This window comes from Microbulbifer salipaludis (assembly GCF_017303155.1).
Taxonomy (GTDB): Bacteria; Pseudomonadota; Gammaproteobacteria; order Pseudomonadales; family Cellvibrionaceae; genus Microbulbifer; species Microbulbifer salipaludis.
This window is the reverse complement of record NZ_JAEKJR010000003.1, coordinates 115,343-173,013: the sequence shown is the minus strand read 5'-3', so window position 1 is coordinate 173,013 and position 57,671 is coordinate 115,343. Positions and strand designations below refer to the sequence as shown.

Below are 57,671 nucleotides of genomic sequence, written 5' to 3'. Positions count from 1 at the left end.
GGCCGCTAATGTAATTGCGGCAGAATCTCTTGTCAAACGCGGATCGGAAAAAAGCGCCGCGGTGCTCACGTGGCAGGCAGGTTTCAGTACCAGATACCAGCGGGGAACGATGTTGACCGGGGTCAGGCGCTCCCCCACGCCTTCGGCAAAAGCCGAGCGGCCACGCACAAACACGGGTACGTCGGCGCCCAGCTGCCTGCCGAGTTCGGCCAGGGTGTCGATATCCAGCTCGCAGCCCCACAGGTGGTTGAGCCCTAGCAGGGTGGTGGCCGCGTTGCTGCTGCCGCCACCAATACCGCCGCCGGAGGGCAGGGCTTTCTCCACAGAGATGGAAGCGCCGAGATGCATTCGGTCGCAATGTTGCCGCAGCAATTGTGCCGCGCGGTAGATCAGGTTTTGCTCGGGGGCGACGTCGACGTTGGGGCAATGGAGGTGGATCAGGCCGTCGCGGGTGGCCTGAAAATCTAGGGTGTCGCCGAAATCCAGTAGTTGGAACACCGTCTGCAGTTCGTGGTAGCCGTCGTTGCGGCGACCGAGGATGCGCAACATCAGGTTCAGCTTGGCGGGAGCGGTGAGAGTCAGGCTCGGAGAAGACGCGTTCATGAATTGAAAAGTGCCGTTGAATTCTGGCGGCCAGTGTACCAGCCGCCAGCTCATTCGTGCGTTCTGCGTTGCCCGCAGTGTGTTACTTGGGAGTCCACTCTTTGATCACCACGGTGACACTCACCGGCCCCGCGGCATTGGTCGTTGCGGCCTTGATTTTGCTGGGAAGCTGATAGGGGCCGACGGCCTGGTAGCCACTGAAGTTCAGTTGCCAGCCGGATTGCCGCAGGCTTTGCAGCCGGCCGCGGGCGTCTTGCTGTTGCCCGGCGGCAGCCCCCGGTGCGGCGAGGCCGCGCACCCAGTAAAACATTTCGGATACCGGAAGCGGCCAACCCATGACTTCTTCGGTTAGCTGCGCAGGGTTGGAAGCAAACACCGCAGGATCACTGCCCTTCTGCAGGCTGACGCCGCTGGGGGAGCCGCTGATGGTGGTGGCGCCAGCGCCCAGTGGGCCGCTCAGGTGGATGCGGTAATTGGTGTTGGCCTGTTGCCACACCAGGTTTGCACTGCCGTTTTCTTTCGGCGAGCGCACGCCCAGCTTGCCCTTCGCTTCCCAGCGCTGCAGTGCTGCGGCGGACTGGGATTGCGGGGGTTGCTGCACCGGCGGTTGTTGCGGCTGCGGTTTCTGTGCGCTACATGCCGCCAGGGTAAACAGTAGTGTCGCCCCCAGAGCTTTCAGGGCGCGACGAATATCTGTGAAGGGTGGTGTAATTTTGCGGGTAAACGAGAGAGAGAACACTTCAGCTTTCCGTAACATGCTGTTCCAGTCTTTGTTGATCCTGCAGCCGCTGCATGGCTTCCGGGATGAGTTTACTTTCCGGGTTGGCCTGCAATCCCTGCTCCCACACCTGCATGGCCTGCTGGCGTTCACCGGCAGCCCACAGGGCTTCGCCCAGGTGCGCGGCGATCTCGTGGTCCTGCAGCAGCTCGTACGCCCGCTGCAGGTGCTTTATTGCCTCGGTGTGGTTGCCCAGACGGTGATGGGCCCAGCCCATGCTGTCGATGATCGCGGGGTCATCCGGACTCAGCGCCAGCGCCTTGGTGATTAGCACCATTGCCTCTTCGAGGCGGTCGTCATAGGAAAGCAGTTTGTAACCCAACGTGTTCAGCAGGTTCGCATTATCCGGGTCGCGGGACAACAATTTGCGCAAACCCAGTTCAAAGTTCTCCACATCGCCCAGCTGCTCGCTGGTCATCGCATGGGCGTAGATCAGTCGATTGCTGTCATCGTTGGTTTTCAGTGCCTCGGTCAGTAGTGCGTGCGCTTCTTCCAGGTGTCCATATTTAGTGAGCAGCTCGGTCTGCAACAGGTAGAACTGTTCCTGCTGCCCCGGGTGGCGCTGGCGCAGTTCGTTGAACCATTCCTGTGCTTCATCGGTGTTGCCGCTGGCAGCCAGCAGGTTGGTGCCGCGGGTAATGGCCTGTACGTAGTCACCACCGGGGCGCACCATGCGGTAATGGGTAACAGCAGATACTTCATCGTTGGTTTGTTCCGCAATGCCGGCGAGATAAAAGTGGGCGGCGGATTCATGCTCCTCGAGCGCCAGCAGTTTTTCCAGCAGTGGCTTGGCGTTGTCAAACTGATTGGTTTCATACTGAATCAGCGCCAGTGACAGAATCAGGTTCGCATCATTCGGGCGCTGCTTCACCAGCTCCACGAACTGTTGCTGGGCGAGTTCCAGATCTTCTTGGATCAGCAGCCGCGCATATTGCAGTCGCAGGCGACTTTCCCTGGGGTAGAGCGCCACCAGGTTCTCCAGCAGCCGCCGTGCCTCTTTATTGCGGCCCATGTCGATCAAGATGTGGGACTCCAGCAGGGGCGCGTCGAGTAGTGTCGGGTCTCGCTCCTGTACCTGACGTGTGAGATTAAGTGCCTCCTGTGCGCGCTTGTTGGCCCGCAGCATCATTGCCAGGGCGAGTGATACTTCATTGTTGTCCGGGTGCTTCTGCGACAAACGCTGGAATTCCGGCAGTACCTTTGCGGCCAGCTCGTCGTTATCCACTGCGGTGGCGGCGACCGACTGCAGGGGGGCGTCGCCGCCCAGGTCCAGAGCCAGCTCTGCGTGGCGGAGCGCATCGTCCAGCTCCCCGGCCAGGGTGAGCTCGGCGGTGGCCGCCAGCTGGGCGCTGGCGTTTTCTGGTTCCAGCTCAACCCACAGGAGTGCGGAGCGCAGTGCGGCGCGGCGGGCATTCAGAAAGCGTGCGATGCGCGTGGCACGTGCGGCAACCCCCGCATCCTTGGTGCGTTCGGCCTGAAAATAGTAGTGCGCCAGCGCCAGGTCGTACTGCTCCCGGTTGCCTGCCACCTCGGCTACCAGCAGGGTGTAAAAGGTCTCTATCGGGAAGGCCTTGGTCTTGCTTGCGGTGGCGCTTTCCCGGTCCGGGTCTCCCGCGACGGTGTCGGCGGGTGGTGCTGAGACGATTGCCTGGTTGTCGGTGGCATCGCCCGGGGCCTCGCTGGATGCGGCGCCGATGGTGGTGGGCTGGTGTGCGGGGTCGGCCGCCTGGTGCGGTTGCTGGGTGCAGGCGCACAGAATGGCAGTGGCGATGGCGGCTGCCAGCAGTTTTCCCCGGTGGCCGCTGCCGGGTTTCCGGGCCGGAATATCTCCCATATTGCCTTTGGCGTGGGCGGTGAGTCGGGTGGTCTGCTCGGTCCGGGTGACAAGTGCCGAGGTAGAGAAAAGCTGCATAGAAACGTGTCCGTACGTTCGCGCCAGGCACCACCCAGGGGCCTGGGGGCGTGCTGAGTTGGGGCACTGCTGTCACTGCATCCGGCAGCGGCGGCGGGCCATTCCGTGTGGTAAGGCGTCTGTTGGCGTATTTTTCCGGGTTATCGCCGTATAATTCTAGTTCTGAATTCCATGTCCGGTGGTGCTGGGTCGACTTCCTCGGCAAAGTCAGCACCTATTTAAACCGTCAAACCGCAACCGGTCTGGGTGGCGGTGGGCGCGTGGCCTACGGCTAAGATTGCGTGATACCGCTTGCACGCTGTGCGGCTGCCCCGGACAATGTGCGGCCTTTTTACCGAGAGAAACACCATTTTCGGGGCAGGTGCGCCTGGGTGCCCGAACGAGACGACGAGAACCTATGCCGATTTTAGCCCTGGGGATCAATCACGACAGCGCGCCTGTGGCCGTGCGCGAGCGGGTGGCGTTTGCCCCCGAGATGATGCCCAGCGCCCTGGCGGAGGCCCGCGCAGCGCTGGATTGTCCCGAGCTGGCGATTCTCTCCACATGTAACCGCACTGAGATCTACGGTGAGGCGACCCCGGAGTCGGTGCTGGCGTGGATCGCCCAGTACCACGATGTTCCCATGGAGCAGCTGACCAGCTGTCACTACCAGTTCACCGATGAAACCGCGGTGCGCCATATGATGCGCGTGGCCTGCGGGCTGGACTCCCTGGTACTTGGTGAACCGCAGATCCTCGGCCAGATGAAGTCCGCCTATGCAGTGGCACGGGAGTGCGGCAGTGTCGGTTCAACCCTGCACAATGTATTCCAGCAAGTGTTCTCGGTAGCGAAAAAAGTGCGCACCGAAACCGCCATCGGTGAGAACCCGGTGTCCGTGGCCTTCGCTGCCGTTTCCCTGGCGTCACGTATTTTTACCGATCTCAGCGAGCAGACCGCGCTGCTGATCGGTGCCGGCGAAACCGTTGAACTGGTGGCGCGGCATTTGCTCGACAAGGGTGTGACCAAGCTGATTGTCGCTAACCGCACCCTGCATCGCGCGCAGTCACTCGCGGAGGAGTTTGGCGCAGAAGCAATCCTGCTGGCGGATATCCCCGAACACCTGCCGCGGGCGGATATCGTGATCAGCTCCACCGCCAGCCAGTTGCCCATCCTTGGCAAAGGTGCGGTGGAAACCGCCCTCAAAAAGCGCCGTCACAGCCCCATGTTTATGGTGGACATCGCGGTGCCGCGGGATATCGAGCCGCAGGTGGGCAAGCTGGACGATGTTTACCTGTATACCGTGGACGACCTGCGCGGCGTGATTGACGAGGGCAAGCGCCTGCGCGAGCAGGCGGCGGAAGCGGCCGACCTGATTGTTGATGCGGCGGCGCAGGACTTCATGCGCGAGCACCGCAGCCTGCGCGCGGTGGATTCTATCCGCAGCTATCGCCAGCAGGCGCAGGGTATTAGCAAGTGCGAACTGGAGAAGGCGCTGATTCAGCTGCGTACCGGCGGTGACCCGGAGCAGTTGCTCGAGCAACTGGCTCGCTCACTGACTAACAAACTGATTCACGCACCCACCGTCGCATTGCGTCAGGCGACTGCCGATGGCGACATGGAACGGCTGCGCATTGCGCGGGAAATCATTGGCCTGGCCCCGGACGATGGCGGCCAGCAAACGGATGTATCGGCCGCTGCGCCGGAAAAAAAGAAACTGAAATAATGAAAGCTTCTGTACAGCAGAAACTCGAAAACCTGGTAGAGCGTCACGAAGAAGTGTCCGCTCTGCTGGGTGATGCGGAAATCATCAGTGATCAGGATAAGTTCCGCGATCTCTCCCGGGAGTATTCCGAACTGGAGGAGGTAGTTCAGTGCTACAGCCGCTATAAAACCCTGCAGGACGACATGGCGGCCGCCCGCGAAATGCTCAACGAAAGCGATGAGGAGATGCGCGAGATGGCGCAGGAGGAGCTGCGTGAGGCAGAAGCGCAGCTGGAGCCGCTGGAAAAAGAACTGCAGACCCTGCTGTTACCTCGCGACCCCAACGATCGCAAAAATGTCTATTTGGAAATCCGTGCCGGCACCGGCGGCGATGAGGCCGCTATTTTTTCCGGCGATCTGTTCCGTATGTATTCGCGCTATGCAGAAAAGCAGGGCTGGCGCGTCGAGGTGATCAGCGAAAACGCCGGTGAACACGGTGGCTACAAGGAAATCATCACCCGGGTTTCCGGTGAAGACGTGTACGCAAAACTGAAGTTCGAGTCCGGTGCCCACCGCGTGCAGCGAGTACCGGAAACCGAATCCCAGGGGCGTATTCACACTTCCGCGTGCACCGTCGCCGTGATGCCCGAGCCGGACGAGCGTGATGCAATCGAAATCAACAAGGCCGACCTGCGTGTGGACACCTACCGCGCCTCCGGCGCCGGTGGCCAGCACGTGAACAAAACCGACTCTGCGGTGCGCCTTACCCACATTCCCACCGGTATTGTGGTGGAGTGTCAGGACGAGCGCTCCCAGCACAAGAACCGCGCCAAGGCGATGGCGTTGCTGCAAGCCAAGCTGAACAGCGCGCAGGAATCGGCGGCCGCCCAGGAAATCTCCGATGCCCGCAGAAACCTGGTGGGCAGTGGCGATCGATCCGAGCGTATCCGCACCTACAACTTTCCCCAGGGGCGTGTCACCGATCACCGTATCGGCCTCACCCTATACAAACTGGATGAGGTCGTGCAGGGCGCGCTGGACGAGGTTATCGGCCCATTGCGCAACGAGTATCAGGCAGATCAGCTGGCCGCGCTGGGGCAGCACTGATCCCCATGGCCACGGTGAAGGAAAACCTGCTGCGGGCTGCGGAACTGAGCGAGAGCGATAGCCCGCGGCTGGATCTGGAAGTGCTGCTCTGCCACCTGCTGGGCAAGTCCCGCGCCTGGCTGTATACCTGGCCCGAGCATCCGCTGAGCGATGCCCAGCAGGCGCAGTTCAATGCCCTGATCGAGCGCCGCATCGCCGGTGAACCGGTGGCCCACCTCACGGGTACCCGGGAATTCTGGTCCCTGCCATTAAACGTCAATCGATCCACCCTGATTCCGCGCCCGGATACCGAGGTGCTGGTGGAAGTTGTGCTGGAACTCTGCCCGCAGAGCGCGGCGAATGTACTCGACCTCGGCTCCGGTACCGGCGCCATTGCCCTGGCACTGGCGAGCGAACGACCGCACTGGCAGATCATCGCCGTGGACACCATGCCGGCGGCGGTGGCACTGGCGGAGGAAAACCGCACCCAGCTTGGGTTTCGCAACGTAGAGGTCCTGCGCAGTGACTGGTTTTCGGCCCTGTCGGCGCGCACTTTCGATGTGATTGTGAGTAACCCTCCGTATATCGAATCCCGGGATCCGCACCTGCGGGAGGGGGATGTGCGCTTTGAGCCGCTGACTGCGCTGGTGGCGGAAGAGCAGGGCTTGGCGGACATCCGCAAAATCGCCGAGGATGCGCGCGCGCACCTCGCAGAACATGGTCTGCTTGCAGTGGAGCACGGCTGGGAGCAGGGCAAAGCGGTGCGGGCATTGTTTGCCGCACTCGGCTACCGCGAAGTTGAAACCCGCCCTGACTATGCGGGGCGGGAGCGTATTACGCTGGGTCGGCGTTAAAGGCAATTCCCCAAGCCGACGCGCAAACCGCAGGGAGGCATCCATGCACGATCACACCCACCACCGCGCACACCACCAGGCCCACCACCATAGCGGCAATGGTCATTTGAAACCCCTGATCTGGGGGCTCGTCATCACCCTGCTGTTTGCCATCGTTGAAGCCATTGGCGGCTGGCTATCCGGCTCGCTGGCCTTGCTGGGTGATGCGGGGCACATGATTACCGACTCCTTCTCCCTCGCCCTGGGCGCAGTGGCCGCATGGCTCGCGCAAAAACCCGCAAGCCGGGAAATGTCGTTCGGCTGGGGGCGGGCCGAAGTGCTGGCGGCCATGATCAATGCGATGCTGATGCTGTTGATTGTGGTGGGGATTTCCATCGCTGCCTTCGATCGCCTGCGGAACCCGCAGCCGGTACAGGGCGGCATGGTGATGGTGATCGCCGCGCTGGGCCTGTTGGTGAATATCGCCGTGGCCTGGGTGCTGCACCGCGGCGAACAGACCCTGAATATCCGCGGCGCGCTGCTGCACGTGATGGGCGACTTGCTCGGCTCGGTAGCCGCCCTGATAGCGGGTGCGGTGGTTTATTTCACCGGCTGGACACCGATCGATCCGCTGCTGTCGGTGTTGATCTGTATCCTGATTCTGTTTTCCAGTATCAGGCTGCTGCGGGATGCGGTGGACGTGTTAATGGAGCGGGTGCCGCGGGAGCTGAGCCTGCCGGTGGTGGGGGAAGCCATGGCGATGGAAGCGGGTGTGCGTTCGGTGCACGATCTGCATATCTGGCGTCTGGACAGCCGTATGATTTCCCTGTCGGCGCACATTGTTGTGGACGAGCTGTCCGACTGGCCGCAGGTGCTGGCGCGGCTGCGCAGAACACTGGCTCAGCGTTTTGACATCCACCATGTCACCCTGCAACCGGAACCGCGGCACCTGGATCCTACCCCCATCATCGACCGGGTCAGCCCGTCCGATCAATAAGCTTCAATCTTCTTCGCTGGCCTCGTCGCGCTCCTCCGCGGGGGGCGCGTCAATGGCTTGCGGGGTTTCAACCGCTTCTTCCTCGGTGGTTTCCTGCGGCTGGGTGCCGCCGGCATTGGTGTTGTCTTCCGTCGGCGCTGGCTCCGCTTCCGCGGTGACCTCTTCCGGTGCCGAAATCTGTTCTTCCGGTGCCTGGATGCCAATGTGGTAGGCCGCAAACCCTGGCTGCACCACCTGATTCATCGCCATGCCGAGAATGCGCCCGTTGTATAGGGAGCGGATCTCCTTGCGCACGTTGGTGATGGGGTTGGTGACCGTGCCCAAGAGGTCGCCCTTACTCACCGTTGAGCCCAGTTCCACCTTGCTGAAAATAATGCCGCCAGTGGTGGCGCGCTGCCAGGTGGAGTTGTAGTACACCGGTTCCGGGTCCCCCCACAGGCGGAACTTGCTCACCATGCCCAGCTGATTGAGCAGGGTGCGGATACCCTTGACGCTGTGGCTGACCGAGCGCTCGTCTAGCACCATGGGGGCACCGGCTTCCAGGGTTACCGTGGGAATGCCTGCTTCGACGGCCGCGCGCCGCAGGGTGCCCTTGGCGCCGTCACTGTGCAGTACCACGGTAGAGCCGAAGCCTTTGGTCAGCTTTACCACTTTCGGGTTTTTCAGGTCGCCGCGCAGCTGCGGCAGGTTGGTGCGGTAGAAGGAGCCGGTGTGCAGGTCCACGATCGCGTTGCAGTGCACCACCACTTCGTCAAAAAACGAACGCGCAATACGTGAGGCGGAGGAGCCATTTTTATCCCCGGGGAAATGCCGGTTCAGGTCGCGGCGGTCGGTGAGGTAGCGGGAGCTGCGGTGAAATCCCTGCATGTTCACAATGGGTACGCCAATGACCGCTCCCTTCAGGGTCTGCGGATTCAGGTTGTACATCACCCGGCGCACGGTCTCGATGCCATTCAGTTCGTCGCCGTGGATGGCCGCGGTGAGGCACAGGGTGGGCCCGGTTTCCGCGCCGTTCACCACCAGTACCGGGGTTGCGCTGTACACCCCTTCAAAGTGCTGGCTCGGGGACCACGCCAGGCGGGTGGAGGTGCCTGCGGGAACCTCTGCACCCAGTAGCTGCAGCGGGTGGCCTGCCGGCTTCTCGGTTTGCGGCGCCTCTGGTTGCGGTTTTGGTTGCGGTTTCGGCTGGGAGCGTGGCACAGGGGACGCCGCCGACGGTTCGGTGGCGTCTGACTCGGGTGGCGCCACCAGATCCCGTTCCGTCACCGGCTTGTCCAGCTCGATGCTTTTCGCCTTCGGCATCGGTTTTTCCGGTTGCTCACCGGCTTCCCGTTGCGTGCTTTCCTGCGGCGTTGCGCTTTCCTGCGATTGTTCTGTCACACCTGAGGGCTCTGTCGGGTACTGAATTACTACCGCTTCGCTACTTTCATCCATCACACTGGTCGCGGCGGCCGCAGCGACGGAACCGGACAGGACGAACAGCAGGGAAAAGCTCAGAGAGCGATGACGCATGAAAAGCTCCGTTTACGGGGGTTGCGATAATCAAAGCCAGCGGGTGGCAGGTCACCAGGCAGGATATTGATGAGCCTGGTGCCTGTTGCTGAGAGCGCGAGTATAGCCAATCGGTTCCGGGGAAATTGCGCGGCACTTGGCGATTGGTTAAATCCGCACGTGTTTGGCCGGGTGCGCAGTGCCGGCCAGGGCCTTGCGGCTGGTGTTGCGCAGCCGCAGGATCAGCAGCACCGCCGCGGTGCCGAGACCGACACAGATACCCACCCAGTAGCCGTAGACACCCCAGTATTGCTCCCCCATCCAGTAGGCAGCACTCAGGCCAACCAGCCAGTAGGAAAACAACTGGATGTACATGGGAACCCGGGTGTCCTTGTAACCGCGCAGTGCCCCCCACGCCATGGCCTGGGCCACATCCACCAGTTGAAAGGCGGCGGCCAGCAACAACAGGTTGGCGGCCACGGCGATGATTTCCGGGTTGCCGGTATACGCGAGTACCAGCAGATTACGCAGGCTGATCAGGATCACGCCGGTACACAGGGCGTAGATGAGCCCGCTGCCAACGCCGACAGTGCTGACAAAGCGCGCACGCCTGGGGCGCCCCTGGCCGAGCACCTGGGCGGTGCGGATGCTGACCGCCTGCGCCAGTGCCAGCGCCACCAGATAAAAAACAGAACCGATACTCATGGCGATCTGGTGGGCGGCGACAATGGTGGCCCCGTACGAGGCGAGCAGCAGGGTAAGACTGGCGAAGAATGTGACTTCACTGGCTGCACCGATACAGATCGGCATGCCCACCGCCAGCAGGTGCCTGAGGGTCGGCCAGTGGGGGCGGGGCGGTATCAGCGTCAGCTTGAGGGCGCGGTAAGCGGGGTCCTGCCCCGCGTGCCAGTAAAGTGCCAGGGCAATACACCAGCACACCAGGCTGGTGGCCCAGCCGCAGCCGGCGCCGCCCATAGCGGGAATGGGGCCCCAGCCAAACACCAGCAGAATATCCAGCGGAATGTTCAGTGCTGCCGCCGCGAGATAGATTCGCATTACCGGCCGCACCTGCGCCATGCCTTCACAATACCCGCGCAGGGCGCTGCCAAAGGCAAAGGGCAGGATGCCGGTGGCCAGTGCCAGCAGGTAGTGCACCATCACCTTGCGCACCGGTTCTTCGGTCTGAATCCACTGGCTCCACAGTGGGGCCGCCAGCAGCGCCGCCGCTACCAGCAGGCCGCCAATCAGCGCGATCCAGATGGACTGACTCATCTGTTGGGCGCAGCCCTGCTCATCCCGGGCGCCGCGCAAATGGGCAACCACTGGAGAGACCGCCGCCAGCATGCCAATCAGCGTAACCGCGCACACCGCCCAGATGCTGGAGCCCAGCGCGAGCCCGGCCAGGTCCACCTCCCCGGAGCGCCCGGCCACGATGGTATCCGTAACCCCCATACTCACCACCGCCAGATTGCTCACCACGAGCGGTCCACCCAGTTTGGTGAGGTGGCGCAGCTCCGTGGCTGTGGCGCGTTTGTAGATTCTGAGCATGGATCGGATTCGGGCTGGCTAAACTGATCGAACGTTATCTTCACAAAGACCGGTGCGGCGTGTAAGAAAGCGCGCACTCCGGCGACCACTGTTCAGTGAACAGTATGTTACTGAAACAGTATTGGTGAAAACGGGAGCGGATTATGGATGGGGCACACAGTGGGATCAACGGGATTTACAGCGCTTTTCTGCGGGGCTTGCGGCCGCTGGATGGGCTGGGTCCTCTGGCGCTGCGGCTGTTTCTCGGGCCCATTTTCATCCTCGCCGGCTGGAACAAGCTCACCGGCATTGAGAATGTGGCGGCCTGGTTTGGCAACCCGGACTGGGGCTTGGGGCTGCCTGCGCCCCTGTTGTTGGCCTGGCTGGCGGCGCTGACGGAATTTTTGGGTGGCATCGCCCTGGTTCTGGGGCTGGGGGTGCGTCTCGCCGCAATCCCGCTGATGTTCACCATGCTGGTAGCGGCGGTAGCCGCGCACTGGCAGTACGGCTGGCACGCACTGCCGGAGCAAACGCTCACTATGCCCTGGGAATGGCGCACGGACCTGATTGAACAGGCGGCGGTGCGCAAGGAAAAGGCGGTGGAATTACTCAAGGCCCACGGGAACTACGGCTGGCTGACCGAAGCGGGTAATTTCACCGTGCTGAAAAACGGTATCGAGTTTGCGGCCACTTACTTCGTCATGCTGCTGGCGCTGCTGTTTACCGGTGGCGGGCGCTTTGTGAGCCTCGATTACTGGATTGCCCGCCAGCGGGGTCTTCTGCAGGATTAGGGCCGGGCAGGCGGCTGGGCCCGCTATTGACTCGCGTTCTCCTTATAAATGATATACTCGCCGATTATTTAACCCGTTGCCGTGTCCAGTTGGTCACCGGCATGTCCGGAGACGCACTGTTGCAGGCGCGCCCGGAGTAATTGAGCGAGCAATCTTTTGATAGGCAAGTTTTTCCGTCGTTCCACTGACAAGTCTGAAAACGCATCCAAAGAGCCGAAGCCCGCGGCTGCAAAGCCCGATGACAGAGCTGAAAAGCGCTCGGCCGAAGAAGGCAAGTCGGCCGGCAGCGGCCGCCCGCGCAACCGTCGCCGCGGCGGCGCAGAAGACGGGCGTGACAAGGGTGGTAAACGGAAGGAACCCCGTGCCAAGGCCCCGCAAAAGCCCTGGAGCCTGGACGAGTTCCAGGTGCCGGAGCAGGAAGGCAAGGTGCGTTTCCACGACCTGGACCTGCCGCTGCCGCTGATGCATGCCATTGCCGACCTGGGGTTCGAGTACGCTTCCCCCATCCAGGGCCAGTCGCTGCCACATACCCTCAATGGCCACGATCTGGTGGGTAAGGCGCAGACCGGTACCGGTAAAACCGCGGCCTTCCTGATCACCGTGATCGACGATCTGCTCAAGCACCCGTTTGAGGGAGAGCGCTACGCCGGCGAGGCGCGCGCACTGATCATCGCGCCGACCCGCGAGCTGGTGATGCAGATTGCCGACGATGCCAAGGGGCTGTGCAAGTACACCGACCTGGAAATCCACACGCTTGTAGGCGGTATGGATTACCAGAAGCAGCAAAAAGCGTTGAATGAGCGCTTTGTGGATATCCTCGTGGCCACCCCTGGCCGCCTGCTGGATTTCGTCAGCAAACGGGATTGCTTCCTCGATCAGACCGAGATCCTGGTGATCGACGAGGCGGACCGCATGCTGGATATGGGCTTTATCCCCGATGTACGCCGCATTGTCCGCCAGACCCCGCGCAAGACCCACCGCCAGACCATGTTCTTCTCCGCTACCTTCACTCCGGAAGTGGACGATCTGGTGGAGCAGTGGACAACCGATCCTGTCACGGTGGAAATCGAGCCGGAGCACGTGGCCACCGATACGGTGACCCAGCATGTGTACCTGGTGTCGGGCGACGAGAAATATCCGCTGTTGTTCAACATTGTGCAGCAGGACGATGTCGAAAGCCTGATTGTGTTCGCCAACCGTCGCGACCAGTGTCGGCGCCTGCACGAAAACCTGGTGGCCCACGGTATCAATGCCGGGTTGTTGTCCGGTGAGGTGGCGCAGAACAAACGTGTGCGCACCCTGGAAGATTTCAAAACTGGCAAGTCCAAAGTGCTGGTGGCCACCGATGTGGCAGGGCGGGGTATCCATATCGATGGCATCAGCCACGTGGTGAATTACACCTTGCCGGAAGAGCCGGAAGACTACGTACACCGTATCGGCCGTACCGGCCGCGCGGGCAAGAGCGGCACCTCCATCAGCTTTGCCTGTGAAGACGACGCCATGCGTCTGGAGCCCATCGAGAAACTACTGGGCAATAAACTGACGTGCGAGGTTCCGCCGGAGGAACTGCTGGTGAAGCCGCCGCAGGTCCATGTGAAACGCAGCAGCGGTGGCGATCGCAATGACCGCGGTGGCAATCGCGGTGGACGCCGCAGCGGTGGCGGCGGCCGGCCCCGTCGCTAAGGCTTTGGGGCCTGTTTTTTCCACTTTTGTGATTTGTCTTATCGTCTAGTTATATGCTTTGTTAGCAATAAAAAACGCGGGTAGCTGAGCTGGAGAGCTACCCGCGTTTTTTTATGCCTGTCACTTTTTGTCGTTTGGGCCTTCGATGCCCTTGGGCCACTGTTTTGTTTCCACAGCCGGTGGTTGATCGAGCGGAATATTCCGTCCGTTGGGGCCTTTGCCGGGGTCGCCTTCGGTCCAGATGCGCTCTACCCACAGTACGGTTCCGCCGGCCACCGCCGCGGGCATCACAAAGATATTCAGGATCGGCACCATCTTCGCCAGCATCACACTGCCGCCAAAGCCGAGGGTGGTGAACTTCTTGCGCAGGAGTACGCTTTTCAGTTCCGTGAACGAGCGCTGGTGGTTGTCCAGCGGGTAGTCCACGTACTGGATTGCCATACACCAGGCCCCCCAGAGTGCGCCGAGAATGGCGGGAATAAAGACCGTCCAGCTGGTGAGCAGGGCAATCACAAAGATCACGATACCCCAGCCGATAAAGTACATCAGCTTACGCAGTTCCCGGCCCAGGGTGCGGAACACCATGCTGTGCAGTGCTTCCGGGGGCGGGGGGTGGCCGGTGAGGAGTTCTTCGACCTTTTCTGCGAGCAGGCCGTTAAACGGTGCGGCAATGATGTTGGTGATGATGCCGAACAGGTAACCGTAGACAAAGAAGAACAACAGCACCACGACGATGGCGATCAGCCACGCCAGCCACTGAAACACGCTTGCCGCCCAGTCTGCGCCCGTGGCCAGAATCGCTCGCCACCAGGACATGTCGGAGGTGTCGACCGGGGTGTCGGACAGCAGGCTGCCGATATAGCGGCCAAGGTCGTCGAACTGGCTGACCATCAGGACGCCCAGTGCGATAAACAGCACCAGGTTGATCAGCAGCGGCATAATGATAAACGGGCGCAGCTCCTTCCGGGTGAGCAGCTGTGCTCCCCGGACTAATGCGTGTGCGCCGTGTGCCGGGTTGGAAGTCATGATTTACTGTGCTCCTGCGGCCTTCAGAATGTCGGCATACTCGGCACTCTGTTCGTGTTCACTGATCCGCGCCAGCAGTGTCTGGCCTTCAGGGCTATGGCTGTTCAGGTTCAGCCCCTGTTCATTGAACAGGCGCACGAAGGTTTCAAAATTCTCCGCTTTCATACCGCGGTAGGCGCGTTCCAGCAGGTAGAAATCCCGATTGAATCCTTCCGGTGCTTCACCCACTAGAAACCCGGCGATACGATCATCGTCGAATACTTCACCGAGGACTTTTTGCTTGTCTTTTTTCAGGCTCACTTGTTAATTCCTTTCGTGCTCTGATCTTAATTTAGTGCCTATCTTCAGGTCAGCCCGCTGCTGGGGTGCCTTGTGGCGGTGGTGCGGCCGGGGCTTGTTTGTGCGAAACACGAGCTAGGCGCCCCCCCGTTAACCCATCCCTGGGGGCTCTTCCGCGAGGTCCCTCTCGCGGAAGGTTTCGCAAACAAGCCCCGGCCCCACCACCTTCGCATCGAGGTATAGCGCTTCCGAGAAACTGATGTGTATTGCTACGAAGCGCAATTGTTCAAATCTAAGGGCAAGTGCCGGGTGAGAATTTTCGAAAGCGTCGGCGACAGGGACGTCGCCGACGCAGCGTACAGGGATGTATTTAAAGCGGTTTCGAAAATTCTCACCCGGTGCTTGGCCGCCACCGGACCTGCAATAACGCGGGCCCGATAACATGGATCAACTTATAAGAGCGCGTCCAGTTTCTCTTTCAGAATCTTGTTGATCATCTGCGGATTCGCCTGTCCCTTGGAGGCCTTCATGATCTGGCCCACAAAGAAGCCCATCATTTTGGGTCGCTTGTCCGGATCCGCGTTGCGGTAATTTTCGACCTGGGAAGCAGAAGCCGCGATCACATCGTCCACCATCTTCTCAATGGCCCCGGTGTCGGAAACTTGCTTCAGCCCCTTGGCTTCAATCACCGCATCGGCATCACCATCACCATTCGCCATCGCCTCAAACACCTGCTTGGCAATCTTCGAGGAAATGGTGTTGTCCTTGATGCGCGCAATCAGGCCCGCCAGGTGTTCCGCAGAGACCGGCGAATTGTCGATGGACTTTTCCTCGCGGTTCAACAGCGCCGCCAGCTCACCCATCACCCAGTTAGCCGCCAGCTTCGGCTCGCCACTCTTGGCCGCTACCTGCTCGAAGTAATCCGCCGTAGCGCGCTCCTGAGTCAGCTGATCCGCATCGTAGGCAGAAAGACTGTATTCCTTCTCAAAGCGCGCACACTTCGCATCCGGCAACTCCGGCAATTCACCGCGCACCTGCTCGATGTAATCGTCGGTGAGCACCACCGGCAGCAGGTCCGGGCAGGGAAAGTAGCGGTAATCGTTGGCCACTTCCTTGCTGCGCATGGAGCGGGTTTCATTTTTGTCCGCGTCGTACAGGCGCGTTTCCTGCACCACCTTGCCGCCGTCTTCGATCAGGTCGATCTGGCGCTGGGCCTCTACCTTGATCGCCTTTTCGATAAAGCGGAAGGAGTTCAGGTTCTTGATCTCGGTGCGGGTGCCCAGTTCTTCTTCGCCTTTCAGGCGGACTGACACGTTGGCGTCACAGCGCAGCGAGCCCTGGGACATGTCGCCGTCGGAAATGCCCAGGTAAGTGACGATACTGTGGATTTTTTTCAGGTAGGCAACCGCCTCCGCGGCGCTGCGCATATCCGGTTCGGACACAATTTCGATCAGCGGGGTACCGGCGCGGTTGAGGTCGATGCCTGACATTCCATGAAAATCTTCGTGTAAAGACTTGCCTGCATCTTCCTCCAGGTGCGCATGGTGCAAGCGGATGGTCTTGCTGCTGCCGTCTTCCAGATGAATTTCGATCTGGCCTTCGCCAACGATCGGCTTTTCCAGCTGGGTGGTCTGGTAGCCCTTGGGCAGGTCCGGGTAGAAATAGTTTTTGCGCTCGAACACCGAGCGCTTGCCGATTTCCGCGTTCATGGCGAGGCCGAACATCACCGCGAAGCGGAAGGCTTCTTCGTTAGGAACCGGCAAGGTGCCCGGCATGGCCAGGTCAATCGCACAGGCCTGGGTGTTGGGGGCGGCACCAAAGGCGGTGCTGGCGCCGGAGAAAATTTTCGATTGGGTGGCCAGTTGCACATGCACTTCCAGCCCGATAACGACTTCCCATTCCACGTCGCTTCTCCTTATTCCTACTTATTGTGCCGCCGGGGCGGTTTGCTGGTGCCAATCACTGGCGAGCTGGAACTGGTGCGCCACATTGAGCATGCGCGCCTCGTCCAGGTAGTTGCCAATGATCTGCAGGCCAACGGGCAGGCCGTGGGCGAAACCGCAGGGGATAGACATGCCGGGCAGGCCGGCCAGATTGGTGGCGATGGTGTAAATGTCTTCCAGATACATGGCCACCGGGTCGGCATTTTTTTCACCCAGCTTGAACGCGGGGTTGGGGGCGGTGGGGCCCATGATCACATCGACCTTGTCGAAGGCGTCGACAAAGTCCTGTTTGATCAGGCGGCGCACCTGTTGCGCCTTGTTGTAGTAAGCGTCGTAGTAGCCGGCGGACAGGGCGTAGCTGCCTACTAAAATGCGGCGTTTTACTTCCTCGCCGAACCCTTCACCGCGGGAGCGCATATACAGGTCGCGCAGGTCCGCCGGGTTTTCGCAGCGGTAGCCGTAGCGCACCCCGTCAAAGCGGGACAGGTTGGCGGAGGCCTCTGCCGGGGCAATCACGTAATAGGCGGGTACCGCCAGCTTGCTGTGGGGCAGGCTGATTTCCACCAGTTCGGCGCCGAGCTGTTCATACGCCTTGAGGGCTGCCTGTACCTGCGCGCCCACCTCGCTGTCGAGGCCTTCGCCAAAGTACTCACTGGGTACGCCAATTTTGAGCCCCTTGATGGAGTCGCCCAGGCTGGCGGTGTAGTCCTGCGCTGGGCGATCCAGACAGGTGGAGTCTTTTTTGTCGGGGCCTGCCATCACAGACAGCATCAGTGCGGCGTCTTCGGCGGTGCGGGTAATGGGCCCGCCCTGGTCGAGGCTGGAGGCGAACGCAATCATGCCCCAGCGCGATACCCGCCCGTAGGTGGGCTTGAGGCCGGTGGTGCCGGTCATGGCCGCCGGTTGGCGGATGGAGCCGCCGGTGTCGGTGGCGGTGGTACCGGGTACCAGTAATGCGGCAACTGCAGCGGCGGAACCGCCGGAAGAGCCGCCGGGAATCCGCTCGATGTCCCAGGGGTTTTTCACCGCGCCATAAAAGCTGGATTCATTGGAGGAGCCCATGGCGAACTCGTCCATATTGGTTTTGCCCAGGCTCACCGCGCCCGCCTGCTGGAAGTTGTCTACCACGGTGGCGTCGTAGGGTGGCACGAAGTTGTCGAGCATCTTGGAGCCGCAGCTGGTGCGTACGCCACTGGTGCAGAAGATGTCCTTGTGGGCAATGGGCACGCCGCACAGGGCTGGGGCGTCGCCCTTGGCAAGGCGCGCATCCGCGGCGGTGGCCTGCTTGATGGCCTGGTCGCCGGTGACGCTGATGAAGCTGTTGAACTGGTTGTCCAGTTGTTGGATGCGTTCCAGCAGGTGGCTGGTGATCTCCACGCTGGAGAACTGTTTGTCGCGCAGGCCGCGCATGATCTCGGCGATGGTCAACTGATGCATGGGAAATCCGGTTTCTTGTCTATTCTGTATTCGCTTGCAGCGGGCGGGTCGCTGTTAGATTGCTGCTAGGTCGCGGTAAGGTCGCTGTTAGGTCAATGAATCGAATCGCTCGGTCAGTCGATGACCTTGGGTACCAGAAACAGGCCCGCTTCCGTTTGTGGCGCCAGGGCGAGGAATTCTTCGCGGCGGTTGGGCTCGGTGACTTCGTCTTTGCGCAGCACCTGCACCTCCTCGAGGGGGTGGGCCATAGGCTCGACGCCGTCGGTGTTGACGGCCTGCAGCTGGTCGACCAGTTGCAGTACGTCGCCCAAACGGCTGCTGACTTCGTCTATGGTTTCTTCGGAAATGGCGATGCGGGCCAGTTCGGCCAGCTTTTCAACGGTTTGCGCGTCCACGGCCATGGGGGTAGAGACTCCAGCTTCTCATTGGCTAAATTGCGGCCAGGCCCGGTTTGCCGGGGCTGGCGGGAACAGAAGGAGCGCAAATTTAGCATATCTGTGGGGGAATCTCTTTATTCTTATTTATTAAGGGGTTCCTGAGCCTTGCCCTAAACCCGCGCCGTTGTTAGAGTTTGCCGATTATGGTCAGGGCGCGGTTGCGCCCGGCTGATTCGCACAAGAGCGGACGAAAACGCCGCCCGGAACACAGAATTTATTGCGCGGACTCACTACCCTGTAGCGCTTCCCTGCCGGGGAGCTCCAGTCGGCGCTCGCGGCACCTGACCCGGATTGGGTGTTGTACATCAGAATTAAGGTAATCGAATTCCATGTTTAAACGTTTGCGGGGCATGTTCTCCAGTGATCTCTCCATCGACCTGGGTACTGCGAATACGCTGATCTACGTGCGCGATCGCGGCGTCGTTCTCGATGAACCCTCCGTTGTGGCCATCCGCCACTACAACGGCACCAAGATCGTGGAAGCGGTGGGTGTTGAGGCGAAGCGCATGCTGGGCCGTACCCCGGGGAATATCACGGCTATCCGCCCGCTGAAAGACGGGGTGATTGCAGACTTCCAGGTCACCGAGAAGATGCTGCAGCACTTTATCAAGAAGGTGCATGAAAACAGCTGGATGCGCCCGAGCCCTCGGGTTCTGGTGTGTGTCCCTTGCCAGTCCACCGAGGTGGAGCGCCGTGCGATTCGCGAATCCGCCCTCGGTGCCGGTGCCCGCGAAGTGTGGCTGATCGAAGAACCCATGGCTGCTGCTATCGGCGCCGGCCTCAAGGTAGAAGAAGCCAGTGGTTCCATGGTGGTGGATATTGGTGGCGGCACCACCGAGATTGCCATCATCTCCCTGAATGGCGTGGTCTATTCCGACTCCGTGCGTATCGGTGGCGACCGCTTCGATGAGGCCATCGTCAACTATGTGCGTCGCAACTACGGCAGTGTGATCGGCGACGCCACCGCCGAGCGCATCAAGGAAGAGATCGGCTGTGCCTACGCGGGCAGCGAAGTGCGCGAGATCGACGTGCGTGGCCGCAACCTGGCCGAAGGGGTGCCGCGCAGCTTTACCCTGAACAGCGACGAGATTCTGGAAGCACTGCAGGAGCCGCTTACCGGTATCGTGCAGGCGGTGAAGAGTGCGCTGGAACAGTCGCCGCCCGAACTGGCGTCCGACATCGCCGAACGTGGCCTGGTGCTGACCGGCGGTGGCGCGCTGCTGCGCGACCTCGACCGCCTGCTGATGGAAGAGTCTGGCCTGCCGGTGATCGTGGCCGACGACCCCCTGACCTGTGTTGCCCGCGGTGGCGGCCAGGCGCTGGATATGATGGACAAGAGCCGTCTGTACCTGGTCTCCAACTGATTTTTTTGCGATAAGGATGCGGCGCCAGGGACTGCAGGCGCCGCCGCTCTACAAGCGCAGGGAAATGCGCGAGCCAATAACAACAGCTGCTAACAGCAGCACTGCGTAACAGGTCGATGGGGGCCGCCCATTAAACCGCTATTTACCCGAGGTCCGTCACCGGAGTCCCGCATCATTGTGCTGGGCACGCTGGCGACCGCACTGATCCTGATCAACCTCTATACCGACTGGCTGGATCCAGTACGCGAGCGCCTGTCCAGTCTTTCCGCCCCCTTTTACTGGATTACCGGCACCCCCTCCCGTGTCGGTGGTTGGGCGGGCGAGCAGCTGCGCACCCGCGAAGAGCTGCTGGAAGAAAACAGCCGCCTCAAGCATCAGGTGATGCTGCTGGAGCAGCAGACCCAGTTGCTGGCTTCGGTGCGTGCGGAGAATACCCAGCTCAAAGAACTCATGAACTCGGCCGAGAGTGTGGATCAGCGCGTGCTGGTGGCACAGGTGATCGGCGTGTCTCCGGATCCGCTGGAGCATGTGCTGATCATCGACAAGGGGCGCAGCGATGGCCTGGAGCAGGGGTCGGCGATCATGGATGCCAGTGGCCTGCTGGGCCAGGTCATCGAAGCCGGGGATATTTCGAGCCGGGTGCTACTGATTACCGATGCCAATCACGCGCTCCCCGTACAGGTGCTGCGCAACAGCGTGCGCGCGGTGGCCGAGGGGACCGGTGATCTCTACCGCCTGAAGCTGCGCCACTTGGCCAACACCAGCGATATCCGCGAAGGGGACCTGCTACTCAGTTCCGGTCTCGGTGGTCGTTTCCCCGCCGGTTATCCGGTGGGGGAGGTCATTGGGGTCAAGCGTGACCCTGGCCGCGCCTTTGCCGAAGTGGATGTGCAGCCGCGGGGGCGCATGAACCGCAGCCGTTTTGTGCTGGCGGTGATTCACGATGAGCAAAATGGCGTCAGCGGCCTGGAACAGCAGCTTGGCGATGGTTTGGTGCCTCGGGACTGAATCCATGGAAGCCCACAACCGCTGGTTCATTCTGCTGACGATTTTTGTTGCCCTGCTGCTGGCGGTGATGCCGTTGCCCACCAGCTGGCTCTGGTTCCGCCCGGCGTTCTGTGCACTGCTGGTGATCTTCTGGACCACCCGGATGCCCCAGGAGCTGGGGGTCGGTTTTGCCTGGGTGGTGGGGCTGGTGGAAGACCTGGTTACCGGATCGACGCTGGGCGCGCACGCACTGGCGCTGGCGGTGTTGGCGTACTTCAGCCTGCTCACCTATCGCCGGACACGGGCATTCAACCCGGGGCAACAGCTGATGTGGGTTTTTGTGCTGGTCGGGATCAATCAGCTGCTGGGTAACTGGGTGCACAGTCTGGCGGGCAAGCCGGTGCCGGGCCTGACTTTTTTGTGGCCGGCCCTGACCACGGCGCTGCTGTGGCCACTGATCACGCCCTGGCTACACGGCGCGGCCTCCCGGCTACAGATACGCTGATCTCGCCGGGGCAAATCGTGCGCCTTTGCCCGATTCGAGCAAAATAATGTTAAGTGGCGCACGCGGCGCGGTTATTTTTCGAGCAATAACGCTATAATCGGGCTTTTCGCTGACCATACTTGCTTCACCAATAACCATAAGTCGTGCCTGTGCCAAATTCCGAAAAAGAACAGCGCCTGATCCTCGCCTCCGCATCCCCGCGGCGGGCGGAACTGCTGATGCAGATTGGTGTGCCATTCTCGTCTGCCGCGACCTCGGTCGAAGAGCGGCGTCATCCCGATGAATCCCCTGAAGCCTACGTATTACGCCTGGCCGAGGAAAAGTCCCGCGCGGGACTCAAGCTGCTGGATGACCCCAATACCTGGTCGCTGGGGGCAGATACCCTGGGTGTGGTGGATGACGAAATCCTGGAAAAACCCCGCGATTTCACCGATTTTGCCCGCATGATGCGCCTGATGTCCGGCCGCGAGCATTCGGTGTTGACCGCAATCTGCCTTACCGGCGCCGAGCAGTCGTTCAGCGAGGTGGTGGAGACCCGGGTGCGGTTCCGCGAGCTGGACCGGCGCCTGATCGAGGGGTACTGGAACACCGGGGAGCCGGCCGACAAGGCGGGCGGTTACGGTATCCAGGGCATGGGTGCGCTGCTGGTGGCCTCTATTCATGGCAGTTACAGCAATGTGGTGGGCTTGCCCCTGGAAACCCTCGGCGGGTTTCTGGAGCGCGCAGGTATTCCCTACTGGCAATTCGACAAGCGTGCGGTTGGTCATTCAAGTGGCGCAGGGACGATTTAGGAGTTACGCCCAGTGAGCGAAGAGCTACTTATCAACGTGGCGCCGATGGAAACCCGTGTGGCACTGGTTGAAAACGGTGTGCTGCAGGAAGTGTATCTGGAGCGCACCGCCAGCCGTGGCATCGTGGGCAATATCTACAAGGGCAAGGTGGTGCGGGTGCTGCCCGGCATGCAGGCCGCGTTTGTGGATATCGGCCTGGAGCGGGCGGGCTTTATCCATGCCTCGGATATTGCCCCGCTGGACGAGGACGGGATGGAGTCCCGCGAAGGCGATGTGGCCGATATCCGCGCTCTGGTGCGGGAGGGGCAGTCGCTGGTGGTGCAGGTGGTCAAGGACCCCATCTCCAGCAAGGGCGCCCGTCTCACCACGCACCTTTCGGTTTCCGCACGCTACCTGGTGTATATGCCGCAGACCCGGCATATCGGCATCTCCAACCGTATTGAAGATGAATCGGAACGCGAGCGCCTGCGGGAGCTGGTGGACCTGGCCTCGGCAAAGCTCGCCGAGGAGGGGCACAGCGGCGATGGCGGCTTTATCCTGCGCACCGTGGCCGAAGGCGTAAGCGAGGAAGAGCTGCTGCGCGATATTCCGTTCCTGTACAAGCTCTGGATCGAGCTGGAACAGCGTATCAAGCTCGAGAAAGCGCCGGCGATCATCTATGAAGACCTGCCCCTATTCATGCGCGCGCTGCGCGACCTGGCGCGCCCCCACACGGAAAAAATCCGTATCGACTCCCGCGAGGCCCACGCGCGTGCGGCCAAATTCACCGGCAAGTACGCACCGGAAATCGCCCCCAGGATCGAGCATTACCCCGGCGAACGCCCCCTGTTTGACCTCTATGGTGTCGAAGAGGAAATCCGCAAGGCGCTGCAGAACAAGGTCACCCTGAAATCGGGTGGGTACCTGATCGTCGAGCAGACCGAGGCCATGAGCACCATCGATGTGAATACCGGTGCCTTCGTGGGGCATCGCAATCTGGAAGAGACCATCTTCAAGACCAACCTGGAAGCGGCCACGGCTATTGCCCGGCAGCTGAGGTTGCGCAATCTCGGTGGCATCATCATCATCGACTTTATCGATATGCAGGATACCGAGCACCAGCGCCAGGTACTGCGCACCCTGGAAAAATCCCTGGAGCGGGACCACGCCAAGAGCAGTATCACCGGTGTGTCCGAGCTGGGCCTGGTGGAAATGACGCGCAAGCGTACCCGCGAATCCCTGGGGCAAATTCTCTGTGAGCCCTGCCCGGTGTGCGCCGGGCGCGGTACGTTGAAAACCGCAGAAACGGTGTGTTATGAGATTTTCCGCGAGATTATTCGCGAGGCGCGGGCCTACGACAGCGAAAAGATCATGGTGCTCGCCAGCCAGGTGGTAATCGACCTGCTGCTGGATGAGGAGTCCGCCAATGTGGCGGACCTGGAAGAGTTTATTGCCCGCCCCATCCAGTTCCAGGTGGAGCCTATTTACAACCAGGAGCAGTACGACATTGTACTGGTGTAAGTTCATCACAGGCGTCGTTTGCGGCGGCCCCAACCTGTGCGCTCGTGGTTTCGGGAGGCAATCCTGATGCTGTGGCTACGCTGGTTCGCCCGCAAATTCTGGCTGCTGGTGGTGATCCTGGTGATCTCCCTCGCCATCCTGGTGCAGACGGGGCGTATCCTGTCGCCGCAGGTGGGTAAATACAGCCCGGAAATCGGCCACTGGCTTTCCGCGCGGCTGGGCGCACCGGTACAACTGGAACATATCGCCCTGCGCTGGCAGGCGCTCGAAGTGGCGCTGCAGATCGACGGTCTGAACATCGGCGATTCGGGGCAGGTCAAGCTTGCCCGAGGGCTGTTTCACCTCGACCTGCTGGCCAGTCTCTGGAACCGGGAACTTATCTGGAAAAACCTGGAAGTCGACGGCTTTTCCGCGCAATTGGAGCAGCGCGCAGAAGGCGGCTGGCAGGTGCAGGGCTTTCCGCGGGTGGGCGCGCCCGCCGACGCGGGTGTGGCACCCGGTGACGCCGGGCTGCGCTTGGGCGATCCGGCGCGGATTTTCCAGCTTGGCCCGAAGGTACTGGTCCGCGATGCCAGTATTGGGCTGACGCTCACCGATGGGCAGTCCGCCAACCTGGAATTGCGCGAGATCCAGCTGGAAAACAGTGGTGTGTTCCACCGCCTTGTTGCCCGGGCGTTCGTCACCGGGGCGATGGAAAGCCTGCACAGCGGTGAAGAGAGCCTGCGCCTGGTATTGGAGGGGCGCGGCAACCCTCGCGACCACGACGAATTCTCCCTCAAGGGGTATGTGCAGCTGAATGAACTGCTGGTGGATGCAGACCTGGTTGCCCTGGTGTATCAGCTGTTACCGCTGCCAGAAAAGCTCTACTGGCCCGGTCGCAAGCTCGCGGGCGGTCGGCTGTGGCTCAGTTCCGATGCAAAGAATGGCTACAGCCTGCGGGGCGACCTGAGTCTTGCACAAGTCGCCGACGACGGGCAGGGCGCAGTCGAAGGGGAGCATGATGCCGATGCGGGGCGTGCTCTTGAAACCCTGAATGCCCTGTCCAGCAAACTGTCCGGTCGCTGGCGTCCCGGGGACTCCTGGGAACTGGTGCTGCAGGATCTGGGGCTCAACTGGCAGCAGCTGGAAGTGCCGGACGTGAATCTCCAGGCGAGCGGGGATCAGTCGGGTAACCTGCAGCTGGCGGTGGACCAGATCGAGCTGCAGGCCTGGCACCGGGTGCTGAAAGTGCTCGAGCTGATACCGGAAAAAGCCGACGAGTGGCTCAATGCCCTGGACCCGACCGGCGAGCTGCAGAATGTGCGTCTGGCGCGCGTTGATGGCGAACTCACCCTGGCCGCGAACCTGCACGATGTCGTGGCGGGGGCGCACCGCGGCGCTCCCGCGGTTAGCGGGGTGAATGGCTATTTGTTCCTGAATGGCCAGGGTGGCCGTGTGGAGCTGGCCAGCAACGAGGGTTTCAGTGCGCATTTCCCGGTGCTCTACGATGCGCCGTTTGAGTTTGGCAGCGCCCGCGGCACCGTTGCGTGGGATGTCGATCGCGCGCACAACACGATTTCTATCTACTCCGGCCCGATTCAACTGGACGCCATTACTGACGAGCAGCCAGGGCGCCCGTCCACTGGTGGTGCTCCTGCTGCCGCCTTTAGCGGACAATTCCTGTTGCAGATTCCCGTGGTGCCGCATACCCGTGCGGCGGACTTCACCCTCGCGCTCGGGCTGCGCAATGTTGCGGTACAGGAGCAGCGCCACCTGGTGCCCACGGTCGTCAGCGATGATCTGCGTCGGTGGCTCGATCAGAGTATCGGCAAGCGCAATGCCGGCCGCATCCCTGCCGCGGGCTTGATCTACCGCGGGTACAGTTATCGTGAAGGGGAAGACCAGGATCTGCTGGCGCTGGGCGCGCACGACTTCCGCAATACGGTGCAGCTGCAGGCCGATATTCGCGACAGCAGCCTGGCCTATGCCCCCGACTGGCCGGTGGCGGAACACGTGGACGGCCATCTGGGCATCAACGACCGTGAAGTACTCGTGGTTGCCCCCAGCGCGAAGCTGTGGGATGTCTCGGGGGCGAATGTATCGGTGCGGATATCCCCCGAGCCCACCGGTTCCAGGCTGGATGTGCGGGCGGAGCTGGCGGGCCCCGCCGCCGATGGTTTGAAAATCCTGCGCGAGTCGCCATTGCGTGAGCGTCTCGGCACAGCGTTCGATAGCTGGGATCTCGGCGGCACCATGCAGGGAACCCTGCAACTCAGTCAGCCACTGGGGGGGGCCGATTTTGCACCCAGCCAGCAAGTAGACGTGGCGCTGTCGGACGCCCATCTGACCTTGCAAAACCTGAATCTGGACATCCATGGGCTCGACGGCAATGTGCGCTACCACAGTAGCGATGGTCTCAAGGGATCCCGATTCCGTGGCCGCTTATGGGGCAAGCCGCTGCGTGCTTCCATTGCGCACCTGGGGCAGGGCGAAGACCGCGATACCCAGGTGGTGGTGCACGGTGAGGCGGTAACCGAGAGTATCGGCCAGTGGAGCGGGCGGCCGGAATTGCAGTGGCTCGATGGTGCGCTGGATTACACCGCGCGCGTGACCATTCCGGCTCAGGCCAAAGAAAAACCTTATGCCGCTGTGCTGGAATTGTCTTCCGACCTGGAGCAGGTGGCGGTGCAGCTGCCGGCACCGCTGGCCAAGCCCGCCGGTGAGAAGTCACGGTTTGTACTGCGGGTGCCCATCGGCGCGCAGGGTAATCTGTACCACCTGAGTTATGGTGAGCACCTGCAGGGGCAGATCTGGCAGGTGGATGGCAAATTGGAGCGAGCGGCGATTGCCCTGAATGCGGAGGCAACGTTGCCCGCGTCTCCGGGTATTGCCGTGATGGGGCATCTACCAGTGGTGGATCTGCCGCCGTGGCAAGAAGCCCTGTCGATCTATACCGACGCGGCCCCTGCGATTGCCGACGGGCCGGCCGCAGTGGCTGTCACCGACGGGGCGACTGCCGCAGCCAGTGACGAGAACCCGCTGCCGATTCGCCTCGATCTCAGCACGGATCTGTTGCAGGTCTCCGAGACCACCCGCATCGACAATATCCACGTGCGTGGGCGCGGCCTGGGGGCAGATTGGCTGCTCGATTTCGATAGCGAGACCGCTGCGGGCAAGCTGAGCGGCACCCTCAACTCGGCGACGCCCATGCAACTGGCGCTGGAACATCTGCGCCTGCCACCGCTGGCGGCAAAAGAGGGCTCGGCGGTGGGTGACAGCGATACTGAGGCCCCCGCCTCCCTGGCAGCGCGCCTGCAGGATCGTTGGAAGGGTTTTGATTTTGCCAGTCTGCCGAGTGTGGATTTCAGCACCGAAACCTTGTGGATGGGCGATGAATCCATGGGCCCGTGGTCCTTTCAGTTGCGCCCGTCGGCACAGCGTCTGGTGGTGAGTGACATTGAGGGCACCCTGCGTGGTATCCGCATTGAGGGGCGCACCACGGGCGACAGCCGCCTGGGGGCGCAGTTGATGTGGATGCGCGATGACGATGGCAGTGAGTCTTCCCAGTTTATTGGCCGCTTGCGCGGCGAAAACTTGGGCCAGGTGCTGCAGTCGTGGGGACAGGAGGCCGCCATCGAGAGCCGCAGTGCGGTCTTTGATACCGCGCTGCGCTGGCAGGGGTCTCCCGCCATGCTGAGCCCCCAAAGCCTGAATGGTGAAATCCGCATCGATATCCGCAACGGGCGCTTTATGCGCGCCAGTGACAATGCCGGGACCTCGCTGCTGCGACTACTGTCGCTGTTCAACTTTGATACTTGGGCGCGCCGCCTGCGCCTGGATTTCTCCGACCTGGTACAGAGTGGCCTGACCTTTGACCGGGTACACGGCGAGGTGTATTTCGAGGGCGATGGTGAGCTGTTGATCGCGGTGCCGATCCAGGTGGAGGGGCCCACCAGCGAGTTGCAAATGGCCGGGCGGGTCAATTTGCAGCGGGAAGACTTGAATCTGACCCTGGTGGCCACGTTACCGGTGGGCAACAATCTCGCTTTTGTGGCGGCGCTGGCCGGTGGTTTGCCCGCTGCGGCGGGGGTGTACCTGATCAGTAAGGTGTTCAAGAAGCAGGTGGATCGGGTGGCCAGTGTCAGCTACCGCATCAACGGGGAGTGGGCGGATCCGGAAGTACGCTTTGACAAACTGTTCGATGACGGCGCTGCCGGGCGCGAGGGGCGCAGCGCGGTGGCACAGCGGCACAAGGAAAAAGCGGCACGGGAGGCCGCAACCCGTGCGGCATCGGCGGGAGTGGCAGCCCCCGAACAGGGTGTGCAGCAAGGCTCTGGCGGGTTGCCTGTGGAGGCCCCCGGCTCGCAGCGCCCACAGCCGCTCGGCGCTGGCTGATTTGATGCCAGTAGTTGCAAAAACCGAACAATTATTCGATATTTACCCGCAAGCGAATCGTCCATAGCGTTCGTACAACAATAAAGTCAGCATCAGAGGTGCGTCGCCAATGTCTGAGGTGGTCTCTTTGGCCGGTATTCCGTTCAATCGCTACACACTGTTCAAACTCTTCAAGTACACGGTTTACTGCCTGCTGGCGTACAACGTGTATGCGTTTTTTGTAGACAACCACGCGGCGGCCGGGACGGTATTCGCGGATGGCGTGAGCCTGGGGAAAATCATTGAGGCGTATAACGACTCTATCGATACGCTGGCCTGGGTGGTGTTGCTGCTGGTGTTTGAGCTGGAAACCTCGTTGTTGTCCGATGATCGCATCAAGGGCGGCACCAAGTGGTTGCTGAATGCGATATCGGCCATCTGCTATGTGTTCATCGTGTACTCGTTTTACGGGTATGTGTCGGAGATGGTGTCGCTGACCCATCTGCTACCGGTGACTGGCACCGCGTGTGAGCTGGCCAATAGCGGCGGCTGGTCGATGGTGCTGGAGCAGGATGAATACACGGCATTGACGGCGGCCAACTGCGGTTCACTGGCCGACCTCCATTTGCTGCGCCTGGCGGATGCGCAGGTGCTGGGGGATGCGGCGGTCTGGCGGGAAATTCAGTGGCTGGCGTGGGTTGATGTGATCAATGCCGGTGCCTGGCTGCTGGTGGTGGCGATTCTGGCGTTCGACGTGTGGCTGCAACTGCGCCACCAGTTGTCCGACTCCATCATGCGCTATTCCCAGGTGATCAAAGGGCTGCTGTATTTCACCCTGCTGCTGTGCGCCATCTACTGGGGAATCAACGGCAGCTTCCTGGACTTCTGGGATGCGTTCCTGTGGCTGGTGGCCTTCTTCTTTATCGAGATGAACCTGTTCGAATGGCAGGCTGAGACGAGCGCTGAGTGAGGGTTGGCAGCCTCTCGCCATTTCAGGTGAGCGGCGTTGTAAGCCCGGATTGTGGCGCCAAGGTGCTGGTGCGAGTATTTCGAATCGCTGTGAATACTTCCCTGTACGCTCCGGCGCCGCCATCCATGGCGACGACGGTTCGAAATACTCGCACCAGCCCCTTGTCTTAACTTCCGCCAGATGTATTCTGCATCGGCAACGCGCGGCTTCAGGGCCCGTCAATCGCTGCGGCTGGTCACTTCCAGCAGGTGATAACCAAACTGGGTTTTCACCGGCCCGTGGACCTTGTTTAACTCGTCGTTGAATACCACTTTGTCGAATTCCGGCACCATCTGACCCTGGCTGAATTCACCCAGATCACCGCCGTTGCGGCCGGAAGGGCACTTGGAATGCTGCTGGGCAATCTTTCCAAAATCAGCGCCGTCTTCAATCTGCTTTTTCAGATCCTGACACTGGGCTTCGCTTTCAACGAGAATATGGCGGGCGGTTGCTTTTGGCACGGGTGTCTCCCTTATTTCTACAACAAATAGATTCGTGAGCGGCAAGCTTAGTGTTTTACCGCCGATGGAGCCAGCTACTGGCCGGATAAAGCCGCAAAGGTGTTGCACTTGTTCACATCACCGCTGGTGAATCCCTCCCTGAACCAGTAGGCGCGCTGCTCGGCACTGCCGTGGGTGAAGGCGTCGGGGGATACGGCGCGACCGGCGCGGCGTTGCAGGTGGTCGTCGCCCACTGCGGCAGCGGCGCGCAGCCCTTCCTCGATATCACCGGGTTCCAGCATGTTGCGGTCGCGGTGTGCGTAAAAAGCCCACACGCCGGCGTAGCAGTCCGCCTGTAACTCGAGCATGACCGAGAGACGGTTGGCCGTGACTTTGTCGGCGCGCATACGAGCCTGCTGCACTTTTTCCGAGGTGCCCATCAGGTTCTGGACATGATGCCCGACTTCATGGGCAATGACGTAGGCGAAGGCGAAATCGCCCGGTGCACCGAGTTTCTTGAGTTCGTTCAGGAAACTTAAATCGAGGTACACCTTCTGGTCGCCGGGACAGTAAAAGGGACCAACGGCGGCCGAGCTCAGGCCGCAGGCGGAGCGCACCGCTTCGGTGTACAGCACCAGTTTGGGTGGGGCGTATTGCGAGCCCGCTTGTTGAAAGAGGTTGCCCCAGGTGTCTTCGGTGTCGGCCAGCACCACCGAGACAAACTGCGCCACCTCGTCATCGGGCGCGACGCCCTGTGTGCCCGGTGCCTGCTGGGAATCCGGGCCGAGGCTCGGGGATTCGGTGCTGGGCATCCCGCTGAACAGGTTGCCGCCAAAGTAGTAGAGTGCGCCCAGCGCCAGCAGGATAAGCCAGCCGCGTTTGCTGCGCAGTAAAAAGGGGGCGAGGGCGAGCAGGTTGCCGAGCCCTCCCATGCCACCGCCGCCACCGGGGGCTTTTTCCCCACGGCGATCTTCCACATTCGAACTTCTGCGACCCTGACGCCAGCGCATGGGAGCACCTCTCGTTTATCCTGCCGATTCACATCTGCGTATTGCTTTCAGCATAGAACAGTTGGCGCAGTTTTTTGTTTGATGCGCGGGAGATTATCCTTGCGCGTGGGATACCAGTGGTATCTTTGTCGCTTATCCAACCACCAGTGAGCCGAAACCTTGTCGTTGATACCTCTATTTCCTCTCAATATGGCGCTGTTTCCCGGCGTGACCTTGCCATTGCGGATTTTTGAGCAGCGTTACCTGCGCCTGGTGACCGAGTCCCTGAAAACCGATACCGGTTTCGGCGTGGTGTTGATCCGCAGTGGACGCGAGGTGGGACAGGCGGATGTGTGGCCGCTGGGGCTGTACGCGCGCATTGTCGACTGGAGCCAGGGGGAGGAGGGTTTGCTGCATATTGATGTGGCTGGCGATTCCCGTTTTCGCGTGCTGGACACCTTCCGCGAGGACGATGGGTTACTGATGGCCGAGGTGGAATGGCTGCCGGATGAAGAGTCGCACCCGGTGCCGGAGAGCTGCGATGGCCTGCTGGCGGTCCTGAACGAGCTGAAGCAGCATGCCGCCTCGCTGGCGCTGAAGTTCGCGCCGGTCGAAAGTGCCGAGGCGCTCTCCTGGCAGCTGGCGCAGCTGTTGCCCCTGGAAGATGCTGCGCGGGTAGAACTGCTGGCCAGTCACGACCCACTGGAGCGGCTGGCGAGTATTGCCGCCAACCTCGATCGCTGGGCCCGGGAATAAGTCTCACGCTGTTGGTCGATCGCGCAACAACAAAAATAATGCGGTAAACATTCTGAGTTGCTATGGAAAACATTGTCTTGCTTGGCGTTCTGCTGGTCCTCACCGTGATTGTCGGGGCGTTTATGGGGATCTTTGCGTTTGCCGAGGTCAAAAGCCTGCGCGGAGAGGTGCGCCGGCTGCGCGCGATGATCGAGAGCCTGCAGGCGGCTGGACTGACTGTTGAGCCGCATGGTCCCGGCAAAGCGGCTTCCTCACCGTCATCGACGCCACCGGCGCCGGTACCACCAGCGGAAGCCCCCGCACGTACTCAAATGCCCGATGCGGTACCCGATGAGGTGCCAACTAACGTATCGGAAATACCGAATAAGGTACCCAATGCAGTGCCGCCGGTGGCCGCCGCACGTACCGGTGCTCCGCCGCGGCCTGCCGTGGCCGTGCGGCGCACGCAGTTCTGGGTGCGTGTCCAGGAAAACTGGATGGTCTGGCTGGGCGGCGCCTGCGTTGCACTCGCCGGGGTTTTCCTGGCGCGCTACGGCATTGAGCAGGGGCTGCTTGGGCCCAGAGTGCGTGTGGCCGCGGGTCTGCTGACGGCGCTGGCCCTGTACGTGGCCGCGGAGGTGTTGCGGCGCAAGACTGGTGGCAGCCATCCAACCTTTGCCGCGCTCGCCGGCGGCGGGGCGATCACGGCCTTTGCCGCGATTCTGTCGGCGCTGCATCTGTATGACCTGATGGCGCCGGGATTGGCCTTCGGCCTGTTGGCGGTAGTGGCTCTGGTTACCCTGTGGTTGGCGCGGCTGCACGGGCCGGTACTGGCGGTGATCGGCATGCTGGGTGCTTACGGAGTACCGGCGCTGGTTTCTTCCGGCAGCGGCAATGTGCTTGGGGCGATGCTCTACGCGCTGATTATTTCCGTGTCGGTGTTGTTATTGCTGCGCCATGTCTACCGCAACTGGCTGTGGCTGGGGGTGCTCGCGGGCGCCCTCGCCTGGTGGTTGATCTCGTTGCTCGGACACCAGGCGGATGACTGGCGGGGTCTGTATCTGGCCGCGCTGGCGTACCTGTTGCTGGCCGTGGTGCCTGGGGACTGGCTGCTGACCGGGGAGGACCCGCAGTCTGCCGGCGGCCCTGCGGCAAAGATCACCCCGCTGGTCCTGCCGAGCCTGCTGGTGCTCGCGCTCGCCCAATGCCTGTCGATTTTGCGTGAGGGTTTCCAGCCAGAGGCGATCTGGGCGTGGAGCCCTCTGGCGCTGGTGATCCTGTGGGCAGCGCGGCGCAGGGGTAACCTCGCGCTGTTGCCCTGGGTGCTGCTGGTCGGCCAGCTGGTGGCGTGGCTCGCGACCCGCCTGGATTTCAGCGGGGCGCAGGGCGTGCGCCTGCTGCCTCTGCCGACAGAGCAGCAGGGGGGCTTTCTTCTCTATCTGTTGCTGAATGCTGTGCTGTTTGCGGGATTCGCCCTGTTCAATTACCGCCACGGGCTGGCGCGCTACTGGTGGGCCTCGCTCGCGGTGATGGCGCCACTGCTGTCGCTGCTGGTGGGCTATTTGCTGGCCGAAAGCTTCTTGCCCGTGTACTGGTGGTGCCTGTATGCGGCGGTGTTTGGGGGTGTGTTCATGTATCTGGGCGCGCGGGGGGCAACGCAGCACTGGCACAAGGGGATGGTGGTGTGGCTGTTTATCGCCGCACATTTCGCCTACAGCCTGGCGGCGTGTCTGTGGCTGCAACAGGCCAGTTTGACCCTGGCGCTGGCATTGCAGGCGGTGTCGCTGGCGTGGGTGATCCGACGCTTCGCGGTGCCGGCCCTGGGGTGGCTGCTGAAAGCGGTTCTGCTGCTGGTGGTGGTCCGGCTTACCCTGAATCCCTGGCTACTCAGCTACGCGGATGATACCCACTGGTCCCTGTGGACGTACGGCGGCGCTGCGCTGTGTGCCTGGCTGGCGGCGCGCATTCTGGCGCGGGCCGCAGAACGCGGTGTCTACCAGTCCACAGCCGACTGGTCCGAGGTGGCGGCCTGGCATCTGCTGGTGTTGGCGCTGTGGGCCGAAAGTCGTTACTGGCTGTACGACGGCAATGCCTTTGCCGCGCACTACAGTTTTACCGAGGCAGTGATCAACCTGTGGCTGTTCACCGGGCTGGGACTGGTGTACTACCGCAAGTCGTTGATTGCCGATCGCCTGGCGCGCTGGTACGACGGCTATGGCCGTCTGCTGATGCTCGCCGGGCTGGTGAACTACGGGAAAATCCTGTTTGCCACTGCCACCAGCGATCCCTGGGTGTGGCGCGATATCGACCCGCGCCCGCTGGTCAATATGCTGTTGCCCGCCTTTGGCGGGGCGGCTCTACTCGCACTGCTGGTCAGTCGATTCTATCTGCCGGGGGCGCGCAGGCTGGCCGGGCTGGTGGCTGCGGTCGCCGCCTTTGTGTGGGTGTCGCTGGAGGTGCGGCATCTGTGGCAGGGGGATATCCGGCTGGATACGCCGGCGCATACCGGGGAGTTGTACACCTACTCCGCGGTGTGGTTGGCCCTGGCCGTGACAGGCATTCTGCTGGGGAGCTGGAAGCGCTGGCGCAGTTGTTACCAGGGCGGGATGGCCGTGCTGGCGCTGGTGATCGTGAAACTGTTTCTGGTGGATATGTCGGGGCTCGAAGGCCTGCTGCGCGTGGCTTCCTTTATGGGGATGGGACTGGCGCTACTGGGTATCGCCTATCTGCATCAGAGGCTGGGCGGAAAAAGCGCAAGCCAGGTGCAATAACTGACTGCCCGCAGGCAATTTCCCGCAGCGCTTGCGGTATACTGCGCGGCCTTTTTGCGGGGCTCGCGTGCGTTGGGGCCGCTGTGCGGACAGATAACCGGGAGCTTGCCGCGGGACAACAGTGGTCCCGAATCGTATGAGTGAATTGCATGGAGATGAGCAGTGAACAGTATCAGTGCCACCGAGGTTGATCAGGATTCTACCCAAACCGCATCTGTCGAAGCGATGATGCAGGCCATGGGTCGTGCGGCACGCGCCGCCGCCCGGGTAATGGCGCGCACCGATACTGGCACTAAAAACGCGGCGCTGCGGGCCATCGCCGCGGAACTGGACGCCCAGCGACCGCAGCTGGCGGCGGCCAACGCCAAAGACATGCAAAACGGCCGCGCCAATGGTCTGGACGCGGCGCTGCTGGACCGCCTGGAACTGACCGACGAGCGTATCGACGGCATGATCGAGGGGCTCAGCCAGATTGCCGAACTGCCAGACCCGGTGGGCGAGGTCAGCGAACTCAAATACCGGCCGAGCGGCATTCAGGTGGGCAAGATGCGCGTGCCGCTGGGCGTGGTGGGCATCATTTACGAGTCCCGCCCGAACGTGACCATTGACGCCGCCAGCCTGTGCCTGAAATCCGGCAATGCGACGATTCTGCGCGGCGGCAGTGAGGCCCTGCACTCCAATGGCGCTATTGCAGCCTGCGTGGCCGCGGGGCTGAAGCAGGCCGGGTTGCCAGAGACCGCGGTACAGGTGGTGGCCACCACCGATCGCGCCGCGGTGGGCGCCCTGATCTCCATGCCCGAGTATGTGGATGTGATCGTACCCCGCGGCGGCAAGGGCCTGATTGAGCGCATCAGCCGCGACGCGCGGGTGCCGGTGATCAAGCACCTGGACGGCATCTGCCATGTGTACCTCGACGACCGCGCGGATCCGGTCAAGGCGTTCAATATTGCGCTGAATGCCAAGACCCATCGCTACGGTGTATGCAATGCCATGGAAACCCTGCTGGTGGCCGAGGCAGTGGCAGCAGAGTTCCTGCCCAGGCTTGCGGCGGCCTACGGGGAAAAAGGCGTGGAACTGCGTGGTTGTGACAAGACCCGCAGCATCCTCGCGGATGTGCTGCCGGCCACCGAAAAAGACTGGGCCACCGAATACCTGGCACCGGTGCTGTCGATTCGCGTGGTGGCGGATATGGATGCGGCGATGGACCACATCGCCCGCTACAGCTCCGGCCACACCGAGTCGATCGTCACCGAAGATTACTCCCGCGCGCGCCGGTTTATGGCAGAAGTGGATTCCGCCTCGGTCATGGTCAACGCCTCCACCCGTTTCGCCGACGGTTTTGAATACGGCCTGGGGGCCGAGATTGGTATCAGCACCGACAAAATTCATGCGCGCGGGCCGGTGGGCCTGGAAGGGCTGACCTCGCAGAAGTGGATTGTGTTCGGGGACGGGCAGATTCGCGAATGAGAGCCATCGCCCTGTTCGGCGGCACCTTTAACCCGGTGCATTTCGGCCACCTGCGCATGGCGCTGGAGCTTAAGGAAACGCTGGGATTCGACGAAATGCGGCTGCTGCCGTCGCACCAGCCGGCGCACCGCGCGCAGCCCGGGGTGACCGCCAATGCCCGTCGCGACATGCTCGCACTGGCGCTGGAACACTGTCCTGCGCTGCAGCTGGACGAACGGGAGCTGCAGCGCCAGGGCCCCACCTATACGGTGGATACCCTGCAGGCGCTGCGTGCCGAGCTGGGCAACCAGGTGTCGATCAGCTTCTGCATGGGGCTCGATTCCCTGCTGGGGCTGCCCGGCTGGCACCGTTGGCAGCAGCTGATCCGGCTCGCCCATCTGGTGGTGGTTACCCGCCCCGGCTGGCAGCTGCCCGAGCAAGGCCCGGTGGCGGAACTGCTCGCTGCCCACCGCGGTGATGTGGATACCCTCAAGCAACAGGCGGCCGGGAGCCTGGTGCTGCGGGAACAGACGCTGCTGCCGATCTCCGCCACGGAGATTCGCAGCCTGATTGCGAGCAACCGCTCGCCCCGGTATCTGCTGCCAGAGCGGGTACTCGACTACATTCAAACTCATCAGCTCTACAAGAGCGAAAACCAATAGGAGCCAAGGCTCCCGCTACAGGTGTTATGACTGATATCAAAGCAATTGCGGTAAACGCACTGGAAGACCTCAAGGGTAAAGACATCGTTTCGATGGATGTATCCGAACTCAGCGATGTAATGGACACCCTGATCATCTGTACCGGCACCTCCAGCCGGCAGGTGAAATCCCTGGCCAACAATGTGGTGGAAGACGGCAAAGAAGCCGGTATCCGTCCGATTGGCGTCGAGGGGATCGACCAGGGCGAGTGGGTGCTGGTGGACTACGGCGATGTGGTGGTGCACGTGATGCAGGCCGAGACCCGCGGCTTCTACGATCTGGAAAAGCTGTGGTCGATGACCCCCAACACCCGTGAGGGTGCGGACGGTTCCGATCCTCATCAGGACTGAGCGCGAAGCGCCGGCCCCTTGAACACACGCAGCTTATGAAAATTCGCATTATCGCCGCTGGTGGCAAGATGCCCGCCTGGGTGCAGGAAGGCTACAACGAGTACGCCAAGCGCCTGCCGCGGGAGCTGACCCTGGAAATGATCGAGGTGCCGCTGGGCAACCGCGGCCAGAAAAATTCCGCTGCGCTGGTGGAAAAGGCGCGGCAGAAAGAGGGCGAGGCGATGCTGGCGGCGATTCATCCGCGGGATCACGTGGTTGCGCTGGAAGTGAAGGGCAAGTCGTGGAGCACCGAGCAGCTGTCCCGGGAGCTCTCCGGCTGGCAGATGTCCGGCGACAACGTGAGTCTGCTGATCGGCGGCCCCGACGGTCTTTCCGCGGAGTGCGTGGCGCGGGCCAATCAGAAGTGGTCCCTGTCGGCGCTGACCCTGCCGCACCCGCTGGTGCGGGTACTGCTGGCGGAACAGCTGTATCGGGCCTGGACCTTGCTGGCGGGGCACCCGTACCACAAGTAAGTTGGCTAAGTCCCGGGGTGGCGCGCCGACTTCTTCGCCCGATTGAACTTTTTGCTGCCACCAGACTCCCACGGACACGGGGATGCCCGGTGCCTGTGGTTGTCTGTGGGCGCGGGTTTGCATCGAACACTCCGCAGGGAAGGCAAACTTGTGTACACTTCGTGGTCATTTTCGCGCCACCGAATAACCTGCTTCGACTACCATGTCAGAAAACCTGCGTTTTAAAGACCACCACACAGAGCAGCGGCTGTTTCGCAACCGCATGCTGGTGGCCATATTCGGCGTAGTCGTGCTGCTCGGTGTGCTGGTCGCGCGCTTTTACAACCTGCAGGTAGTCAACTTCGAGGACTACCGTACCCAGTCTGACCAGAACCGCATCCAGGTGCGTCCGGTCCCTCCCACACGGGGCCTGATCTACGATCGCAACGGTGAAATGCTGGCGGACAACCGCCCCAGTTACACCCTGTCTGTGGTGCGCGAGCGGGTCAAAGACCTGGATGCCACCATCGAACTGCTCGGCCGGATCGTGCGTCTTGAAGACAGCGATGTAGAGAAGTTCAAGCGCCGCCTGCAGCGCCGGCGTCCGTTCGAGCCGGTGCCTCTGCGCTATCGCCTCAGTGAGGACGAAATCGCCCGTATCAGCGTCAATGAGTTCCACTTGCCCGGGGTATCCGTGGAGGCGGAACTGGTTCGCTATTACCCCGAGAGTAAATTGTTTGCCCATAGCGTGGGCTATGTGGGGCGGATCAACGACCGCGAACTGTCTGGTTTCACCGAAGAAGATGTACGCCGCTACCGCGGTACCCAGAGTATCGGCAAGGTGGGGTTGGAGCGCTCTTACGAGGACCTGCTGCTGGGTGAAGTGGGCTATGAAAACGTGGAAACCAATGCCCGCGGTCGCGTACTGCGGGTGCTGGAGCGCCAAGATCCCAAACCCGGCGCGGAGCTGACCCTGCATCTGGACACCCGCCTGCAGCAGGTGGCCACCGAGGCGCTGGGGGATAACCGCGGTGCGGTGGTCGCCATCGACGTGAAAACCGGCGGCGTGCTGGCGTTTGTGAGCCAGCCGTCCTACGACCCCAATCTGTTTGTGACTGGCATCAGCTTCAGGGATTACAGCGCGCTGCGGGATTCGCTCGATGTGCCGCTGTTCAATCGTGTGGTGCAGGGGCAGTATCCGCCCGGTTCTACGCTCAAACCCATGATGGGCCTCGGTGGTCTCGCCGCGGGCATCATCCGCGCGGATACCAAGGTGCCGGACCCCGGCTTTTACAAGCTGCCGAACGATTCGCGTATTTATCGCGACTGGAAGCGCTGGGGCCATGGCAAACATGTCGACCTGATCGAAGGGTTGGCCCAGAGCTGCGATGTGTATTTCTGGGACATGGCCCACCGCTGGGGTATTGACGGTATGCACGATATCGCCACCCGCTTCGGCCTTGGCGAAAAAACCGGGATTGATTTGCCCAGGGAGTACCCCGGGCTCTTCCCCTCGCGGGCCTGGAAGCGCGGCGCTCGCGGTGTGCCCTGGTTCCCGGGGGACAGCCTGAACGCGGTGCTGGGCCAGGGCTTTGTGCTGGCCACGCCGCTGCAGCTGGCGGTGATGACCGCCACCATCGCCAATCGCGGCACTCACTACCGCCCGCAGATGGTGATGGCCATCGATGGCGTCGAGCAGCCCCCAGAAGTGCTGCACCACGTGGATGCGCGCCCGGAGCACTGGGATCTGGTGTTCGAGGGGATGGAAGCCGTGGTCTACGGCATCCACGGCACCGGCAAGAAAGCCGGCGCCGGCCTCGACTTCAAGGTGGCGGGTAAAACCGGCACCGCGCAGGTGGTGGGTATCGCCCAGGGGGAGAAATACGACTCCGAGGCGCTGAAAGAGCGCCACCGGGACCACGCCCTGTTTGTTGCCTTCGCGCCGGCGGATGACCCGCAGATTGCGGTGTCCGTGCTGGTGGAAAACGGCGAAGGTGGTGGTAGCGTGGCGGCACCGGTGGCCCGTGAACTGTTTTTCGACTGGATGTCGCGGCCCCTGGAAGACACCGCCAGCCGGCAGGGCGGGCGTCCGCCCATGATCAGCGCCGGGTTCAGGCATCCACACCCACACGAGGTAGCAATCCGTGGCTAGTCGCGATTACATGCACCGCCTGCCGGATGCCGGCAGCAGCCTGCGGCGGCCGGAGAGTTTTTCGCGGCGCTGGCATATCGACCTGCCTCTGCTGTTGCTGTTGATCCTGCTGGCGGGGGTCGGGCTGGTGGTGCTGTACAGCGCGTCCGGCGAAGAGAGCCACTACGTCAAGCGCCAGGCGGTGTTTATGGCGCTGGCGTTCGTGGGCATGTTCATTGCCGCGCAGATTCCCCTGGAGTTTTACCGGCGCTGGTCACCGTGGTTTTACCTGGGCGGCTGCTGCCTGCTGGTGGCGGTGCTGTTTTTTGGTGTGGGCGCCAAGGGCGCGCAGCGCTGGTTGCAGATCGGTGGTTTTCGCTTCCAGCCCTCCGAGGCATTGAAACTCGCGGTGCCGATCGCCGTCGCGGCCTACCTGCACAAGCGCAGCCTGCCACCGTCGTTTATGACGGTGGTGGGTGCGCTGGTGATTATTGCCATCCCGGCGGCACTGATTGTGCGCCAGCCGGATCTCGGCACCTCCATTCTGATTGCCGCTTCGGGCATCTTCGCGCTCTATCTGTCGGGCCTCAGCTGGAAAATGATCGGTAGTGCGGTGGTGATGGCGCTGATGGCCGCATGGCCCATGTGGATCTGGGGGCTGCGGGATTATCAGAAGCAGCGCATTCTCACCCTGTTCAATCCGGATGCCGACCGTCTCGGTGCGGGATGGAATATTTTCCAGTCGAAGGCGGCCATCGGTTCCGGTGGCTGGGACGGCAAGGGCTATATGCAGGGCACACAGTCCCAGTTGGATTTCCTGCCAGAAAGTCACACCGACTTTATCATCGCCGTACTGGCGGAAGAGTGGGGCATGCGCGGAGCATTGTTTCTGCTGGCCCTGTATCTGTTGATCATTGCCCGGGGCATCTATATTAGTTTCATGGCCCAGCATGTATTCGGACGGTTGTTGGCGGGTAGTATCACGCTGACATTCTTCGTGTACGTGTTTGTGAATATCGGTATGGTGACCGGCCTGCTGCCGGTGGTGGGGGTGCCCCTGCCACTGGTGAGCCATGGCGGCACCTCGGTAATTACCCTGATGGCGGGGTTCGGTATTCTGATGGCTATCAGCACGGAAAGGCGCAGAGTACTTTTCTAGTTGTTGGATTTAGTTGCAGGGTTTGGTGGCTGAATGTGAGGCGGTTCAGGCTCGCTTCACTTTTTCCCGTGTATCGTGCCACTTTTTGGCGCGGATGCAGTCACACTGCAGAACGAATTTAATAATTGTGGAAAGTGGCAGGAAGTACTCTATGAACACAGGAGCGGTTGTTTTGAAGTGGACCACAGGATTGATAGCAGGCTTGGGGCTGGTGCTCGGTGCCTGTGCGCAGGAGGCGGGGCACGAGGAAAATGCCCAGGCGAATGCGTTTGTGGATTACATGGTGGCCGAACACAACTTCAACCGCGATGAGCTGCAGCTGCTGATGCGCGAGGCCAAGCGCAAGGAAGCCATCCTCAAGGCCATCAAACGGCCGGCCGAGAAAGCCAAACCCTGGCATGAATACCGCAAAATTTTCATCACCAATGCCCGCATTGCCGGCGGTGTGGAGTTCTGGGACAAAAACGCCGAGGTACTCAAGGCCGCGGAAGAAAAATATGGTGTTCCGCCAGAAATGATCGTGGCCGTGATTGGCGTGGAAACACGCTACGGGGGCAACATGGGCAGCTATCGGGTGATTGATGCGCTGTCGACCCTGGCGTTCAACTATCCTCGCCGCGCCAAGTTCTTCACCAAGGAGCTGGAGAACTACCTGCTGCTGACTCGCGATGAAAAAATCGATCCTACCACCCTGAAAGGCTCCTACGCCGGTGCCATGGGCTTTGGTCAGTTTATGCCGTCGAGCTATCGCCACTATGCGGTGGACTTCAATGGCGACGGCCGTGTGGATATCTGGGAGGACACCGAGGATGCTATCGGCAGCGTCGCCAACTACTTTGTGGAACACGGTTGGAAAGCCGGCGAGCCGATTACCGTGATCACCCAGCCGCTGCCTAATGCCGACATGACCATCGTCAATGACGACCTGAAACCCCAGTGGACCGTGGGCACGCTGGAAGCGAAGGGCTTCCCCACCACGGCCCAGGTTACCAAGGACATGCCTGCCAATGTGTTTTCTCTGGAGACCGAGGATGGTAAGCAGTTCTGGATCGGCCTGAATAATTTTTACACCATTACCCGCTACAACCACAGTCGCCTGTACGCCATGGCGGTCTACGAGTTGGGCCAGGAGATTATCAAAGCGCGGGGTGGCCGCTCCTGAGGGCGCGGCAACGCCGGATAACATAATGGATGTATCGCCGGACGCCGCTTGTGTCTCCGGCGTGTGCTTTACACCAGCAGTACGATAAGTCGAAAGTAAAAAAATCGCGGTAGCGGGCGCTGTTTGACCTGCTCCGGGGGGAAGTCATGAATACCAGAAAAATAGCGGATGCATCCGCTGGTTTTGTTCGCCTGGGCGCCGTTTGCGTGCTGGCATTGCTCACTGCCTGTAGTACGGTGCCGTTGCACGATGCGGGCAAGGCCAAGGTCGAACCGAGAGACGAAGTGCCCTTCGACCAGGTGCGCGATAGTGGCCCCGATGTCCCTGTGGACATGCTGGCAACGCCCGAGGTGACGCCGGTGCGAGAGCCGATCGGTATTGCCGGCAACAAATCCCCCTATGTGGTGAACGGCGTAAAGTACCGGGTATTGAAAGGTGTGAAAGGCTACAGCGAGCGTGGCCATGCTTCCTGGTACGGCAAGAAATTCCACGGTCGCAAAACCGCCAACGGCGAGGTTTACAATATGTACGCCATGTCGGCGGCGCATAAAACCCTGCCATTGCCCAGTTACGCCAAAGTCACCAATCTGGATAATGGCCGCAGTATCATCGTGCGCATCAATGACCGCGGTCCTTTCGTCCCGGGGCGCATTATCGACCTCAGCTATACCGCGGCGCAGAAGCTGGGGTATATCGACAAGGGGGTTGCACGGGTCGAGGTGGTCGCACTGGATCCGGAATCCCTGCCCAGCGCTACCGAGAGCCTCGCGGTAGAAAAAGATGCCGCAGCGCGTAAGGGATTGCCGGAGGATGCCAGTTTCAAATTGCCGGAGAACACCTTCCTGCAGGTGGGAGCCTACAGTTCCGCCCAGCAGGCGGAAGATATTCGCGGCCAACTGGCCGCCGCATTCGGCTATCCTGTATCCGTCAACCCGGTAAACCGTGGCGGAAAAATGCTATATCGGGTGCGTATCGGCCCCATCGCGCAGCAGCGGGCACTGGCCGCGTTGCGGGAATCTGTAGAGCAACAGAATTTTGGCCAGCCCCAGGTGGTGGTCGACTGATTCGCTGCCCCGCAGCGCATGCCCGGCTGGAGCCGGGTCTTTGACACATTGTGAATGTAAGGAATAAAGAGAGACCCATGTTCAAACGCTTGTTTGCCTGTTTGCTCCTGATTGTCAGCACCAGTGTTGCCCAGGCCGATAAACCACTGATACCCGCACCGCCGCAGCTTGCTGCGACCGCGTATCTGCTGATTGATGCCCATACCGGGCAGGTGCTGGTGGAACACGATGCGGACAAACAGATTCCCCCCGCCAGCCTGACCAAGATGATGACCAGTTACATCGTCTCGGAAGAACTGGAAAAGGGCGCCATCAAAGAGCAGGACATGGTGAACATTTCGGAGAAAGCCTGGCGCAAGGGCGGCTCCAAAATGTTCGTCAAGGTCGGCGACAAGGTCCCGGTGATCGACCTGCTGCGCGGGGTCATCGTCCAGTCCGGCAACGATGCGAGTATTGCCCTGGCGGAGTATGTCTCCGGTAGCGAGGAAGTCTTTGCCGAGGTGATGAACCAGCAGGCCCAGCTGTTGGGCATGCAGGATACCCACTTCGTCAACGCCACCGGCTGGCCTGCCGAGGGACATGTGACCACCGCCCGCGACCTGGGCAAACTGGCGCGCGCGCTGATCCAGGATCACCCCGATCACTACGCCCTGTATTCTGAGAAATACTTCCGTTTCAACGGCATCAACCAGCCCAACCGCAACCGCCTGTTGTGGCGCGACCCCGCCGTGGATGGCATTAAAACCGGCCACACCGAAGAGGCGGGTTTCTGCCTGGTGGCCTCGGCGGTCAAGCGCGGCATGCGCCTGATCTCGGTGATCGTGGGCACCGACAGCGACGAGAAGCGCGCTGCAGAGACCCAGAAACTGCTCGCCTACGGATTCCGCTACTACCAGACGCACAAGGTGTACGGCAGCAACGACGTCCTGCAGACCGAGCGTGTATGGGGCGGTAAAGCCGACGCTGTGGGTGTCGCAGTGAAAAATGATGTGTTTGTCACCATTCCCCGCGGCGGCGAAGAAAGCATCAAGGCCGACCTGATCATCGACGGCGAACTGAAAGCCCCCCTGGCCAAAGGCCAGCAGGTGGGTAAGGTTGTGGTGACCCTGGATGGGCAAACCGTCGCTGATGTGCCCGCGGTGGTGGCAGAGGATGTGGAAGAGGCAGGCTTCTTCAAGCGCCTTTGGGATTCCATCAAGCGCTTCGTGATGGGCTTTTTTGAGTAGCCCCCGGGAAAAGTATCCCGACAAGCCCGGTGGACTGGTCCACCGGGCTGTTTTCTGGCCCGATTAAAGCAGTTTCGTCTGCAATCTTTCCTCCCTGTCCAGTCTCTGGCCGGCACTGTATAATCGCCGCCCGGCCGCAATTCCCGCTGGGAAGTGTCCCCGCGCCTCCATTTCTGACCTGCGGCCCTGTGAGTGTGGTATGACCCAGGATTCAGAACAGCAGCCCCCGAAAATCGAATTCCCGTGCGAAGACTATATGGTCAAAGTCGTGCGTGACGCGGATAACCAGGTGCATGAATTCGTGCTCGAAGTGATGCGCCGTCACGCCCCTGATCTGGACGAAAGCCGGCTGACCCACAAGCCTAGCCGCAACGGGCGTTTTACCTCCGTGACCTTCTTTATCGTCGCCACCGGCGAGCAGCAGCTGAAGGCGCTCACCGACGAACTCACCGCCCATCCGGGCGTGTATATGGTGATTTAATGGCTGCCCCGGAGTCGGCTGTGTGCAAGCCGGTTATTTGTAATCTGGGTCGTCGTGACTACGAAACCGTGTGGCGCGCCATGGCCCATTACACCGACCACCGCGGCGCAGACGCCGTGGATCAGATCTGGTGTGTCGAGCACCCCCCGGTATTCACCCAGGGGCAGGCGGGCAAAGCCGAGCACCTGCTGAACACCGGCGATATCCCGGTGGTGCAGGTGGATCGCGGCGGACAGGTGACCTATCACGGCCCCGGTCAGCTGGTGGTCTACCCGCTGCTGGACCTGCGCCGTGGCAAGATCGGCGTACGCGATCTGGTCACTGCACTGGAGGAGGCTACCGTGGCCATGCTGGCGGAATACGGTATTGCCGCCGCACCGCGCGCCGATGCGCCGGGGGTGTACCTTACCGACGGCCCGCGCGCGGGCAACAAAATCGCCTCCATCGGCCTGCGGGTACGCCGGGGCTGCAGCTTCCACGGTATTGCCATCAATATCGACATGGACCTGGGGCCCTTCCTGCGTATCAACCCCTGCGGCTATGCGGGTATGCAGATGGTGCAGATGGCGGAGGTGATCCAGCCGGCCCCCGAATGGGCGTCCGTGGCGGAACGTTTTGTCGCGGCCCTGCAGCGCAAGCTGCACTTGCCGGAGGCCGCTTGGCAGCCGGTGGATGAGCAGTTATTTGACGAAAAGTTATTTGCGGCACCCGGCACCGAGCAGGGCACCGAACCAGGAATGAGCAATGTCTGAACGATTTGACGCCGACCAGCCCGAAATTATCGCAACCACGGTTGACCCGAGTGATGCGCCCAAACCGGAAATTACCCCGGTCAAGCGCACCCGCCGCCTGCAGCAGGGCGAGAAACTGCGCGATGGCGACAAGGTAGAGCGTATCCCGGTAAAGGTGATCGCCAGCGACCAGACCCTGCGCAAGCCGGACTGGATTCGGGTAAAGGTCCCTTCGGTCAAGGCATCCAAGGAAGTGGACCGGATCAAGAGCATCTTGCGTTCACAGAAACTCGCCACCGTGTGTGAAGAGGCCAGTTGCCCGAACCTGGGAGAATGCTTCAGTGGCGGCACCGCGACCTTCATGATCATGGGTGAGATCTGTACCCGTCGCTGCCCCTTCTGCGATGTGGGCCACGGCAAGCCGAACCCGCTGGATCCTGAGGAGCCCAAACAGCTGGCGGAAGCCATCGCCGCCATGAGTCTGCGCTACGTGGTGATCACTTCCGTGGATCGCGACGACCTGCGCGACGGCGGCGCCCAGCACTTTGCCGACTGCATCCAGCAGTCCCGCGCACTGTCCCCGAACCTGCAGGTGGAAATCCTGACCCCGGACTTCCGTGGCCGCATGGACATTGCCCTGGATATTCTCGAGGCGGAAGCCCCGGATGTGTTCAATCACAACCTGGAAACCGTGCCGCGCCTGTACCGCGAATCCCGCCCCGGCGCCAACTACAAGTGGTCGTTGAAACTGCTGCAGGAATACAAGAAGCGCCGTCCGGACGTACTCACCAAATCTGGCCTCATGGTGGGCCTGGGTGAGACCAAAGAAGAGATTTTCGAAGTGCTGGACGATATGCGCGCGCACGACATCGACATGCTCACCATCGGCCAGTACCTGCAGCCGAGCAAGGAGCACCTGCCGGTGCAGCGTTACGTGCACCCGGATGAGTTCGAAGAGTACCGCGTGTATGCGGAAAAAATCGGCTTCAAGCACGCCGCTTGTGGACCGATGGTGCGCTCTTCTTACCACGCCGACAAGCAGGCCCACGGCGAAGAAGTTAAGTAGCGCTACGTTGGCAGTGGGTGAGGGAATAAGCCCGCTGCTGCCAGTCTCCCGATCGCGAGTGCGGATACATGGATAAGTCGGATTTCAAGTTTGATCGCGTGAGCAAACGGATCATTCAGGAGCTCCAGAAAAATGCGCGTATCAGTAACCGGGATCTGGCGGAAAAGGTCAACCTTTCACCGAGCGCTTGCCTGAAGCGCACCAAAAAGTTGGAAGAGCAGGGGTATATCCGGCACTACACCGTTGAGCTGGATCTTAACCGTGTCTGTACCAGTGTGATGGCCATGGCGCAATTGGCTATCGGCGACAACCGCGGGCGCGCGGCGGAAGTGAATATTGAAGCCGCTATTCGCAAGCTCCCGCAGGCGGTCGAGTGTTTTAAAACCAGTGGCGAGTATCACTATCTCGTACACTTTATTTGCCGCGATCTCGAAGAGTACAACGATATCAGTAATCGCCTGCTGGAACAGGACCTGGGTATCTCCAGGATTACCAGTAACTTCGTCCTCTCCACGCCCAAGCCATTTCAGTCCTATCCCCTCGGCGAACTGGAGTGGTTAAACGATATGGACGAGCGCAGTAGTTAGCGCCGACCTCTCCTCTTCGCTACCTCACCGATTTTTATCAGTACGACATAAGTCAGCGCCGATGCAATGAGTGCATCGAATGCGGGGATCTGTGTAAGTAACATCTTTTCCTGGCTGGTGAGGAACGCCACACCCATACCGGATAGCCATGCCAGCATTGCCGGCCAGGAAAACGTCGTCGAACTCACATCTTGTGGCCGCTTTGGCTTATTTAATCGCTCACTTTTCACTTCCAGAATATAGTGTGCGGTATAGATCGCACCGATCGGCATAAAGATGATCCCGAGCGAAAAAATAAAATCGATAAAGTGATCGGAAATCCCGGCAAAGGCGACGGCGGTTCCGGCAATGCCGGAAAAGATCACGATCTGCCACTCTTTAAAGTGCGGCATAATCGCAGCAATACTCAGCCCACAGCCATACAGATTTACCGCATTGGTAATCGTGCTGGAAAAGATCACAAATGCCAGTGCCAAAATGCCAAGGCCGGCTGCCTGTAGCATGGCGAGCACGTCGGTCTCCGATAGCCACACCGCAGCCGCAGCACTGATGCAGTACACCAGTGTGGCACTGCCTAAAAATGGCAGGAAGGAAGCGATCGCAGCATCCTTGGTGGACCTGCCGTAACGGGTCAGGTCCGGCATCACCAGTGCGGAAACGATAAAACTGCCCACTACTGCGGAAACTGCTTCACCGAGCCCCATACTGGCTGTGCCGCTGGCAGAGAGAATGTCCGTAAAATTGGCTTGATCCACCAGCTTGTACAGCAACACACACAGCACCAGCAGCTGTATGGGCACAATGATGGCGGCGAGTTTCTGAATCGACTTGAAACCGAAGATGGCCGATGCGGTCATCAGCGCACCCCCGCATACCGGGGCCAGCCAGTGGCGCAGGGTGATATCGCTAATGTCTGCCAGCAGGTATTCCATGGCGGAACTGAACAGCACGATGTTCACCCCGAACCAGCCAAACATGGACAGGGCAATACATAAATTTACGATATTCGCGCCGCGGCTGCCGAACGAATCTCTGATCAGCATGTAGGAGCTGACACGTTTGCGAACCCCCACAATTCCTGTGGCGAAGCCCACCAGAGACAGCGCAAGGCCGCCCAGTAAGAATGCCCACAGTGCGGTCGCCATACCCGCCTCTGCCACCACCACAACCCCGGTCATGACACCGGGCAGGGAGAAGGCGAGGGCAGAGTTTACCTCGGAGATCTTGCCCCCACTGACGCTGATATGCGCAGGAACCGGCTCGGTCGCGTAATCCTGAAGCAATTGCTCCAGGTCGTTGTTGGGTTGATTGTGCATACGTCGACTACCTGTTCGCCCGGCTTGCTCATCTGGCGGTATAGCCCGATGAGTGTTGCCCCGGTGTGGCTCTTGGCCATTCTTATCATTCAGAGCTAACTATACCCCCAATGCCCGGAAACAATGTTTCCCCGAGAGTGGGTAGATGTTCATAAAGTTTCGTTTCGGGCAGCTCCGTCGCGCAAAGGTTTCCCGCCCTGCATGGTAATTTTTTGAGCAGGGTTCGGGGGCAGCTGGTACACGCTCTCCGTCGCTAGATTTCGAATAACGATTAAGGAGCGGAAGATGCCAGAAGGCAAAAAATGGCTGCGGATGTTCAGCTTGACCATTCTCGGGGCGGCCATCGCGGCCGAGAGCTACGCGGACTACACCATTGAGGAAGTTCAAGTTACCGCGCGCAAGCGTGCCGAAAGCCTGCAGGAAGTACCGGATTCCATCAACGTGCTGAGTGCTGCGCAGATCGAGTCCGCCGGCATCCGGGACTTGAAGGGCGTTGCGGCGCTGACGCCAAACCTGAGCATGGACGACAACTACCGCCCGGGTACTGCACGTATTTCCATCCGCGGCATGATCACCCCACAGGTCGGTGATGCCCCGCTCGCATACGTCGTTGATGGGGTTACTGCCCCAAGCATGGACTTCATTAACCAGGATCTACACGCGGTCGAGCGCATCGAAGTGATCAAGGGCCCTCAGGGCGCCCTGTACGGTAAGGGCGCTGTGGGTGGAGCGATCAACATCGTCACCCGGGAGCCCACCAATGAAACCGAAGGCTCATTCGTGGTGGGCGCAGGCAATGGTGAGAGCGTCAATGCCGAGGGCTTTCTGTCCGGCGCGCTGGTCGAAGACTCCCTGTATTACCGCGTGGGTGCCAAACACTCCGATAGTGCGGGGTTTATTGAAAACGAAGTGACCGGCCAGATGGTGGATGCCAGCAAAGTCTCCACCGTATCCGGCCTGCTCTCCTACCAGCTGAGCGATCAGGGCAAAGTGGACCTGCGTGCGCGCTACTCCGATAATCAGGCCGGGGTGGGTTATTACAGCGTGGTTGATTCCCCGGACGCGATCGGAGACAACGTCTGGTCCGGTCAATCCTCCAATATTCTCGGTGGTAGCAACCGCGAGCTACTGGAATTGTCCGGCAAGTTTGAATGGTCTGCAGACTACGGCGATCTGCTGTTTGTCGCGGGCTATAGTGAAGTAGACGACCTGTCTTTTTCCGACTCGGATTACACCGGAATGCCGAGTGACTTTGATCTGTTGTTCGCCGGCGCACAGGAAACCCAGTATGGCGTAAAGGCCTATACCACTGAAGTGCGTTTCACCGCGCCTGCTGATCATGCAGTGCAGTGGCAAACCGGTGCCTACTATCAATTGCGAGAAGTCGAATCCACGCTGCATCTATGGGATGACTTTGATGGTGTAGGGGTGCGCACACGGGATAGCTTCGATATTCCCAACGATGAATTTATCGGTAGTAATCTCGATCCGGATTTTTTCACCGAGTATCTGTATTCCATCGTGGATTCCAACACCAGCGATGCATGGGCCATTTTTGGTCAGGCGGCATACGACTTGACCGATACGCTGACGGTCTCCGCCGCACTGCGCTACGACATGGATAAACGGGAATCCTACGATTGGCGCGATGTAGAAGGCACCTTTGCCAAGCGCGACTTCTCCGAACTGCAGCCGAAATTCCAGCTGTCTTACGATTTGTCGGAAGACGTGCTGACCTATGTGTCTGTTTCCCGCGGCTTCCGCAGCGGCGGCTTCAATGAACCGCACCCCGATGTCGAACGCGTCTTTGATCAGGAGATTTCTGACAATTTCGAAATTGGCTTCAAATCTGATTTTCTGGATCAGAAACTCGTGCTGAACGGCGCTGCGTTTCATGTGAATACGCAAAATACCCAGTATACGCAGTTCAATGTCGAGACCTTTACCTTAGAAAACCTGGGTATCGATCGCTCTATTTCTCAGGGCCTTGAGGCGGATTTCCAGTATCTGGTGAACTCTTCTCTGCGCCTGCACGGTGGCGTTGGTATGGTGAAGTCGGAAATCGATCAATACGATGTGAATCCGGATCTCGAAGGCAATCGCGTGCCCGGTGTCTACCGCTCCAATATCAATCTTGGTGCTGAGTATGTGCGTGCACTGCAAAGTGGTTCCGAGCTGGAGTTCCGGGTGGACTACCTGCGCAATGGACCCATTGCCTGGGACCTGGAGAACAGCCTGGAAATCGGTGCTACCAATATTGTGAATGTGCGCGCGAGTTACATCTTCGATCAAAGCCGCATCACTTTGTTTGCGGAAAATGTCACCGATGAAGCGACAATTTCTGACGCATTTGTATTGGACTACGGATATGGCCGACAGCCGGGGCGTCCCCGCTACTACGGCGTGCAATTCGGATATTCCTTTTAATTTTTGACTTTATCCATATTGGGGTGTCGCTCGGTTTCCGGGCGGTACCTTGTGTATCTGTAGTGCGAGACTTAACAATGCGAGTACTGAAAAGACCGGATCTGGAAGACATTCTGTATGGATGTGCGATCCTCGGAACCGGCGGGGGCGGCGAATTGGATGAGGGCTTTGAACTCATCGATGAAGCGCTGGCGCAGGGCAAGGAGTTTGTGCTCGCAGACCCGTCGGAAATTCCCGACGAGGCGATGATTTGTACCCCCTATATGCTCGGTGCTATCTCAGAGCTGCCGGCAGGAGAGGAGGATAAGTACGCACGCTTACCCACCGGTGAAGTGCGCCCCATTCTTGCAGCTTATCAGCGTATGGAGGCTTACAAGGGAACCAAGTTCAGCGGCACCGTCGCCTGTGAACTGGGTGGGTCAAACACGGCAATGGCGTTTTACGTTGCCGCGATGACCGGTGGCTACATCGTCGATGGTGATCCGGCCGGTCGCGCCGTCCCGGAAATTACGCATTCCACGTATTATCTGAACGACCTGCCCGCGGCACCCATAGTGACTGCCAATGCATTTGGTGAATGCATGGTTATCGAAAACGTGATCGATGACCTTCGCGCAGAAGAAATTGTCCGAGCGCTCTCCATGGCGAGCGGCAATGATATTGCTGCGGTCGATCACGCCCTGTGTATGCAGGAACTGCGCGGCGCTCTGATCGGCGGCACCATCACCAAAGCACTGGAGCTTGGCAGAACCTGGCGCGTCACCAAGGCGGACGGCGGCGACATTGCAGCGAATATTGCGGCGCAAGGTAGCGGCGAAGTGGTGTTCCGTGGAGCTATCTCCACGTGCGACTGGAAGACCGCTGAGGGTTTCACGCTTGGCAATATCTCTATTTCCGGGGAAGGGGATTACGCGGGCTCGGATTACGCAATTTGGCTCAAGAATGAGAATATGATTGGGTGGCGCAACGGTGAAGTGCACGCCACCATACCGGACCTGATTTGTCTGCTGGATATGGAAACCGGTGAGCCGGTAACCAACCCCAACTATCGCGTAGGCCAGCAAGTGGCAGTGGTAGTTCTTCCCGCACCCAATGCATTCTTGAGTGAGAAAGGGTTGGAAATTTTTGGGCCGAAGTACTTGGGCTATTCGTTCGAATACCGTAGTGCTTTGGTGTGATCAAGTTTTTCTGATATCTCGCAGATACAGGACTTTGGCTGGTCGCGGTTCTGTATCTCATCCTTTCTATGTGGCCTTCTCATCACATTTGAGCAATTTTGTGGCTACTCTGTGTCGACGGCAAGTCGCAGCCAACTTTTTTTGAAACTTATTCCCGCTCACCTAGCGCAATTCGGTCCGAATAGCAGGCTAGTATTCGATCGAAGCCGTAACCAAAGTAGGTTCTGTCGAACTGCTCAATTGAGTCGTATCAAATCAATATTGTCACGCCCATAGACACCTCCTGAGTACTGCGGTCGACGCATTTTATGTGGTCAATGTTTCGTCAGGGACGAGCCGTGTAGAGGCTGATTAATCAGCCATAAAATTGATCCGACCCTATTTCTCAATCCCGTTTCCCAATGCTATTTCTCAATTCTATTTCTAATGAGCTTTTCAGTAATGTCGCAAAAATGTACCATTTTGTCGAAAATCGTTGGGGGTAGGGTGCTGAGTAGCGTAATTTGACGACAATTTTCGGCGAACGCCCTAGGTACTCCCTGTCTGAGGCCTTGAGAGTTTTATTGCGGGAGAGAGGTATATTCCCCTGGCTGTGCAGGACTTAGTTCAACGGTTATTGCAGGCTTCATCGTGTGGATGACTTTCGAAGTCGATCGAAGACCAGTAGAAAAATTATACGATATTAGGACGAACAGTTATTTAGGGGGAAGGATGCAAAGGTGTATTTATCTATCATTGATGTTGAGCGTTGTTCTAACGGCTTGTGGCGGTGGCGGTGGTGGTGGGACGGATTCCTCCCCTAGCGGAGGGGCCACACCTCAGAATCAAGCGCCTACGGTTTCCATTGCCGGAGTATCTGCGGTCGACGAAGGAAATGAGATTGTCTTAACCGCCAACGCATCGGATAGCGATGGTTCAATTGCCAGTTATGCCTGGGCGGTCTCTTCTACCGAAGCTATTGATTTGACTTCAGTGACCGAAGCAGAAACTTCCTTTGTTGCGCCCTCTGTTACCGAAGACAAAACCGTAGATGTCACGGTTACAGTGACCGATGATGACGGTGCTACGGCCTCTGCAACGATTACGGTCAAGATTGTTGATTTCAAGCCTGACTTCTCCATCTCTTACGAATCGAGCGTTACTGCCGGGGGCGGGTATTACGCTTATATTCAGTCTGATTTGGAGATTAATGACTATGAAATTAATCAGAAGTCTTTTCCGGCTGTTTCAGAAGTGCAGTATAAAGACCCTGATGAATTCAACCGTATAGTGTACTTTTTAGAACATAGTGAAAGCAGTTATACCTTGGCGATAGATGTGAGTGTCCAGTTTAAGGGGCATGAAGAATGGTTTACTAAGACGATTTCTGTTGAGGTTGCTTCGTCAGTAGGTGTTGAACGTATCCAGCTCAACGCTGGAGGTTCTCATACGGTTCCCTTCGATGAGTTTCAAGAAGCAAATATACATTTGCCTTTTGAGATGCCGTTTGCTGAAATTTCAATTTCAGAAGCAGGTCTGGTACTGAGTGCTGCAAATTTCTACTCTAGTGAACTCAATTCAAGCTTTTATCTACAGGGTACATTGAATGATGGCCGACCTTTCAAGACGGTCTACCAGGTAACGACTGTGGTCGGAGGTGAGGCTGTTACGGCTTCGGGAAGGGTGCTTTATGAAGATGTCGAACCCGGTAGTGTTTCAACGGTTCCAGTAATTGCTGGAAGCATTGTAGTTCGTGATAGTAGTGATTTAATCGTATCTTCAAGCTCAATTTCTGATGATGGTAGCTATCAAGTAGATATCCCGAAAGGGATTGCAGTAGATATTAATTATGAGCCGATGTTTTACAAGAACGGGGCTCTGATCCGTGTCGCTGATAATACTGATACCAACTTCCTCAATACGGTAGAAGAGGTTGGCCTGCATATTAGCCAAAATTATGCTGATCGATTTTGGTCGCTTCAAGCAGTTAAGCCGCCAACCTATCGCTTTGCCATTGTGTCGTCAGAAGTCTTTGACGTGAATACACCCTTGTCTGATTTGGTTTTAGATAGTGGCTATGACGCGGGAGTTTATGACCCTGTGCGCGAGTCTGCGGCTGCAAATATCATCAGTAATGTCCGTCGGGCACTTCATTGGGTAGATGACGGCGATCTTCTTGGCTGGGTCGACCTGGATGTTTATTGGTCCCCTACAGCCCTGGATAGTAGTTATGCCTGGTATCAGGGTGGATTGGATACCAGTCAGGCCTATGCCAGCTGTCGAAGGAATTGTGCGGGATATAACAGTGCGAGAATCGAGATCGAGCCCGTCTACCATGAGTTTGATGACTGGACGATTACTCACGAGCTCGGTCACTACGTGATGGGTAGTATTTCGCAAAATGATAGCAGTGGCGGGGAGCGAAGCATTGCGGATTATTTAAACCCAATGACAGCTTACTCGGAGGGCTATGCGGATTGGTTTGCCGAAATTGCGCTGGATAACTCCTTTGACAGCCAGACACCGGAAGAGCCCTATGTCGGTTGGTTTAACGAAATAGCCGTTCAAAATTCGCTGAATGAGCTGTTCAATGCGGTTGGTAAGGATGTGGCAAAGTTCCATCAGGCAATGATAGATAGTGCCGATTCGCCAGAGTTTAAAACGATTTTCACATTTATTGACTCACTGCATACGCTTGACCCAGGTGCTGTCGAAGGCAAGCTGGGTGCGCTTTCTCAGTGGGGCATAAATTCCATCGAGCCAGATGGCCGCGACGAAATTTATGCGATTCCTAATCACCTCAAAATGGATCCCGAGGCACAAGATGTATATTTGCCAGTGCATCAGCGCATCCACTTGGGCGAGCTCAGTGAGGCCTGCGTTGACTCAAGAAATGCGGGTTCACGAAACCGATTGGGTGCATCTCATTTGGGGTTGATTGAGCTGGAAAGTGATGGCCTTTACTCGATCACTCAAGAAGGTGAGGGCCTGAACCCGTCGATACTCATGACGGACGCCTATATGAATTCGCGGTCTCTATCGCCTGTGAATGGGCAGCTTTGGTTGCCAAAGGGTGAGTATAAAATCCTTGCAAGTGATTATGATATTTACTGGGGGAGCAAGATAGGAATTCAGTGTTTTACCTATCAAGTGAATAGGCATTAAGTTAAGAGCCAATAAATGGAAATAAATTTATTCTGACTATTCTGTTTTTCATGTGGGGTTTTATCACTTAGCTCAATGACATTCTGGTGTAGTACGGCAAGACAGTATTGACCTCAGTTATACCCAGGACGTACTGGTGCAGTCTATCTTCTTAGGCGCCTGCTCTAGATTTCACCACCAGCTGGCGCTCTGGTGCGCCGTATCGGGCATAGGTAGGGGGTGGTACATGGATGTGCGACCCTCGGAACCGGTGGTGGATCTTCCCGCGCCCAGAGCATTCTGAGTGAGGAAGGGCTGGAAATTTTTGGATCCAAGTATCCCGCCTATCCATTCGACTATCGATGCGCGGTGGCGTAAAAAGCGCTCATTTGAGTATTTTCGGCGTTGCGCGGACTCGTCCTCTGACTGTCTATGATGAATAGAGGGGTTGTCAGGAGTTGAGGTACCTGTGTCAGGAGCGAAGTCGACACACGGCAGTAAGGGCCAAGGTGGCGTACAGGAGAATCACCGGTTTGCTCTGACCGCACTGACCATCCTGTTTTTCATGTGGGGCTTTATCACCTGCCTCAATGACATCCTGGTGCCGCACCTCAAGGCGGTATTTGACCTCAGCTACACCCAGGCCATGCTGGTGCAGTTCGCCTTCTTCGGCGCCTACTTTACGATTTCGCTACCCGCTGGTGCCTTGGTGCGCCGAATTGGCTTTAAGTACGGTATTGTGTGCGGGCTACTACTAGCAGCGCTCGGTTGTTTGCTGTTTTATCCCGCTGCAGAGGTACAAACCTATCCGCTGTTTTTGGGTGCGCTGTTTGTATTGGCATCCGGTGTCACCCTGTTGCAGGTCTCTGCTAACCCCTATGTCACTGCTTTGGGGGATCCTGCCACGGCGTCCAGTCGCTTGACCTTGACTCAGGGCTTCAATGCCTTGGGTACTACCTTGGCACCATTTTTTGGTGGTGCACTCATCCTTTCGACCGCGGTAACGGCGCTGCCCGATCCAAGCCATTCCGCGAAGTCGGTCCAGCTCCCCTACCTGATTCTTGCGGGCACGCTCGTATTACTTGCGGTGACCTTCTACCTACTGAAATTACCGCGTGTTTTGCCGGAGTACACCGGCAAGGTAGTGGGGGAAAAGTCCCTCTGGTCACATCGGCATCTGGTACTCGGGGCTCTGGGGATATTTCTGTATGTTGGCGCGGAAGTGGCCATTGGCAGTTTTATGGTCAACTTCCTAGGCTTGCCGGAAGTCATGGGGATGGAGGAGGCACAGGCGGCAAATTACATCGCGATTTACTGGGCCGGTGCCATGGTGGGGCGGTTTATTGGTGCTTTCGTGATGCGGGTGGTACCACCGGGAACGGTGCTAGCGGTAAATGGGGTCGCTGCGATTGTGCTGATATTAGTGGCAATGTTCACCAATGGGGTCGTCGCCATGTGGTCTTTGTTGCTGGTGGGGCTGTGCAACTCGATCATGTTCCCGACGATTTTTAGTCTGGCGCTGGAGGGGATGGGGGTTCAATCTGGCCAGGCATCTGGACTGCTGTGTCTGGCCATTGTTGGGGGGCACTGGTACCGCTGCTTCAAGGCGTGCTCGCTGACGCGATAGGCCTGCATCACTCCTACTTCATACCAGTGATGTGTTATCTCTACATTGTGTATTACTGCGTATTGGGGTGGCGCGCAGAGTCGCCTAGTGCGCGTATGTCAGACAGTTAACCGTATCGCCGCTATAGCCAAGTTCAATCTTGTCCGCGCTGCATTCAAAATCGATGTTGTGGCTGCAACCCGCAACCTTGCAGGCGCCGACGCCGGCATTGCGTTGACGCTTGGTGTGGTGGCTGTTGCTGAAATAGGTGTCGCAATCCGGGTGCTCGCCATCGCCGATGGTGATGGCGCGTGCGTGGCAGGCGGAATCGGTATTGTAGGCGCACTCGCTGGCGGCGCAGCTGGACACTTCGGGCATATCGGTGGCAATGATCATGGCGCTGTTCTCTTTGGGTTATTGTCGAGGGACCAAACTCCCATAGTGAGCCTAGTTCAGCGTCACCCCCTGTCAAACCGCCGCGGCTGTTGGCGAGTTGCGACTATTCGCTAATTGATTCTCACCTCTGCCATCGGGTATACACAGTGTCATGATTCGGGGCGCGAGGAATCCATGACCGCCACATCCCTGCTGTTGTTGTTTGCTCTTTTGTATATCGCGTCGCTGTTCGTGGTCGCCTGGCGTGCGGGCCGTAATACCCGGTGGATGCGGAACTTCCGCCCGGTGATCTACGGCCTGACCCTCGCGGTGTACTGCAGCTCCTGGACCTTCTTTGGCGCCGTGGGCCAGTCGGTCAGCAATACCTGGAGCTACCTGCCCATTTACCTTGGGCCGATATTGCTGTTCCTGTTTGCCGGGGGCTTCCTGCACAAGCTGGTGCAGGTGGGCGAGCGGCAGAAAGTCACGTCCATTGCCGATTTTATCGGCTCGCGCTACGGCAAGAGCCGCGGTCTCTCCGCGCTGGTCACCTTGCTGGCGATTGTCGGCAGTCTGCCGTACATCGCACTGCAGTTGCGTGCGGTCACCATGGGGTGGGAGGTGATCGGGGACAGCAGCCACAGCGAGAGACTGATCCATCTCGATACCGCCCTGGCGACTGCCTTGCTGATGGGACTGTTCGCCATATTGTTTGGCACCCGACACCTGGAAGGCCGGGAGCGCAATGTCGGGGTGGTGGCCGCCATTGCGCTGGAATCCCTGGTAAAGCTGTTTGCCTTCGCGGCCGTCGCTGTGCTGGCTTTGTGGCTGCTGGTCACCGGTGGCAGCGGCCTGCCGGCGGTCCAGTGGCAGCCGCAGTTGCAGTGGTCGGCCCCGGATATCAACTTCCTTACCCAGACCCTGCTGGCGATGGCGGCGATTATCTGCCTGCCGCGCCAGTTTCACATGGCGGTGGTGGAATACCGCAATCCCGAAGACCTGAATACGGCGCGCTGGTTACTGCCCGCCTACCTTGTGTTGTTTTCGGTACTGATCCTGCCCATTTCTCTAGCGGGCCAACCGTTGGTGGCGGCCGGCCTGAGC

The 57,671-nt window shown here is 59.8% G+C and carries 47 protein-coding genes (2 of these 47 running past the window's edge); 33 read left to right on the top strand and 14 right to left on the bottom strand.

From position 1 onward, the window contains the following. From ispE to JF535_RS15950, 3 genes are all read right to left on the bottom strand, one after another. Positions 1-603, bottom strand: the 5' portion of a protein-coding gene (gene ispE, locus JF535_RS15960) for a 4-(cytidine 5'-diphospho)-2-C-methyl-D-erythritol kinase (RefSeq protein ID WP_207004118.1). 294 nt of this gene lie to the left of the window's left edge; only the first 603 of its 897 coding nucleotides appear in the window; its start codon is at positions 601-603; its stop codon lies off the left edge, out of view. 82 nt (positions 604-685) lie between these two features. Then, complete coding sequence (gene lolB / locus JF535_RS15955; RefSeq protein ID WP_207004116.1) at positions 686-1,360, bottom strand: lipoprotein insertase outer membrane protein LolB; 675 nt, start codon at positions 1,358-1,360, stop codon at positions 686-688. After that, on the bottom strand, positions 1,344-3,293 hold the full coding sequence (locus JF535_RS15950; RefSeq protein ID WP_242524058.1) for a tetratricopeptide repeat protein: 1,950 nt from the start codon (positions 3,291-3,293) through the stop codon (positions 1,344-1,346). Before JF535_RS15950 ends, lolB begins: the two co-directional genes overlap by 17 nt. 397 nt (positions 3,294-3,690) lie before the next feature. Here JF535_RS15950 and hemA point away from each other — a divergent pair, with 397 nt between their 5' ends. Genes hemA through JF535_RS15930 form a run of 4 tightly spaced genes read left to right on the top strand, consistent with a single transcriptional unit; the run spans position 3,691 to position 7,889 of the window. After that, positions 3,691-4,995 carry a glutamyl-tRNA reductase gene (hemA, locus tag JF535_RS15945; protein WP_207004114.1) on the top strand — a complete coding sequence of 435 codons (1,305 nt, stop codon included), beginning with the start codon at positions 3,691-3,693 and terminating at the stop codon, positions 4,993-4,995. Then, the gene (gene prfA / locus JF535_RS15940) at positions 4,995-6,080 is read left to right on the top strand and encodes a peptide chain release factor 1 (RefSeq protein ID WP_207004112.1); all 1,086 of its coding nucleotides are present in this window, start codon (positions 4,995-4,997) and stop codon (positions 6,078-6,080) included. The genes hemA and prfA overlap by 1 nt, the downstream gene beginning before the upstream one ends. A 5-nt stretch (positions 6,081-6,085) precedes the next feature. Next, positions 6,086-6,913 (top strand): peptide chain release factor N(5)-glutamine methyltransferase, encoded by an 828-nt coding sequence (gene prmC / locus JF535_RS15935; protein WP_207004111.1) that lies wholly within the window; start codon positions 6,086-6,088, stop codon positions 6,911-6,913. A gap of 43 nt (positions 6,914-6,956) precedes the next feature. After that, the gene (locus JF535_RS15930; RefSeq protein WP_207004109.1) at positions 6,957-7,889 is read left to right on the top strand and encodes a cation diffusion facilitator family transporter; all 933 of its coding nucleotides are present in this window, start codon (positions 6,957-6,959) and stop codon (positions 7,887-7,889) included. A gap of 3 nt (positions 7,890-7,892) precedes the next feature. On the opposite strand, the gene JF535_RS15925 is transcribed toward JF535_RS15930, so the two are convergent. Both JF535_RS15925 and JF535_RS15920 read right to left on the bottom strand, forming a co-directional pair. Beyond that, positions 7,893-9,401 (bottom strand): succinylglutamate desuccinylase/aspartoacylase domain-containing protein, encoded by a 1,509-nt coding sequence (locus JF535_RS15925; protein ID WP_207004108.1) that lies wholly within the window; start codon positions 9,399-9,401, stop codon positions 7,893-7,895. A gap of 147 nt (positions 9,402-9,548) precedes the next feature. After that, positions 9,549-10,928 (bottom strand): MATE family efflux transporter, encoded by a 1,380-nt coding sequence (locus JF535_RS15920; protein WP_207004106.1) that lies wholly within the window; start codon positions 10,926-10,928, stop codon positions 9,549-9,551. 143 nt (positions 10,929-11,071) lie between these two features. Between JF535_RS15920 and JF535_RS15915 the strand changes: the two genes are divergently transcribed. Together JF535_RS15915 and rhlB are read left to right on the top strand one after the other, a co-directional pair. Further along, positions 11,072-11,698, top strand: a complete 627-nt coding sequence (locus JF535_RS15915) for an HvfX family Cu-binding RiPP maturation protein (protein ID WP_207004103.1) — start codon at positions 11,072-11,074, stop codon at positions 11,696-11,698. Positions 11,699-11,854: 156 nt separating this feature from the next. Continuing rightward, the gene (gene rhlB / locus JF535_RS15910; protein ID WP_207004101.1) at positions 11,855-13,381 is read left to right on the top strand and encodes an ATP-dependent RNA helicase RhlB; all 1,527 of its coding nucleotides are present in this window, start codon (positions 11,855-11,857) and stop codon (positions 13,379-13,381) included. A 120-nt stretch (positions 13,382-13,501) separates the two neighbouring features. Here rhlB and cysZ read toward each other — a convergent pair whose 3' ends face one another. From cysZ to gatC, 5 genes are all read right to left on the bottom strand, one after another. After that, the gene (cysZ, locus tag JF535_RS15905) at positions 13,502-14,407 is read right to left on the bottom strand and encodes a sulfate transporter CysZ (RefSeq protein ID WP_207004099.1); all 906 of its coding nucleotides are present in this window, start codon (positions 14,405-14,407) and stop codon (positions 13,502-13,504) included. Positions 14,408-14,410: 3 nt separating this feature from the next. Continuing rightward, positions 14,411-14,707, bottom strand: coding sequence for a PA4642 family protein (locus tag JF535_RS15900; protein WP_207004097.1), 297 nt, complete (start codon positions 14,705-14,707; stop codon positions 14,411-14,413). Positions 14,708-15,138: 431 nt separating this feature from the next. Further along, positions 15,139-16,605, bottom strand: a complete 1,467-nt coding sequence (gatB, locus tag JF535_RS15895; RefSeq protein ID WP_340674213.1) for an Asp-tRNA(Asn)/Glu-tRNA(Gln) amidotransferase subunit GatB — start codon at positions 16,603-16,605, stop codon at positions 15,139-15,141. A gap of 6 nt (positions 16,606-16,611) precedes the next feature. Beyond that, positions 16,612-18,066, bottom strand: a complete 1,455-nt coding sequence (gene gatA / locus JF535_RS15890; RefSeq protein ID WP_207004094.1) for an Asp-tRNA(Asn)/Glu-tRNA(Gln) amidotransferase subunit GatA — start codon at positions 18,064-18,066, stop codon at positions 16,612-16,614. 113 nt (positions 18,067-18,179) lie between these two features. Continuing rightward, complete coding sequence (gene gatC / locus JF535_RS15885) at positions 18,180-18,467, bottom strand: Asp-tRNA(Asn)/Glu-tRNA(Gln) amidotransferase subunit GatC (protein WP_066962635.1); 288 nt, start codon at positions 18,465-18,467, stop codon at positions 18,180-18,182. Positions 18,468-18,832: 365 nt separating this feature from the next. On the opposite strand from gatC, the gene JF535_RS15880 reads away from it, so the two are divergent. From JF535_RS15880 to JF535_RS15850, 7 genes are all read left to right on the top strand, one after another. Then, positions 18,833-19,867: a rod shape-determining protein gene (locus JF535_RS15880; protein ID WP_066962637.1), complete on the top strand. Its 1,035-nt coding sequence runs from the start codon at positions 18,833-18,835 to the stop codon at positions 19,865-19,867. A gap of 177 nt (positions 19,868-20,044) precedes the next feature. Then, positions 20,045-20,875 (top strand): rod shape-determining protein MreC, encoded by an 831-nt coding sequence (gene mreC / locus JF535_RS15875; RefSeq protein ID WP_340674206.1) that lies wholly within the window; start codon positions 20,045-20,047, stop codon positions 20,873-20,875. 4 nt (positions 20,876-20,879) lie between these two features. Beyond that, positions 20,880-21,359, top strand: coding sequence for a rod shape-determining protein MreD (mreD, locus tag JF535_RS15870; RefSeq protein WP_207004092.1), 480 nt, complete (start codon positions 20,880-20,882; stop codon positions 21,357-21,359). 149 nt (positions 21,360-21,508) lie between these two features. Further along, entirely contained in the window at positions 21,509-22,150 is a 642-nt protein-coding gene (locus tag JF535_RS15865; protein ID WP_207004090.1) for a Maf family nucleotide pyrophosphatase, read from the top strand. A gap of 12 nt (positions 22,151-22,162) precedes the next feature. Further along, complete coding sequence (gene rng, locus JF535_RS15860; RefSeq protein ID WP_066962646.1) at positions 22,163-23,650, top strand: ribonuclease G; 1,488 nt, start codon at positions 22,163-22,165, stop codon at positions 23,648-23,650. A gap of 66 nt (positions 23,651-23,716) precedes the next feature. Next, entirely contained in the window at positions 23,717-28,024 is a 4,308-nt protein-coding gene (locus tag JF535_RS15855) for a YhdP family protein (RefSeq protein ID WP_207004088.1), read from the top strand. Between the two features lie 109 nt (positions 28,025-28,133). Further along, a complete protein-coding gene (locus JF535_RS15850) occupies positions 28,134-28,973 on the top strand; it encodes a hypothetical protein (protein WP_207004087.1) in 840 nt (279 codons plus the stop codon). Between the two features lie 218 nt (positions 28,974-29,191). Here JF535_RS15850 and JF535_RS15845 read toward each other — a convergent pair whose 3' ends face one another. After that, positions 29,192-29,473 (bottom strand): peptidylprolyl isomerase, encoded by a 282-nt coding sequence (locus tag JF535_RS15845; protein WP_207004085.1) that lies wholly within the window; start codon positions 29,471-29,473, stop codon positions 29,192-29,194. 74 nt (positions 29,474-29,547) lie between these two features. Further along, positions 29,548-30,462, bottom strand: a complete 915-nt coding sequence (gene ypfJ, locus JF535_RS15840; protein ID WP_207004083.1) for a KPN_02809 family neutral zinc metallopeptidase — start codon at positions 30,460-30,462, stop codon at positions 29,548-29,550. Positions 30,463-30,621: 159 nt separating this feature from the next. Here ypfJ and JF535_RS15835 point away from each other — a divergent pair, with 159 nt between their 5' ends. The 15 genes from JF535_RS15835 (at position 30,622) to JF535_RS15765 (ending at position 46,542) form a co-directional block, all read left to right on the top strand. After that, positions 30,622-31,197, top strand: a complete 576-nt coding sequence (locus JF535_RS15835) for an LON peptidase substrate-binding domain-containing protein (RefSeq protein WP_207004081.1) — start codon at positions 30,622-30,624, stop codon at positions 31,195-31,197. Positions 31,198-31,259: 62 nt separating this feature from the next. Further along, positions 31,260-33,947, top strand: coding sequence for a DUF2339 domain-containing protein (locus JF535_RS15830; protein ID WP_207004075.1), 2,688 nt, complete (start codon positions 31,260-31,262; stop codon positions 33,945-33,947). A gap of 171 nt (positions 33,948-34,118) precedes the next feature. Beyond that, positions 34,119-35,414, top strand: coding sequence for a glutamate-5-semialdehyde dehydrogenase (locus JF535_RS15825; RefSeq protein WP_422880021.1), 1,296 nt, complete (start codon positions 34,119-34,121; stop codon positions 35,412-35,414). Further along, positions 35,411-36,055: a nicotinate-nucleotide adenylyltransferase gene (gene nadD, locus JF535_RS15820; RefSeq protein WP_207004073.1), complete on the top strand. Its 645-nt coding sequence runs from the start codon at positions 35,411-35,413 to the stop codon at positions 36,053-36,055. Before JF535_RS15825 ends, nadD begins: the two co-directional genes overlap by 4 nt. Before the next feature lie 26 nt (positions 36,056-36,081). Continuing rightward, positions 36,082-36,444 (top strand): ribosome silencing factor, encoded by a 363-nt coding sequence (gene rsfS, locus JF535_RS15815; RefSeq protein ID WP_066962666.1) that lies wholly within the window; start codon positions 36,082-36,084, stop codon positions 36,442-36,444. A 35-nt stretch (positions 36,445-36,479) separates the two neighbouring features. Next, complete coding sequence (gene rlmH, locus JF535_RS15810; protein ID WP_207004072.1) at positions 36,480-36,956, top strand: 23S rRNA (pseudouridine(1915)-N(3))-methyltransferase RlmH; 477 nt, start codon at positions 36,480-36,482, stop codon at positions 36,954-36,956. A 202-nt stretch (positions 36,957-37,158) separates the two neighbouring features. Continuing rightward, the gene (gene mrdA, locus JF535_RS15805; protein WP_242524056.1) at positions 37,159-39,087 is read left to right on the top strand and encodes a penicillin-binding protein 2; all 1,929 of its coding nucleotides are present in this window, start codon (positions 37,159-37,161) and stop codon (positions 39,085-39,087) included. Further along, a complete protein-coding gene (gene rodA, locus JF535_RS15800; RefSeq protein WP_340674205.1) occupies positions 39,080-40,225 on the top strand; it encodes a rod shape-determining protein RodA in 1,146 nt (381 codons plus the stop codon). Before mrdA ends, rodA begins: the two co-directional genes overlap by 8 nt. 172 nt (positions 40,226-40,397) lie before the next feature. After that, positions 40,398-41,387: a lytic murein transglycosylase B gene (gene mltB / locus JF535_RS15795; protein WP_242524055.1), complete on the top strand. Its 990-nt coding sequence runs from the start codon at positions 40,398-40,400 to the stop codon at positions 41,385-41,387. 146 nt (positions 41,388-41,533) lie between these two features. Beyond that, the gene (locus tag JF535_RS15790; protein ID WP_207004066.1) at positions 41,534-42,451 is read left to right on the top strand and encodes a septal ring lytic transglycosylase RlpA family protein; all 918 of its coding nucleotides are present in this window, start codon (positions 41,534-41,536) and stop codon (positions 42,449-42,451) included. Between the two features lie 77 nt (positions 42,452-42,528). Next, the gene (locus tag JF535_RS15785; RefSeq protein WP_207004065.1) at positions 42,529-43,677 is read left to right on the top strand and encodes a D-alanyl-D-alanine carboxypeptidase family protein; all 1,149 of its coding nucleotides are present in this window, start codon (positions 42,529-42,531) and stop codon (positions 43,675-43,677) included. Between the two features lie 199 nt (positions 43,678-43,876). Further along, entirely contained in the window at positions 43,877-44,158 is a 282-nt protein-coding gene (locus tag JF535_RS15780; RefSeq protein ID WP_207004064.1) for a YbeD family protein, read from the top strand. Then, positions 44,158-44,910, top strand: a complete 753-nt coding sequence (lipB, locus tag JF535_RS15775; RefSeq protein WP_242524054.1) for a lipoyl(octanoyl) transferase LipB — start codon at positions 44,158-44,160, stop codon at positions 44,908-44,910. Before JF535_RS15780 ends, lipB begins: the two co-directional genes overlap by 1 nt. Further along, positions 44,903-45,955 carry a lipoyl synthase gene (gene lipA, locus JF535_RS15770; RefSeq protein ID WP_227718152.1) on the top strand — a complete coding sequence of 351 codons (1,053 nt, stop codon included), beginning with the start codon at positions 44,903-44,905 and terminating at the stop codon, positions 45,953-45,955. The genes lipB and lipA overlap by 8 nt, the downstream gene beginning before the upstream one ends. A 68-nt stretch (positions 45,956-46,023) precedes the next feature. Continuing rightward, entirely contained in the window at positions 46,024-46,542 is a 519-nt protein-coding gene (locus JF535_RS15765; protein ID WP_066962687.1) for an Lrp/AsnC family transcriptional regulator, read from the top strand. On the opposite strand, the gene JF535_RS15760 is transcribed toward JF535_RS15765, so the two are convergent. Continuing rightward, the gene (locus tag JF535_RS15760; RefSeq protein ID WP_207004063.1) at positions 46,539-47,858 is read right to left on the bottom strand and encodes a purine-cytosine permease family protein; all 1,320 of its coding nucleotides are present in this window, start codon (positions 47,856-47,858) and stop codon (positions 46,539-46,541) included. The two genes, JF535_RS15765 and JF535_RS15760, sit on opposite strands and share 4 nt — an antisense overlap. A gap of 285 nt (positions 47,859-48,143) precedes the next feature. Here JF535_RS15760 and JF535_RS15755 point away from each other — a divergent pair, with 285 nt between their 5' ends. The 4 genes from JF535_RS15755 to JF535_RS15740 all read left to right on the top strand — a co-directional run bounded on the left by JF535_RS15755 (position 48,144) and on the right by JF535_RS15740 (position 56,213). Continuing rightward, entirely contained in the window at positions 48,144-50,285 is a 2,142-nt protein-coding gene (locus JF535_RS15755) for a TonB-dependent receptor (protein WP_207004061.1), read from the top strand. A gap of 77 nt (positions 50,286-50,362) precedes the next feature. Further along, a complete protein-coding gene (locus JF535_RS15750; protein WP_207004059.1) occupies positions 50,363-51,463 on the top strand; it encodes a DUF917 domain-containing protein in 1,101 nt (366 codons plus the stop codon). Between the two features lie 738 nt (positions 51,464-52,201). Beyond that, positions 52,202-54,607 carry a PKD domain-containing protein gene (locus tag JF535_RS15745; RefSeq protein WP_422880020.1) on the top strand — a complete coding sequence of 802 codons (2,406 nt, stop codon included), beginning with the start codon at positions 52,202-52,204 and terminating at the stop codon, positions 54,605-54,607. A gap of 448 nt (positions 54,608-55,055) precedes the next feature. Beyond that, complete coding sequence (locus JF535_RS15740) at positions 55,056-56,213, top strand: sugar MFS transporter (RefSeq protein ID WP_340674204.1); 1,158 nt, start codon at positions 55,056-55,058, stop codon at positions 56,211-56,213. Positions 56,214-56,297: 84 nt separating this feature from the next. On the opposite strand, the gene JF535_RS15735 is transcribed toward JF535_RS15740, so the two are convergent. Next, positions 56,298-56,588 (bottom strand): DUF1540 domain-containing protein, encoded by a 291-nt coding sequence (locus tag JF535_RS15735; protein ID WP_207004056.1) that lies wholly within the window; start codon positions 56,586-56,588, stop codon positions 56,298-56,300. A 174-nt stretch (positions 56,589-56,762) separates the two neighbouring features. On the opposite strand from JF535_RS15735, the gene JF535_RS15730 reads away from it, so the two are divergent. Continuing rightward, positions 56,763-57,671: the 5' end (the start) of a hybrid sensor histidine kinase/response regulator gene (locus JF535_RS15730; RefSeq protein WP_207004054.1), read on the top strand. It continues 2,625 nt past the right edge of the window; the window shows 909 of its 3,534 coding nt (coding positions 1-909); the start codon lies at positions 56,763-56,765; the stop codon falls past the right edge of the window.

Bases quoted from the DNA above. Each gene is read 5' to 3' on its own strand.
- lolB (WP_207004116.1), bottom strand. From the start codon at position 1,360: ATGTTACGGAAAGCTGAAGTGTTCTCTCTCTCGTTTACCCGCAAAATT.
- JF535_RS15950 (WP_242524058.1), bottom strand. From the start codon at position 3,293: ATGCAGCTTTTCTCTACCTCGGCACTTGTCACCCGGACCGAGCAGACC.
- hemA (WP_207004114.1), top strand. From the start codon at position 3,691: ATGCCGATTTTAGCCCTGGGGATCAATCACGACAGCGCGCCTGTGGCC.
- prfA (WP_207004112.1), top strand. From the start codon at position 4,995: ATGAAAGCTTCTGTACAGCAGAAACTCGAAAACCTGGTAGAGCGTCAC.
- prmC (WP_207004111.1), top strand. From the start codon at position 6,086: ATGGCCACGGTGAAGGAAAACCTGCTGCGGGCTGCGGAACTGAGCGAG.
- JF535_RS15930 (WP_207004109.1), top strand. From the start codon at position 6,957: ATGCACGATCACACCCACCACCGCGCACACCACCAGGCCCACCACCAT.
- JF535_RS15925 (WP_207004108.1), bottom strand. From the start codon at position 9,401: ATGCGTCATCGCTCTCTGAGCTTTTCCCTGCTGTTCGTCCTGTCCGGT.
- JF535_RS15920 (WP_207004106.1), bottom strand. From the start codon at position 10,928: ATGCTCAGAATCTACAAACGCGCCACAGCCACGGAGCTGCGCCACCTC.
- JF535_RS15915 (WP_207004103.1), top strand. From the start codon at position 11,072: ATGGATGGGGCACACAGTGGGATCAACGGGATTTACAGCGCTTTTCTG.
- cysZ (WP_207004099.1), bottom strand. From the start codon at position 14,407: ATGACTTCCAACCCGGCACACGGCGCACACGCATTAGTCCGGGGAGCA.
- gatA (WP_207004094.1), bottom strand. From the start codon at position 18,066: ATGCATCAGTTGACCATCGCCGAGATCATGCGCGGCCTGCGCGACAAA.
- gatC (WP_066962635.1), bottom strand. From the start codon at position 18,467: ATGGCCGTGGACGCGCAAACCGTTGAAAAGCTGGCCGAACTGGCCCGC.
- JF535_RS15880 (WP_066962637.1), top strand. From the start codon at position 18,833: ATGTTTAAACGTTTGCGGGGCATGTTCTCCAGTGATCTCTCCATCGAC.
- mreD (WP_207004092.1), top strand. From the start codon at position 20,880: ATGGAAGCCCACAACCGCTGGTTCATTCTGCTGACGATTTTTGTTGCC.
- JF535_RS15855 (WP_207004088.1), top strand. From the start codon at position 23,717: ATGCTGTGGCTACGCTGGTTCGCCCGCAAATTCTGGCTGCTGGTGGTG.
- JF535_RS15850 (WP_207004087.1), top strand. From the start codon at position 28,134: ATGTCTGAGGTGGTCTCTTTGGCCGGTATTCCGTTCAATCGCTACACA.
- ypfJ (WP_207004083.1), bottom strand. From the start codon at position 30,462: ATGCGCTGGCGTCAGGGTCGCAGAAGTTCGAATGTGGAAGATCGCCGT.
- JF535_RS15830 (WP_207004075.1), top strand. From the start codon at position 31,260: ATGGAAAACATTGTCTTGCTTGGCGTTCTGCTGGTCCTCACCGTGATT.
- nadD (WP_207004073.1), top strand. From the start codon at position 35,411: ATGAGAGCCATCGCCCTGTTCGGCGGCACCTTTAACCCGGTGCATTTC.
- rsfS (WP_066962666.1), top strand. From the start codon at position 36,082: ATGACTGATATCAAAGCAATTGCGGTAAACGCACTGGAAGACCTCAAG.
- rlmH (WP_207004072.1), top strand. From the start codon at position 36,480: ATGAAAATTCGCATTATCGCCGCTGGTGGCAAGATGCCCGCCTGGGTG.
- mrdA (WP_242524056.1), top strand. From the start codon at position 37,159: ATGTCAGAAAACCTGCGTTTTAAAGACCACCACACAGAGCAGCGGCTG.
- JF535_RS15790 (WP_207004066.1), top strand. From the start codon at position 41,534: ATGAATACCAGAAAAATAGCGGATGCATCCGCTGGTTTTGTTCGCCTG.
- JF535_RS15785 (WP_207004065.1), top strand. From the start codon at position 42,529: ATGTTCAAACGCTTGTTTGCCTGTTTGCTCCTGATTGTCAGCACCAGT.
- JF535_RS15780 (WP_207004064.1), top strand. From the start codon at position 43,877: ATGACCCAGGATTCAGAACAGCAGCCCCCGAAAATCGAATTCCCGTGC.
- lipB (WP_242524054.1), top strand. From the start codon at position 44,158: ATGGCTGCCCCGGAGTCGGCTGTGTGCAAGCCGGTTATTTGTAATCTG.
- lipA (WP_227718152.1), top strand. From the start codon at position 44,903: ATGTCTGAACGATTTGACGCCGACCAGCCCGAAATTATCGCAACCACG.
- JF535_RS15765 (WP_066962687.1), top strand. From the start codon at position 46,024: ATGGATAAGTCGGATTTCAAGTTTGATCGCGTGAGCAAACGGATCATT.
- JF535_RS15760 (WP_207004063.1), bottom strand. From the start codon at position 47,858: ATGCACAATCAACCCAACAACGACCTGGAGCAATTGCTTCAGGATTAC.
- JF535_RS15755 (WP_207004061.1), top strand. From the start codon at position 48,144: ATGCCAGAAGGCAAAAAATGGCTGCGGATGTTCAGCTTGACCATTCTC.
- JF535_RS15750 (WP_207004059.1), top strand. From the start codon at position 50,363: ATGCGAGTACTGAAAAGACCGGATCTGGAAGACATTCTGTATGGATGT.
- JF535_RS15745 (WP_422880020.1), top strand. From the start codon at position 52,202: ATGTTGAGCGTTGTTCTAACGGCTTGTGGCGGTGGCGGTGGTGGTGGG.
- JF535_RS15735 (WP_207004056.1), bottom strand. From the start codon at position 56,588: ATGATCATTGCCACCGATATGCCCGAAGTGTCCAGCTGCGCCGCCAGC.